Source organism: Cryobacterium sp. HLT2-28 (assembly GCF_004402495.1).
Classification (GTDB): Bacteria; Actinomycetota; Actinomycetes; order Actinomycetales; family Microbacteriaceae; genus Cryobacterium; species Cryobacterium mannosilyticum.
This window is the reverse complement of record NZ_SOFH01000011.1, coordinates 1-57,671: the sequence shown is the minus strand read 5'-3', so window position 1 is coordinate 57,671 and position 57,671 is coordinate 1. Positions and strand designations below refer to the sequence as shown.

The 57,671-nt window shown below is 70.2% G+C and carries 48 protein-coding genes and 1 tRNA gene (1 of these 49 running past the window's edge); 22 read left to right on the top strand and 27 right to left on the bottom strand.

Features of this window, described 5'->3' with window-relative positions; translation table 11 throughout:
- Positions 1-1,750, bottom strand: partial view of a thioredoxin domain-containing protein gene (locus E3O48_RS05240; RefSeq protein WP_134537567.1) — the 5' portion only. Its footprint begins 182 nt before the window's first position; only the first 1,750 of its 1,932 coding nucleotides appear in the window; it begins with the start codon at positions 1,748-1,750; its stop codon lies off the left edge, out of view.
- Between the two features lie 114 nt (positions 1,751-1,864).
- Between E3O48_RS05240 and E3O48_RS05235 the strand changes: the two genes are divergently transcribed.
- Positions 1,865-2,398: a hypothetical protein gene (locus tag E3O48_RS05235; protein WP_134537566.1), complete on the top strand. Its 534-nt coding sequence runs from the start codon at positions 1,865-1,867 to the stop codon at positions 2,396-2,398.
- Positions 2,399-2,444: 46 nt separating this feature from the next.
- Here E3O48_RS05235 and pnuC read toward each other — a convergent pair whose 3' ends face one another.
- From pnuC to E3O48_RS05220, 3 genes are all read right to left on the bottom strand, one after another.
- Entirely contained in the window at positions 2,445-3,125 is a 681-nt protein-coding gene (gene pnuC, locus E3O48_RS05230) for a nicotinamide riboside transporter PnuC (RefSeq protein WP_134537565.1), read from the bottom strand.
- Positions 3,126-3,215: 90 nt separating this feature from the next.
- On the bottom strand, positions 3,216-4,049 hold the full coding sequence (locus E3O48_RS05225; protein WP_134506111.1) for an aldo/keto reductase: 834 nt from the start codon (positions 4,047-4,049) through the stop codon (positions 3,216-3,218).
- A 52-nt stretch (positions 4,050-4,101) separates the two neighbouring features.
- Positions 4,102-4,863 (bottom strand): metalloregulator ArsR/SmtB family transcription factor, encoded by a 762-nt coding sequence (locus E3O48_RS05220; protein WP_134537564.1) that lies wholly within the window; start codon positions 4,861-4,863, stop codon positions 4,102-4,104.
- 88 nt (positions 4,864-4,951) lie between these two features.
- On the opposite strand from E3O48_RS05220, the gene hrpA reads away from it, so the two are divergent.
- Entirely contained in the window at positions 4,952-8,893 is a 3,942-nt protein-coding gene (gene hrpA, locus E3O48_RS05215) for an ATP-dependent RNA helicase HrpA (protein WP_134537563.1), read from the top strand.
- A 181-nt stretch (positions 8,894-9,074) separates the two neighbouring features.
- Complete coding sequence (locus tag E3O48_RS05210) at positions 9,075-10,085, top strand: aldo/keto reductase family protein (protein WP_134537562.1); 1,011 nt, start codon at positions 9,075-9,077, stop codon at positions 10,083-10,085.
- A gap of 278 nt (positions 10,086-10,363) precedes the next feature.
- Here the strand turns inward: E3O48_RS05210 and E3O48_RS05205 are convergent, their stop codons facing one another.
- From E3O48_RS05205 to E3O48_RS05190, 4 genes are all read right to left on the bottom strand, one after another.
- Positions 10,364-11,116, bottom strand: a complete 753-nt coding sequence (locus E3O48_RS05205) for an amino acid ABC transporter ATP-binding protein (protein ID WP_134510263.1) — start codon at positions 11,114-11,116, stop codon at positions 10,364-10,366.
- 44 nt (positions 11,117-11,160) lie between these two features.
- On the bottom strand, positions 11,161-12,177 hold the full coding sequence (locus E3O48_RS05200) for an amino acid ABC transporter permease (protein WP_134537561.1): 1,017 nt from the start codon (positions 12,175-12,177) through the stop codon (positions 11,161-11,163).
- A gap of 3 nt (positions 12,178-12,180) precedes the next feature.
- Positions 12,181-13,068, bottom strand: coding sequence for an ABC transporter substrate-binding protein (locus tag E3O48_RS05195; protein ID WP_134537560.1), 888 nt, complete (start codon positions 13,066-13,068; stop codon positions 12,181-12,183).
- A 330-nt stretch (positions 13,069-13,398) separates the two neighbouring features.
- The gene (locus tag E3O48_RS05190) at positions 13,399-14,250 is read right to left on the bottom strand and encodes a sulfurtransferase (RefSeq protein ID WP_134537559.1); all 852 of its coding nucleotides are present in this window, start codon (positions 14,248-14,250) and stop codon (positions 13,399-13,401) included.
- Between the two features lie 67 nt (positions 14,251-14,317).
- Between E3O48_RS05190 and E3O48_RS05185 the strand changes: the two genes are divergently transcribed.
- From E3O48_RS05185 to E3O48_RS05175, 3 genes are all read left to right on the top strand, one after another.
- Positions 14,318-15,526, top strand: a complete 1,209-nt coding sequence (locus tag E3O48_RS05185; RefSeq protein ID WP_134510201.1) for an MFS transporter — start codon at positions 14,318-14,320, stop codon at positions 15,524-15,526.
- A 581-nt stretch (positions 15,527-16,107) separates the two neighbouring features.
- The gene (locus tag E3O48_RS05180) at positions 16,108-16,581 is read left to right on the top strand and encodes a hypothetical protein (RefSeq protein WP_134537558.1); all 474 of its coding nucleotides are present in this window, start codon (positions 16,108-16,110) and stop codon (positions 16,579-16,581) included.
- 251 nt (positions 16,582-16,832) lie between these two features.
- Positions 16,833-17,657 (top strand): aldo/keto reductase, encoded by an 825-nt coding sequence (locus E3O48_RS05175; protein ID WP_134537557.1) that lies wholly within the window; start codon positions 16,833-16,835, stop codon positions 17,655-17,657.
- An 85-nt stretch (positions 17,658-17,742) separates the two neighbouring features.
- On the opposite strand, the gene E3O48_RS05170 is transcribed toward E3O48_RS05175, so the two are convergent.
- Positions 17,743-18,978 carry a CdaR family transcriptional regulator gene (locus E3O48_RS05170; protein ID WP_134537556.1) on the bottom strand — a complete coding sequence of 412 codons (1,236 nt, stop codon included), beginning with the start codon at positions 18,976-18,978 and terminating at the stop codon, positions 17,743-17,745.
- A 181-nt stretch (positions 18,979-19,159) separates the two neighbouring features.
- Between E3O48_RS05170 and E3O48_RS05165 the strand changes: the two genes are divergently transcribed.
- The 4 genes from E3O48_RS05165 (at position 19,160) to E3O48_RS05150 (ending at position 26,176) form a co-directional block, all read left to right on the top strand.
- Positions 19,160-20,929 (top strand): aldehyde dehydrogenase family protein, encoded by a 1,770-nt coding sequence (locus E3O48_RS05165; RefSeq protein WP_134537555.1) that lies wholly within the window; start codon positions 19,160-19,162, stop codon positions 20,927-20,929.
- 85 nt (positions 20,930-21,014) lie between these two features.
- Entirely contained in the window at positions 21,015-22,622 is a 1,608-nt protein-coding gene (locus E3O48_RS05160) for an AMP-binding protein (RefSeq protein WP_134537554.1), read from the top strand.
- Positions 22,619-24,259 (top strand): GMC family oxidoreductase, encoded by a 1,641-nt coding sequence (locus E3O48_RS05155; RefSeq protein WP_134537553.1) that lies wholly within the window; start codon positions 22,619-22,621, stop codon positions 24,257-24,259. Before E3O48_RS05160 ends, E3O48_RS05155 begins: the two co-directional genes overlap by 4 nt.
- 72 nt (positions 24,260-24,331) lie before the next feature.
- Entirely contained in the window at positions 24,332-26,176 is a 1,845-nt protein-coding gene (locus E3O48_RS05150) for a DUF222 domain-containing protein (protein WP_134537552.1), read from the top strand.
- Positions 26,177-26,594: 418 nt separating this feature from the next.
- Here E3O48_RS05150 and E3O48_RS05145 read toward each other — a convergent pair whose 3' ends face one another.
- The 3 genes from E3O48_RS05145 to E3O48_RS05130 all read right to left on the bottom strand — a co-directional run bounded on the left by E3O48_RS05145 (position 26,595) and on the right by E3O48_RS05130 (position 29,220).
- Entirely contained in the window at positions 26,595-27,113 is a 519-nt protein-coding gene (locus E3O48_RS05145; protein WP_241982408.1) for a polyketide cyclase, read from the bottom strand.
- 191 nt (positions 27,114-27,304) lie between these two features.
- The gene (locus E3O48_RS05135) at positions 27,305-28,291 is read right to left on the bottom strand and encodes an aldo/keto reductase (RefSeq protein ID WP_134537551.1); all 987 of its coding nucleotides are present in this window, start codon (positions 28,289-28,291) and stop codon (positions 27,305-27,307) included.
- Between the two features lie 35 nt (positions 28,292-28,326).
- A complete protein-coding gene (locus E3O48_RS05130; protein ID WP_134537550.1) occupies positions 28,327-29,220 on the bottom strand; it encodes an alpha/beta fold hydrolase in 894 nt (297 codons plus the stop codon).
- 114 nt (positions 29,221-29,334) lie between these two features.
- Between E3O48_RS05130 and E3O48_RS05125 the strand changes: the two genes are divergently transcribed.
- The 3 genes from E3O48_RS05125 to E3O48_RS05115 are packed head-to-tail and all read left to right on the top strand — an operon-like array spanning position 29,335 to position 32,714.
- A complete protein-coding gene (locus E3O48_RS05125; RefSeq protein ID WP_134537549.1) occupies positions 29,335-30,198 on the top strand; it encodes a DUF4349 domain-containing protein in 864 nt (287 codons plus the stop codon).
- A 10-nt stretch (positions 30,199-30,208) separates the two neighbouring features.
- Entirely contained in the window at positions 30,209-31,375 is a 1,167-nt protein-coding gene (locus E3O48_RS05120; protein ID WP_174774759.1) for an acyl-CoA dehydrogenase family protein, read from the top strand.
- Entirely contained in the window at positions 31,368-32,714 is a 1,347-nt protein-coding gene (locus E3O48_RS05115) for a threonine/serine exporter ThrE family protein (protein WP_134510224.1), read from the top strand. Before E3O48_RS05120 ends, E3O48_RS05115 begins: the two co-directional genes overlap by 8 nt.
- Here the strand turns inward: E3O48_RS05115 and E3O48_RS05110 are convergent, their stop codons facing one another.
- Positions 32,715-32,957: a hypothetical protein gene (locus tag E3O48_RS05110; RefSeq protein ID WP_134537547.1), complete on the bottom strand. Its 243-nt coding sequence runs from the start codon at positions 32,955-32,957 to the stop codon at positions 32,715-32,717. It lies immediately after the preceding gene.
- 203 nt (positions 32,958-33,160) lie between these two features.
- On the opposite strand from E3O48_RS05110, the gene E3O48_RS18165 reads away from it, so the two are divergent.
- Together E3O48_RS18165 and E3O48_RS05105 are read left to right on the top strand one after the other, a co-directional pair.
- Complete coding sequence (locus tag E3O48_RS18165) at positions 33,161-33,283, top strand: hypothetical protein (RefSeq protein ID WP_255453709.1); 123 nt, start codon at positions 33,161-33,163, stop codon at positions 33,281-33,283.
- Between the two features lie 111 nt (positions 33,284-33,394).
- Entirely contained in the window at positions 33,395-34,264 is an 870-nt protein-coding gene (locus tag E3O48_RS05105; protein ID WP_134537546.1) for a metal-dependent hydrolase, read from the top strand.
- A gap of 195 nt (positions 34,265-34,459) precedes the next feature.
- On the opposite strand, the gene E3O48_RS05100 is transcribed toward E3O48_RS05105, so the two are convergent.
- From E3O48_RS05100 to E3O48_RS05090, 3 genes are read right to left on the bottom strand one after another with little or no spacing between them, the layout of a single operon-like run.
- Positions 34,460-35,653 carry an acetyl-CoA acetyltransferase gene (locus E3O48_RS05100; protein ID WP_134537545.1) on the bottom strand — a complete coding sequence of 398 codons (1,194 nt, stop codon included), beginning with the start codon at positions 35,651-35,653 and terminating at the stop codon, positions 34,460-34,462.
- Positions 35,650-36,303: a CoA transferase subunit B gene (locus E3O48_RS05095; RefSeq protein WP_134510232.1), complete on the bottom strand. Its 654-nt coding sequence runs from the start codon at positions 36,301-36,303 to the stop codon at positions 35,650-35,652. Before E3O48_RS05095 ends, E3O48_RS05100 begins: the two co-directional genes overlap by 4 nt.
- A gap of 34 nt (positions 36,304-36,337) precedes the next feature.
- On the bottom strand, positions 36,338-37,054 hold the full coding sequence (locus tag E3O48_RS05090) for a CoA transferase subunit A (protein ID WP_134537544.1): 717 nt from the start codon (positions 37,052-37,054) through the stop codon (positions 36,338-36,340).
- A gap of 177 nt (positions 37,055-37,231) precedes the next feature.
- Between E3O48_RS05090 and E3O48_RS05085 the strand changes: the two genes are divergently transcribed.
- The gene (locus tag E3O48_RS05085; protein WP_241982407.1) at positions 37,232-38,035 is read left to right on the top strand and encodes an IclR family transcriptional regulator; all 804 of its coding nucleotides are present in this window, start codon (positions 37,232-37,234) and stop codon (positions 38,033-38,035) included.
- Between the two features lie 30 nt (positions 38,036-38,065).
- Here E3O48_RS05085 and E3O48_RS05080 read toward each other — a convergent pair whose 3' ends face one another.
- From E3O48_RS05080 to galU, 5 genes are all read right to left on the bottom strand, one after another.
- Positions 38,066-38,647: a TetR/AcrR family transcriptional regulator gene (locus tag E3O48_RS05080; RefSeq protein ID WP_166788612.1), complete on the bottom strand. Its 582-nt coding sequence runs from the start codon at positions 38,645-38,647 to the stop codon at positions 38,066-38,068.
- 342 nt (positions 38,648-38,989) lie between these two features.
- A tRNA-Ala gene (locus E3O48_RS05075) sits at positions 38,990-39,062 on the bottom strand.
- A gap of 108 nt (positions 39,063-39,170) precedes the next feature.
- A complete protein-coding gene (locus tag E3O48_RS05070; protein ID WP_134537541.1) occupies positions 39,171-40,187 on the bottom strand; it encodes a hypothetical protein in 1,017 nt (338 codons plus the stop codon).
- A gap of 72 nt (positions 40,188-40,259) precedes the next feature.
- On the bottom strand, positions 40,260-40,919 hold the full coding sequence (locus E3O48_RS05065) for a GNAT family N-acetyltransferase (protein ID WP_134537540.1): 660 nt from the start codon (positions 40,917-40,919) through the stop codon (positions 40,260-40,262).
- 82 nt (positions 40,920-41,001) lie between these two features.
- Positions 41,002-41,895 carry a UTP--glucose-1-phosphate uridylyltransferase GalU gene (galU, locus tag E3O48_RS05060; protein WP_134510244.1) on the bottom strand — a complete coding sequence of 298 codons (894 nt, stop codon included), beginning with the start codon at positions 41,893-41,895 and terminating at the stop codon, positions 41,002-41,004.
- 34 nt (positions 41,896-41,929) lie between these two features.
- Here galU and E3O48_RS05055 point away from each other — a divergent pair, with 34 nt between their 5' ends.
- The 3 genes from E3O48_RS05055 (at position 41,930) to mscL (ending at position 43,337) form a co-directional block, all read left to right on the top strand.
- The gene (locus tag E3O48_RS05055) at positions 41,930-42,508 is read left to right on the top strand and encodes a 5-formyltetrahydrofolate cyclo-ligase (protein WP_134510246.1); all 579 of its coding nucleotides are present in this window, start codon (positions 41,930-41,932) and stop codon (positions 42,506-42,508) included.
- Between the two features lie 70 nt (positions 42,509-42,578).
- Positions 42,579-42,905 (top strand): FmdB family zinc ribbon protein, encoded by a 327-nt coding sequence (locus tag E3O48_RS05050; protein ID WP_134537539.1) that lies wholly within the window; start codon positions 42,579-42,581, stop codon positions 42,903-42,905.
- A gap of 12 nt (positions 42,906-42,917) precedes the next feature.
- Complete coding sequence (gene mscL, locus E3O48_RS05045; RefSeq protein WP_134510249.1) at positions 42,918-43,337, top strand: large conductance mechanosensitive channel protein MscL; 420 nt, start codon at positions 42,918-42,920, stop codon at positions 43,335-43,337.
- A gap of 131 nt (positions 43,338-43,468) precedes the next feature.
- On the opposite strand, the gene E3O48_RS05040 is transcribed toward mscL, so the two are convergent.
- A complete protein-coding gene (locus E3O48_RS05040; protein ID WP_134537538.1) occupies positions 43,469-43,702 on the bottom strand; it encodes a hypothetical protein in 234 nt (77 codons plus the stop codon).
- Positions 43,699-47,427, bottom strand: a complete 3,729-nt coding sequence (locus tag E3O48_RS05035) for an AAA family ATPase (RefSeq protein ID WP_370249200.1) — start codon at positions 47,425-47,427, stop codon at positions 43,699-43,701. Before E3O48_RS05035 ends, E3O48_RS05040 begins: the two co-directional genes overlap by 4 nt.
- Before the next feature lie 139 nt (positions 47,428-47,566).
- On the opposite strand from E3O48_RS05035, the gene E3O48_RS05030 reads away from it, so the two are divergent.
- Positions 47,567-48,559 (top strand): adenosine deaminase, encoded by a 993-nt coding sequence (locus E3O48_RS05030; protein WP_134510253.1) that lies wholly within the window; start codon positions 47,567-47,569, stop codon positions 48,557-48,559.
- Positions 48,560-48,598: 39 nt separating this feature from the next.
- On the opposite strand, the gene E3O48_RS05025 is transcribed toward E3O48_RS05030, so the two are convergent.
- Positions 48,599-49,615, bottom strand: coding sequence for a magnesium and cobalt transport protein CorA (locus tag E3O48_RS05025; protein ID WP_134537537.1), 1,017 nt, complete (start codon positions 49,613-49,615; stop codon positions 48,599-48,601).
- Between the two features lie 88 nt (positions 49,616-49,703).
- On the opposite strand from E3O48_RS05025, the gene E3O48_RS05020 reads away from it, so the two are divergent.
- On the top strand, positions 49,704-50,450 hold the full coding sequence (locus E3O48_RS05020) for a 4'-phosphopantetheinyl transferase superfamily protein (RefSeq protein WP_134537536.1): 747 nt from the start codon (positions 49,704-49,706) through the stop codon (positions 50,448-50,450).
- An 18-nt stretch (positions 50,451-50,468) separates the two neighbouring features.
- Here the strand turns inward: E3O48_RS05020 and E3O48_RS05015 are convergent, their stop codons facing one another.
- The gene (locus E3O48_RS05015; protein WP_134537614.1) at positions 50,469-51,800 is read right to left on the bottom strand and encodes a M1 family metallopeptidase; all 1,332 of its coding nucleotides are present in this window, start codon (positions 51,798-51,800) and stop codon (positions 50,469-50,471) included.
- Positions 51,801-51,808: 8 nt separating this feature from the next.
- A complete protein-coding gene (locus E3O48_RS05010; RefSeq protein WP_241982406.1) occupies positions 51,809-55,741 on the bottom strand; it encodes a Pls/PosA family non-ribosomal peptide synthetase in 3,933 nt (1,310 codons plus the stop codon).
- Positions 55,742-56,137: 396 nt separating this feature from the next.
- On the opposite strand from E3O48_RS05010, the gene E3O48_RS05005 reads away from it, so the two are divergent.
- A complete protein-coding gene (locus E3O48_RS05005; RefSeq protein ID WP_134537535.1) occupies positions 56,138-57,058 on the top strand; it encodes a hypothetical protein in 921 nt (306 codons plus the stop codon).
- Positions 57,059-57,178: 120 nt separating this feature from the next.
- Here the strand turns inward: E3O48_RS05005 and E3O48_RS05000 are convergent.
- Positions 57,179-57,671: HNH endonuclease signature motif containing protein (locus E3O48_RS05000; protein WP_134537534.1), on the bottom strand; the 493-nt coding region annotated here is incomplete at its 5' end.

Here is a 57,671-nt window from a genome sequence, read left to right as displayed (position 1 = left end):
CCTGGGCCTCGGTGACCGCGGCCACGAGACCGGTCGCCCGCCGGCGCGCCGCGGCGGGCAGGCCATCGGGGCTCGTTGCCGGGCTGCCGTCCGGCGAGACGACCACCAGTTGCAGGGCCGGTGCCGCCAACGCGGCGCTCAGGCGCAGGGCCGCGCCGAACGCGAGCGGACGGGACGTGAGCTGCCCTCCGAGCAGGTCCATCCCGGACTCGGCCGCGGCCAGGTAGCGCGGATCCGCGGTGAGGAGGTGGAGCAGCCAGGCCGCCCCTGCGATGGAGGTCAGGCCGGACGGATAGGCGCCCTCCGACGGGTCGACGGCGGATTCCAGACCCTGCGCGGCCAGCACCGGGTCGGAGCCGTTCGGCACCCGGAAGGGGAGCGGCGACTGGGCCGGCGGCGTCTGGGCCGGCGGCAGCGTCGCGTCAACGAGCCGGCGTGCCGCGAGGGCGTAGCGCACCTCCCCTGTCGCCAGGGCGAGTTCGAGGAGGCCGCGTGCGAACATCCCGTAGTCCTCGAGGGTCGAGCGGGCACCGGAGACCCGCCCCGAGATCGACGCGCGCACGAGCTCGACGCCGCCCGTCCTCTGGTCGGCCAGGTGCTGGTCGAGCAGCATGTCGGCCGCCCGCATCGCGGCGGCCTGGAGGGCCGGCTCGTCGAAGGCGAATCCGGCCCGCGCGAGGGCGGCGATGCCGAGGCCGTTCCAGCCGGTGAGCACCTTGTCGTCGAGGGCGGGCCGGGCTTGCAGCTTCCGGGCCTCCTCGTCGAGGGCGTAGTAGCCGCCCTCGACGCGTCGCCCGTCCACGGTGCTCTCGGAGTCCTGCGCGCTGGCGAGGCCGCCGCCCGGCAGCGCCAGCACGCCTGTCAGGAACCGGGCGATTCCCAGGGCCACGGCGCGGGCCCACGGTTCGCCGGTGAGCTTCCACGCCTGCGTGTAGAGGTCGAGGAGCTGGGCGTTGTCGTAGAGCATCCGTTCGTAGTGCGGCTCGCTCCAGTCGCGGTTGACCGCGTAGCGGAAGAAGCCGCCCTCGATCGGGTCCCGCAGTGGGGAGGCGCCGAGCCGTTTGAGCGTGCGCAGGGCAAGGTCCCGCCCCTTGGCGCGCTCGAGCAGGAAGCCGAGGGCCGGCGCCACCGGAAACTTGGGGGCACCGCCGAAACCGCCGAAGACCGGGTCCTCCTGGGCGACCAGGGCCGCGGCGGCCGCGTTGAGGGCGACCGCATCCGGCCGTGCTCCGGCGGTCGTCGCCTCCGCAGCGGCCGTGGCGAGCGCCGCGGCCACCAGGTCGGCGCTCTCGGTGACCTCGGCGCGGCGGGTGGTCCAGGCATCCGTCACCGCCTCGAGCACCTGCCGGAACGACGGATGCCCCGTCATCGGTTGCGGCGGGAAGTAGGTTCCGGCGTAGAACGCCCGGCCGCCCGGGGTGACGAACACGTTCAACGGCCAGCCCAGGCCGCCGACGAAGGCGCTGGCTGCGGCCAGGTAGGCGGCGTCGACGTCGGGGTGTTCCTCCCGGTCGACCTTGACGCTCACGAAGTGCTCATTGAGATAGTCGGCGAGAACGGGGTCGCTGAAGCTCTCCCGGGCCATCACATGGCACCAGTGGCAGGTCGAATAGCCGATCGACACGAGCACGGGCAGGTCGCGCGCGCGAGCCTCGGCGAACGCCTCCGCACCCCAGCCGTGCCAGTCGACCGGGTTGCCGGCGTGGGAGCGCAGGTACGGGCTGATCGCGTCGGCAAGTCGGTTGGGCATGCCTCCATTCTGCGCCGGGACCTCGTGGATGGTGTCGTTCGCCAACCCGGCGCCCCTGCCACTGGACCTCCCGTTCGGGGGTGGTTAGGCTGGCACTGACAGTGGGGGCTGCAGATGACGTTGAAGACAGTGGCCGGTCGCCTGGAAACCGCGGCCGAGACCGATCCGGGACTGGTGATCGCGTTGCGGGCCGCCTATCGGGGCCGGCACGATGTGCAGGATGCGCTCTGGTGGCGGGCTCACCCGCTCAGTCGCAGCCCCGGCGGGCACCCCGACCCTCTCGTCGGGCTCGGCGCGGAGCAGGCGGCCGTGTACTCGCGCTCCCGGATCGACGGACCGCTGAGCGAGGTCGCCGATCCCGACACCGGCGAGCCGGTCAGCGCCACCCTCGGCGAGCACCGGCTGCGAGAGCTCACCCGGCTGCTGGCCCAGGATGCCGCGGCCCTCGACCTGGTCCTGGTCAGCTTTCGCGGCTGGCCGGGTTTCGGGCCGGAGGAGGACGACCCGGAGCCCGACCCAGCCCCGGCTTCGCCCGGCGGGGCCCGGCCGGACCGGCGCCCCGCGCGCGGGATCCTGCTCGTCGCCGCCGGCGGCGTCGCGGGCCTTCTGATCGGCGTTGCCGTGACCCTGGCGCTCCGCGCACCGTAGAAGGCGGCGCGCTGAAGCCGGCCACAGCCGGTCACCCCGGCAGCGGTCAGCCCTGGCCGGTCAGTTCCTGGCTGACGAGGGCCTGGCGGCGGCGCTGGACCCGCATCCAGATGAAGAAGCCGGTGATCGTGAAGGCGCCGTAGAACAGGTAGAGGATGGCCGAGGCGTAGTAGCCCGCACTGACCAGCAGGGGCACGCCCACAATGTCGACGGCCACCCAGATCAGCCAGAACTCGGTCCAGCCTTTCGCCATGCCGTAGGTGGCGAGCAGGGACCCGGTGAAGATCCAGGCATCCGCCCAGACCGGCTCGAACGAACCGAGCGCCCGGAAGATCGGCGTGAGGATGAGCGTGCCGGCGACCAGCCCGAGGCCGAGCAGCACCCGGGTGCGATTGCCCGCCCAGTGCGGGGCGACGGCGACGTGCGTGCGCGACTGGCGGGCGCGGGACCACTGGATCCAGCCGAAGATCGAGACGACGATGAACATGACCTGCCGCCCGGCCTGGCCGAGCAGGTTGACCGGGTTGGGGGTGCCGAAGACGGCGCCGAGGAACACGGTGAACAGCAGGGCGTTGCCGGCGATGCCCACCGGCCAGGCCCAGACCTTGCGGCGCATCCCGCCGACCGCACTGAGGATTCCGAACGCGTTGCCGATCACCTCGCGCCAGAGGATGGTCTGGGTGCCGATCTGCAGTTGCGCGTCGAAGAGCCACTCAATCGGATTCATCGGTCAACTTCCTCGCCGGGGATGGTTCCCCCGTCGTGTCCCAACCTACCGCGGCCGTGCCCGCCCGCCCGGCGGGGCCCACATCGCGCTCTAGTTCACGTCGTTCGGGTGGGAGCTGACCCGGCCCACCCGTTCGAGTGAGGAGATGGTGTTCAGCTCGGTGCGGCTGAGCTCGAAGTCGAAGACGTCGAGGTTCTCGAGCATCCGCTCGCGCCGGTTCGACTTGGGGAAGACGATGTTCCCGGTCTGCAGGTGCCAGCGGATGACGACCTGGGCGGGCGTCTTGCCGTGCGCCTCGGCCGCGACGGCCACGACGGGCTCCTCGAGGAGCGGGTACTTGCCCTGGCCGAGGGGACCCCACGCCTGGACCTGGATTCCGTTGGCGCGGGCGAACCGGGTCACCTCCGGCTGCTGGTGCGCGGGGTGCAGCTCGATCTGGTTGACGGCCGGCACGATCTCCGTCTCGCCGAGCAGCCGGTCCAGGTGCGGCTCGAGGAAGTTGGAGACTCCGATCGACCGGGCCCGGCCGGAGGCGCGGATCTGCTCGAGCGCCTTCCAGCTCTCTACGTAGCGGTCCTTCGCCGGTGTCGGCCAGTGGATCAGGTAGAGGTCGACGTAGTCCAGCCCGAGCTTCTCCAGGCTCTCGTCGAACGCGTCGAACGCGCTCTGGGTGCCCTGCTGGTCGTTCCACAGCTTGGTCGTGACGAACAGGTCGGAGCGGGAGATCCCGGATGCGGCGATCGCGGCGCCGACGCCCTCCTCATTGCCGTAGATCGCGGCGGTGTCGATGTGCCGGAAGCCGACCTGGAGCGCGTCGGAGACGATCCGGGTGGTCTCCTCCGGCTCGACCTTGAAGACACCGAAGCCAAGCTGGGGGATGGTGTGGCCGTCGTTGAGGGTCAGGGTGGGAACTGGAGTCGTCATGCGCCCCACCCTAGGGGTCCGAACCGAACGGACTCTGACCGAGCCTGCCGGACTACTCCGTCGGCGATACGTCCGCGACCCAGGCGCCGCGAAGCCGCACCTGGCATAGCTCCGGGCCGACGAACGGGCGCAGTTCGGTGCCCTCCGGGTCATGGCCGAGGGTGGCGGCGATGCCGCGGATCAGGCCGAGGTGCACGGAGCAGATCACCTCCGGCGCCTGCCTCGCATCGGCCCGGAACGGGCAGGCGAGCAGGTTGACCACCCGTGGGGCCGTCGGGCCGGGAGCATCCGCCCCGGCCGCGACCGCTACCGTCCCGGCGGTCTCGTCCGCGTCGGCCATCGCGCCGACCGGGACCTCAACCTCCGGGTCGAAGCCCAGCCGGTCGAGGATGCGCAGAAGCGGTGCGACGCCCTCCCCCGCGTTCCCCCGCAGCTCGCCGGCGAACGAGGCCGACCAGTGCTCGCCGGCCCGGATCGCCCTGGCCCGGCCGCCGTCGGCGTCCTCGGCCAGCGCGCCGGCCAGGGCCTGGCTCAGGTCGTGCCTGGCCTCGTCCTCCCGAGCTGCCGGCCCGGCGGTGAAGAGGATGCGCGGACGCCCGCGAGCACCCGCACGTTCGACCGAGCGCCGGATCAGCCCGGCGCTCTCGAGCTGCTCGAGGTGGAATCTCACCGTGGTGACGTGCAGCCCGACCTGCCCCGCCACGGCGGCCGCGTCGAGTGCTGCGCCGGACCACATCAGGAGTTCGAGCACCTGGCGGCGCGCGTCCGATGCCAGGGCGGCGTGCCGCCCCCCGCGCGCTTCCTCGTCGGTCATGCATTGATGCTAACATCGTGCGGTTTAAGGCGTCGGGGGAGGCCGGGGCACCCGGGTGTTCCCCGGCTTGGAATACGATGGAAGGCTCATGATCCCCGTCGTCATCACCTTCCCGCCCGAACTCCCGGTCAGCCAGCGCCGCGAGGATATCGCGCGCGCTATCCGGGACAACCAGGTGGTGATCGTCGCCGGCGCGACCGGCTCCGGCAAGACCACCCAGCTGCCGAAGATCTGCCTCGAACTCGGCCGCACCAGCATCGGCCACACCCAGCCGCGCCGCCTCGCCGCCCGCACCATCGCCGAGCGCATCGCGGAGGAACTCGGCCAGGAGGTCGGGCAGACCGTCGGCTACCAGGTGCGCTTCACCGACCAGGTCGGGCCGGACACCCGGATCAAGCTGATGACCGACGGCATCCTGCTCAATGAGATGCACCGCGACCGGATGCTGCGGAAGTACGACACGATCATCATCGACGAGGCGCATGAGCGCAGCCTCAACATCGACTTCCTGCTCGGCTACCTGCGCCAGCTCCTGCCGCAGCGCCCCGACCTCAAGCTCATCATCACCTCCGCGACCATCGACCCGCAGAGCTTCGCCGAGCATTTCGCCTCCGCCGACGGCACGCCGGCCCCGATCATCGAGGTCTCCGGCCGCACCTACCCGGTCGAGATCCGCTACCGTCCGCTCGTCGCCGAGGCGATGGACGTCGACGAGCTGACGGATGCCGCACCCGCCGTCGACCGCGACTACATCGAGGGCATCTCCGCCGCACTCGACGAGCTCGACCGGGAGTCCAGCGGCGACGTGCTCGTCTTCCTCAGCGGCGAGACAGAGATCCGCGACGCCGCCGACGCCCTGCAGGGCAAGTTCGCCACCGGCGGTCGCGGCAGCCCCACCGAGGTGCTTCCCCTCTACGGCCGGCTCTCCGCCGCCGACCAGCACAAGGTGTTCCAGCCGTCGACGGTGGCCGGGGTGCGGCGCCGGATCGTGCTCGCCACGAACGTGGCCGAGACCAGCCTGACCGTGCCGGGCATCCGCTATGTCATCGACGCCGGAACCGCCAGGATCAGCCGGTACAGCGTGCGCTCGAAGGTGCAGCGGCTGCCGATCGAGGCGATCAGCCAGGCGTCCGCGAACCAGCGCAGCGGCCGGAGCGGGCGCACCAGCGACGGCATCGCGATCAGGCTGTACTCGGAGGAGGACTTCACCCGCCGCCCCGAGTACACCGAGCCGGAGATCCTGCGCACGAACCTGGCCGCGGTCATCCTGCAGATGATCTCGCTCGGCCTCGGCGACATCGCCGCGTTCCCGTTCCTCACCCCGCCGGACTCCCGCGGCATCAAGGACGGCCTCGACCTGCTCGCCGAACTCGGCGCGGTCGCCCCCGACACCGCGGGCCGCGCCGGGAACAAGACCGGCATCTCCAAACTCACCCGGATCGGCCAGCAGCTCGCGAAACTGCCGATCGACCCTCGGTTCGGCCGGATGGTGGTCGAGTCGAAGACCCAGGGCACGAGCCGCGAGGTGATGGCGATCGTGGCCGGCCTCACCATTCAGGACCCGCGCGAACGCCCGCTCGAACGCCGCGCCCAGGCCGACCAGCAACACGCCCGCTTCGCCGACCCGACCAGCGACTTCCTCGGCCTGCTCAACCTCTGGAACTACCTGGAGACGCAGCAGAAGGAACTCGGCTCGAGCGCCTTCCGGCGCCTGTGCAAGAACGAGTTCCTCAACTACCTGCGGGTGCGCGAGTGGCAGGACGTGTACAAACAGCTGCGCCAGATGGCCAAGCCGCTCGGCCTCGCTGTGTTTGACTCCAAAGCTGGCGGCGACTCCAGCGTGAACCCCGACGGCATCCACCGCTCGCTCCTGGCCGGCCTGCTCTCGCACATCGGCCTCAAGGACACTGCCAAGAAGGACTACATCGGCGCGCGCCAGCAGCGGTTCGTGATCTTCCCCGGCTCGGCGCTGGCGAAGAAGCAGCCGAACGCCGTGATGAGCGCCGAGCTGGTCGAGACCAGCCGTCTGTTCGCCCGGATGAACGCCGTCGTCGACCCGGCCTGGGCCGAGCCGCTCGCCGGTGACCTGTGCAAACGCAGCTACTCCGAGCCGCACTGGGAGAAGAAGCAGGGCGCCGTCGTCGCCTACGAGCGGGTCACCCTCTACGGGGTTCCGATCGTGCCGCGCCAACGGATCCAGTTCTCCCGGGTCGACCCTGCCTATGCCCGCGACCTGTTCATCCGGCACGCCCTGGTCGAGGGCGAGTGGGACCTCGACCGCATCGACCAGCGGGTCACCGCCTTCGACCGCGCCAACAGGAAGCTCCGCGCCGAGCTCGCCGAGCTCGAGGAACGCACGCGCCGCCGCGACATCCTCTTCGACGACGAGGCCGTGTTCGAGTTCTACCAGAAACGCATCCCCGCCGACGTCTGTTCCACCCGCAGCTTCGAAACCTGGTGGCGCCAGGCGCGCACCCAGACGCCCGATCTGCTCACGATGACCGCCGACGCGCTCGTCCCCGAGGACGCGCCGGAGATCGACGAGGCCGTGTTCCCGCCGATCTGGCGCCAGGGCGACCAGAAGTTCACGCTCAGCTACCGGTTCGAGCCCGGCGCGGACGATGACGGCGTGACCGTTCGGATCCCGCTGGCCCTGCTCGCGCGCCTCTCCCCCACCGGCTTCGACTGGCAGGTGCCCGGCCTCCGCGCCGACCTGGTCACGGCGCTGATCAAGTCGCTGCCCAAGAGCATCCGTCGCAACGTGGTGCCCGCGGGCGACTGGGCGAAGCGGCTGCTGACCGAGCTGCCGCCGGCGCCGGGAGAGGCGTCGGTCGGGGGGTCAGGCGCGAGCGGCGTCTCGGTCGGGGTGTCGACCGGCGTTTCGACCGGCGGGTCCGCCGGCCGGAACATGTTCGACCGTGACGACGTGCCCTTCACCGAGACGCTCGCCGGCCTGATCCAGAAGCTCACCTATGTGCCGGTGACCGCGAACGATTTCGAACTGGTCCGGGTGCCCGCCCACCTGCGAGTGACGTTCAGCGTCGTCGACGAACGCGGTCGCCCGATCGCCTCCGGGAAGGACCTGCTCGAGCTGCAGCGCCGGCTCGGCAGCCAGGCCCGCGAAAGCGTCGCCGCGGCATCCGCTGCCACCCCCACCAATGCGATCGAGCGCTCCGGGCTGACCAGCTGGGATTTCCCGGAGCTGCCCCGCTTCCTCGACACCCGGCAGGGCGACAACACCATTCGCGGCTACCCGACTCTCGTCGACGAGGGCCAGTCGGTGAGTATCCGGATGATGAGCACCGAGGCCGAGCAGGCCCGCACCCTGCCCGGCGGGGTGCGCCGCCTGCTCCTGCTCGCGACGCCGTCACCGGTCGCCTACGTGCAGCAGCACCTCACCGGGGCCGAGAAGCTCAGCCTCGCCACCAGCCCGTACCGGTCGACCCAGGCGCTCTTCGACGATTGCCTGGCGGCGAGCGTCGACGACGTGCTGTTCCGGGTCACGCCGGGTGGCCAGGTCTTCATGAAAGCCGAGTTCGACAGCATCCGCGACCGGGTCTCCGGCGTCGTGATGGACTCGATGTTCGAGACGGTCGGGCTCGTCGCGCGCATCCTCACCGCGGCCAGGTCGGCAGACAAGGCGCTCAAGGCCTCCACCAGCATGGCGCTGCTGCCGGCGTTGACGGATGCCCGCGGCCAGCTGGCCGGGCTGATCCACCCCGGTTTCGTCAGCGCCACCGGCCTCGCCCAGCTGCGCCACCTGCCGCGCTACCTCGGCGGGATCAGTTCCCGGATCGTCAAGCTGGGCGACAACCCGAGCCGCGACCGGGTCTGGATGAACGAGAGCCAGGCCGCGACCACCCGGTACACGGATGCCGGCGGCCGGATTCCGCTGGCCCCGGACTCGCAGGCGAACCTGGTGCGCGCCCGGTGGATGATCGAGGAGCTGCGGATCAGCCTGTTCGCCCAGGAGCTGAAGGCCGCGGAGTCCGTCTCCCTGCAGCGCATCCACAAGGTGCTCACGAGCTGACCCTCGCCCTGCTCAGCGCTCGCGGCGCAGGTTGTGGAGGTAGGCGCACGGTAGAACATGCGCCTGCTGCCACAGCATGCGCCGCGACGTGCCGCGAGGTGCCGCGAGGTGCCGCGACGAGCGCTGGATGCGGCCGGGCGCGACCCACCGCACGCGGGCCCTCCTCCTCTAGGCTATGGGCATGGAATTTCGCTATCTCGGTTCATCAGGCCTGAAAATCTCCGAAATCACCTACGGCAACTGGCTCACGCACGGTTCGCAGGTCGAGAACGACATCGCGACGCAGTGCGTGCATGCCGCGCTCGACGTGGGGATCACCAGCTTCGACACCGCCGACGCCTACGCCAACACGCAGGCCGAGTCCGTGCTGGGTGCCGCCCTCACAGGCCAGCGCCGCCAAAGCCTCGAGATCTTCACCAAGGTCTACTGGCCGACCGGCCCCAAGGGGCACAACGACGTCGGACTGTCCCGCAAGCACATCATGGAGTCGATCGACGGCTCGCTGACCCGCCTGCAGACCGACTACGTCGACCTCTACCAGGCCCACCGCTTCGACACCGAAACTCCCCTGGAAGAGACGATGCAGGCCTTCGCCGACATCGTTCGGCAGGGCAAGGCGCTGTACATCGGCGTCAGCGAGTGGACCCCCGCGCAGCTGCGCGCCGGACACGCTCTCTCGAAGGAGCTGGGCTTCAGACTGATCTCGAGCCAGCCGCAGTACTCCATGCTGTGGCGCGTGATCGAGGACGAGGTCGTGCCGACCTCCCGCGAGCTCGGCATCGGCCAGATCGTCTGGTCTCCCGTGGCCCAGGGCGTGCTCACCGGCAAGTACAAGCCGGGCCAGGCCCCGCCGGCCGGCTCGCGGGCCACCGACATCAAGGGCGGCGCCGACATGATCAGCCGCTTCATGAACGACGACGTGCTCACCCGGGTGCAGAAGCTCGAGCCGATCGCGGCCGACCTCGACCTGTCGATGGCGCAGCTGGCCGTGGCCTGGGTGCTGCAGAACGACAACGTCTCGGCCGCCCTCGTCGGAGCCTCCCGGCCCGAGCAGGTGCGCGAGAACGTCAAGGCAGCGGGCGTGAGGATCCCGGCCGAGAGCATGAGGCAGATCGACGAGGTGCTCGGCGACGTCGTCGAGCACGACTCCGCGATGACCTCGGCCACCGCGCCGCAGAGCCGCCCGGCATAACGCAACGAGAGCCGCCGTTCGGCGCGCTGTGACGCAGGAGCCGAGCACCTCGTCCCTGGCTCGCGCATCTCTCCCGCCGAGATCGACCTTTTCGGTCGCACCCGTCAGGCGCGCGACTCGGTCTCGACCGGAAGGGAAGAACTCGACGCGACCGGATCGCCCGCCGGTCCCTTTCGCGGTGCGCCCGGGTCCCCCCGAGAAGCCCGCTCAGCGGGAAGTCTCGGCGGAACCCGGGTTGGTGGCGGCATCCGTTGCGCGGATGCCGCCTGCGGCACCGGCTAGAGCACCTTGGACAGGAACGCCTGGGTGCGACGGTGCTGCGGGTTGGTCAGGACCTGGTCGGGGTCGCCGGCTTCGACGACCACACCGCCGTCCATGAACACGAGCGAGTCGGCCACTTCCCGGGCGAAGCCCATCTCGTGGGTGACCACGATCATGGTCATGCCCGACTTCGCCAGGCCCTTCATCACGTCGAGGACCTCACCGACGAGCTCGGGGTCGAGCGCGCTGGTCGGCTCGTCGAAGAGCATCAGCTTGGGCTCCATCGCGAGCGCCCTGGCGATGGCGACCCGCTGCTGCTGGCCGCCGGACAGGTGCGCCGGGTAGTAGTCGGCGCGTTCGGCCAGCCCCACCCGGGCGAGCAGGTCACGCGCGGTCTGCTCGACCTGGGCCTTGGGCAGGCCCTTCACCCGGATCGGCGCCTCCATCACGTTCTGCAGCGCCGTCATGTGCGGGAACAGGTTGAAGCGCTGGAACACCATGCCGATGTCCCGGCGCTGCCTGGCCGCTTCCTTCGGGGCCATCTCGTACAGTTTGCCGTTCGCCTCGCGGTAGCCGATCAGTTCGCCGTCAACGCTCAACCGGCCGGCGGAGAGCACCTCGAGGTGGTTGATGCAGCGCAGGAAGGTGGACTTGCCCGACCCGCTCGGGCCGACCAGGCACATCACCTCGCCGCGCTTCACCTCGAGCGAGATGCCCTTGAGCACCTCGTTCGAGCCGAAGCTCTTGGAGACCTGCTCCGCCAGCACCATCGGCACGTCCGGGTGGGATTGCGCCAACGGCACGTTCGTAGCGCTCATCGCGTACCTCCTGGGGCGTTCTTCGGTGGAACGATCACTGCGGGCGGGTCCGAACCGACGACGGGCATCACTCCCGTGAACGCGCCCGTTGCCGTGCCTGGGTCTTTCTTCTCCGTCTGGCGGTCGCCGACCCCGCGCGCGAATCTCTTCTCGAGGAAGTACTGACCCACCATCAGAATCGAGGTGAAGAGCAGGTACCAGAGCGACGCAACGATGAGCAGTGGGATCGGATTGAACGTTTCCGCGGAAATGTCTCTGGATCGGGTGAAAAGCTCCGTACTGAGCGGCACCGCGGTGACCAGCGACGTGGTCTTCAGCATGCTGATGACCTCATTTCCGGTCGGCGGGATGATCACCCGCATCGACTGCGGCAGGATCACCCGGGTCATAGTCTGCGCCCAGCTCATGCCGAGCGCAGTGGCCGCTTCCTCCTGGCCGCGGTCGACCGCGAGCAGCCCGGCACGCACGATCTCTGCCATATAGGCCGCCTCGTTGAGCGACAAGCCGATCACGGCGATGGTGAACAGGCTCAGCAGATCGCCCGTCTGGAACGACAGCCACGGCTCGGTGAACGGGATTCCGAGGTCGATCCTCGAGTAAATCAGCGAGATCAGACCCCAGATCGTCAGCTGCACGTAGACCGGCGTTCCGCGGAAGACCCAGAGATAGAACCAGGCCACGCTCTTCACCACCGGGTTCGGCGAGAGCCGCATCACGGCCAGGATCACCCCGAGGACGATGGCGATCACCATCGAGAAGACCGTCAGCTCGATCGTGACGACGGCGGCCTGCGAGATCCGCCGGTCGAAGAGGTACTTCCCCACCGATGGCCAGTCGTAGGCCGGGCGGAACGCCGCATCGATCATCACGAGTGCGAAGACTACGACGATCACTGCCGCGAAGACCATCCGCCACGGATGCCGCAGCCTGATCGCCTTGATCGGCACGGAGGCCGGTTCGGGCGTCGACGGGGTCTCCCCCGCCGGCGCGCCACTGCGTTCTGTGGTGCTCATGGGTTAACCGTTCGCGGCTGCGTTGATCGTGATCTTGTCGATGCCGCCGTCGGCCACACCCCACTTGTCGAGGATCTTGCCGTAGGAGCCGTCGTCGACCATCGACTGGAGGGCGGCCTGCACGGCCTTGGTCAGGTCTGAGCCCTTCTTGACGACGATGCCGTACGGCGCCACGTCGAAGGTCTTGCCCGCGGGCTGGAGCTTGCCCTTGGTCTGCTCGATCGCGTAGAGCGTGACGGGCGAGTCGGCGCTGAGGGCGTCGGCCTGGCCGAGCACGACCGCATTGGTCGCGGCATCCTGGGTGTCGAACTTGAGCTTGTCGATCGGCGGCTTGCCGGCGGCGACGCAGGCGTCGCTCTTGGCCGGGACCTCGTCGGTGTCCTCGAACGTGGTGGCCTGCACGGCGACCTTGAGGCCGCAGGCGTTGTCGGGGTCGACCTCCTTGCCCTTGGCGGACGCCCACTGGATGCCGGCCGTGTAGTAGTTGACGAAGTCGACCTGCTTCTCACGCTCGACCGTGTCGGTGAACGACGATTCGCCGATGTCGGCCTTGCCGCCGGTGACGCTCGGGATGATGTTGTCGAACTTGGCGACCTGGAACTCGGCCTTCAGGCCGAGCTTGCCCGCGACGGCGCTGGCGATCTCGATGCCCCAGCCGATCGGCGCACCGGATTCGTCCTTGAATTCGTTGGGGGCGTAGGTCGGGTCGGTGCCGACGCGGAGCTTGCCGGTCTTAGCGATGTCGGCGGGGAGGAGGGCCGCGGCCTTCTCGTCCTTGGTCACGCTTCCGGCGCTCGAGCCGCCGGTGGCGGGGGCGGAGTTGTCGACACAGCCGGTGAGTATCAGGGCGGTGACGGCGGCGAGGGCCGGGAGTAGGTATTTAGCGCGCATTGCTAGGCCTTCTTCGTGGTTGTCGGATGTTGCGGGTTCGTCATTGAGGTCCGTGAACGGTTTGCGACAAATGTGAGCATATAACACCTCGATGACGCGGATTCCGTGCGTAGATAACGTTTTGAGCCAGCTATCCTGAGCGTCGGACCCGCCCGTGACCAGTATGGCCACCCTTGTGTTTCACGCGGATTACGCCCCTCCCCCGGAGCGACCGTTCAGGTTGGACTTTCTCGCGACGCGCCGCGCCGCAGGACCGTTCCCGCGGCGTGTCGGCAGAGACTCCATCTCGAACGTGACGCCCTGTGCCGGCGCAGGCTACCCCGGGATCCGTTATTCCGCGGCGGACGGGGCGTCGCCGGTCTCGACCGGGCGATCCGGCAGGTTGGACCACTGCGACCACGAGCCCGGATAGAGGTAGGGCACGAAGCCGGCGATGGCCAGTGCCGCCGCCTCGTGCGCGGCCGTGATCCCCGACCCGCAGTAGACGCCGACCGGCCGCATCGCGCTCACACCCAGCGCCTCGAAACGCTCCCGGAGCTCCTCGGCCGGGCGGAAGCGCCCGTCTGGCGTGAGGTTGTCGCTCGTCGGCGCGCTCACCGCGCCGGGGATGTGCCCGGCCCTGGGGTCGATCGGCTCCGTCTCGCCGCGGTAGCGGGCCCCGGCGCGCGCGTCGAGCAGCACCCCGGTGCGCGCGACCGCCGCGGCGGTGTCCGCGTCGATGGTCGGGAGAGCGCCGTAGGACAGGTGCACGGTACCGGCGACGGGCGGCTTCTCGTCGCCCACGGCGAGGGGAAGGCCAGCCGAGCGCCACGCGGCCAGCGCGCCGTCGATCAGTAGCACGTCGCGCATCCCGGCGTGCCGCAGCAGCCACCAGGCCCGGGCCGCCGACTGTGAGCCGAGGTCGTCGTAGACCACGACGGTGTCGCCGTCGTGCAGTCCCCAACGCCGGGCCGCGGCCTGCAGATCGGCACTGCCAGGCAACGGATGCCGGCCGTCCTCCGGGCCGCCGTGCCCGGCGAGCTCGGTGTCGAGGTCGACGTAGACGGCGCCGGGGATGTGGCCGGAGCGGTACTCGCCGAGGCCGGGCGGGCCGCCGAGCTGCCAGCGCACGTCGAGCACGCGGATATCGTCCCGCCCGGCGAGCCGGCGGGAGAGGTCATCGGCCGAAATCAGAGTTTGCACGTGTCAACGCTAGTCCGTGCCCCTCAGCTGGGGGCGCGGGCATCCGCGGCCATAGACTTGAGTAATTGTGAGCAGCTACTGGACCCTTCTGAAAACCCCGGGCGTTGCTCGCGTCATCGCCGCACAGCTCACCGCACGCTTCCCGTTCGGGATGCTCTCGCTGGCGTTCCTGATCCACATCGAGCAGGTCTACGACTCCTACGGCTCGGCGGGCCTCGTGCTCGGCGCGATGAGCATCGGCCAGGCCATCGCAGGGCCGCTCACCAGCCGGCTGATGGGCCGCTGGGGCATGCGCCCGGTCATCGTCGGCACCCTCGTGGTCTGCGCCGGCTCGATCATCGTGATGGCCCTGGTGACCCTGCCAATCTCCGGGCTGATGGCCATCGGCCTGGTCGCGGGCCTGTCCACGCCGCCGATCCAGCCGGCCGTGCGCACCATCTATCCGAAGATCGTCAACTCCCGCCAGCTCACCCCGCTGTTCTCCCTGGACGCCTCCGCCCAGGAGATCATCTGGGTGCTCGGCCCGGTGATCGCCACCTTCGTGGCCATCCAGGTCAGCTCCGTCGCCGGCATCCTGCTCGCCGCCGCGTTCCTGGTCGGCGGCGGAATCTGGTTCGTGGCCCTGCCGGAGGTCGGCCGGGTGCGCATCCCCCGCAGCCGGCGCAAGCTCGGCGCCGTGCTCAAGCGCCCGCCGGTGATGCTGAGCACCATCGTCGGCTTCATGCTCGTGGCCGCCTGCGCCGCGGTCGAGGCGGGCGTCGTCGCCGCCTTCGGCCACGGCAGCTCGGACTCCGGCTGGGTGCTCGGCATCTTCGCGGCCGGGTCGCTCGTCGGCGGCCTCGCCCTCGGGCATGCGCCGATCGGGCCGTGGGCGCTCGCCAGCCGGATGCTCATCGTCACCGTCGGCCTTGGCCTCGCCACCCTCGGCCTCAACTTCTGGTGGCTCGCCGGCACCCTCCTCTTCGCCGGCATCGGCATCGCGCCCGCGTTCGCCGTGCTCTTCGGCATCGTCTCCGCGAGCGTCAAGTTCAGCGACACCGCCGAGGCCTACGGCTGGGTCGGCACCGGCCAGCTGATGGGTGCCGCAATGGGGTCCGCGATCGCCGGCTTCATGATCGACCACAGCGGGGCAGGCGCGGCGATCATGGTCGCGGCCGGCTTCGCGGCGCTCGGCACGCTGATCCCCGCGATCGGCCGGCGCTGGCACCCCGACCTGCGCGGCCGCGACGCCAGCCCGATCCCCGACACCGCCCCGATCCAGGTTCAGGTCTCCTAGCCCCGCTCGGCCCGTCCGGTCACGCTCGCCCCGGCTCACCTCACCGCGCCGAAGCTCTTCGCCGAACTGTGAGTTCGGCCCGGTTTCGGGGCCTGAAATGGTGCGTTTCTCACAGGTCGGCGAGGGTGCACGCTCGGGTCGGCGAGGGTGCACCCTCGGGGGACGCCGCGGGATGCTGAGCCTGTGGAGAGATCCCCGGGGCTGACCCTGGTTTCCGGCATCCTCGAGAGATGTCGCCCGCAGAACTCCCGCCCGAGTTTCGTGATGAACCGTTCCTGGTCGCCGAGGCCAGACGGGCCGGCCTGACCCGGACCCGGCTCGGTGGCCGCGATCTCGCGCGACCCTTTCGCGGGCTGCGGGTCGCGGGGCCCCCACCGGCATCGGTTCCCGAACTCTGCAGGGCCTACGTGGCCCGGATGCCGCCCACCCACGTCTTCAGTCATTTCACCGCCGCGTCGCTGCACGGGATGCCACTCCCCCACTGGGCCTCTGCCGATCGGCGCTTGCATGTGACGGTGCCGGCCTCGAACCGACCACCTCAGATGAGGGGAATCGTCGGGCACCAGCTGCGCGAAAGTCAGATGGACGTCCAGCTGCAGGACGGCCTGCCGGTCACCACGCCGCTGCAGACCTGGTTCGACCTCGGCCCGCTGCTCTATCGGGGCGACCTGGTCGCGGCCGCCGACTTCCTCTGCGCCGGCCGAGAGCCGAGGCACACACCGTCGGAGCTGCGCGCGGCTGCCGCTCGGCTGGTCGGCCGCCGAGGTTGCCGGAGATTACGGGAGGCTGCATTCTTCGCGCGCGCCCGGGTCGATTCCGCCAAGGAAACCGAGGTTCGGCTCCTGCTGGTCGACGCGGGCCTCCCCGAACCGGTGGTGAATCTCGAGTTGACGGATGCTTTCGGCCGTTTCGTGGCGCGGGTCGACCTGGCCTGGCCTGGCCGGACTGGCGGGTCTGTATCGAGTACGAGGGCGACGGCCACCGCACGGACCGCGCACAATTCCGCACCGATATCACCCGCCGGGAACGCGTCGAAGATCTGGGCTGGCGAGTGATCCGGGTCACCGACGACGATCTCCGGAACGGTGGCCGCGAGCTCCTCCGCCGTGTGCGCGCCGCCCTCGCCGGCCGCGGGTGGCAGGACTGACCGCCCGCCGTCGTCTTCGCCCACCCCTGCCCCGCCCAACCCGGTGCGCCGCTCTTCGCCGAACTGAGAGTTGTGCAGGCTTTGCCGGGGCGGAAGAGGTGCCTTTCTCTCAGTTCGGCGAGGACGACCGAGACGGAGGGAGGAGGGTTTAATGGGGGGATGACCCTTTCCCCCTCGCTTCGGTTCACCGACGGACACAGCATCCCGCAACTCGGCCTGGGTGTCTACAAGGTTCCGGATGCCACGGCCGCCGACACCGTGCAGGTCGCGCTCGAGGCCGGCTACCGTCACATCGACACGGCCGCGCTCTACGACAACGAGTCGGGAGTCGGCCACGGCATCGCGCGGTCGGGACTGCCCAGGGACGAGCTGTTCGTGACCACGAAGGTGTGGAACGACCGCCACGGCTTCGACGAGACCCTGCGCGCCTTCGACGAGAGCCTCGGCAAGCTCGGCCTGGACTACGTCGACCTGTACCTGATCCACTGGCCCGCGCCGCGCCAGGACCGGTACCTCGAGACCTGGCGCGCCCTCGAGGTCCTGCGCGCGGAGGGACGGGCCCGCTCGATCGGGGTGTCCAACTTCCACACCCACCACCTGGACCGCCTGCTCGCGGAGAGCGCCCTGGCCCCCGTGATCAACCAGGTCGAGCTGCACCCCTGGCTGCAACAGGCCGCCCTGCGCGAGTACGACGCGGCTCACGGCATCCTGACCGAGGCGTGGTCGCCGCTGGCCCGCGGCCGTGCGATCGGGAACAGGACCCTGGACCGGATCGGGGCACGGCACGGCAAATCGGCCGCCCAGGTGGTCATCCGCTGGCACCTCCAACTCGGCAACGTGGTGATCCCGAAGTCGGTGACCCCGGTGCGCATCCGCGAGAACCTCGACGTGTTCGATTTCACCCTCGACGAGGCGGACCTGGCCGCGATCGGCGCCCTCGACTCCGGCGAGCGCACCGGCAAGGACCCCGACGACCTGGACTGACCGGCGCAACCCGGACCGACCGGTGCAACCCGGACTGACCGGCGCGACCCGGACCGACCGGTGCCGACCCGGACCGACCGGCGCCTCAGCTCCCGGCCAGCCGGGTGGCTCGCAGCGCCGCGTGCAGTTCGGCGGCTTCGGCCGGGCGCGACGGCATCCGCCCGGTGAGCTCCGTGATCCGGGCCAGCCGGTACAACACGGTGTTGCGGTGGCAATGCAGGCGGCGGCCCGTCAGCGCGGTCGACCCGTCGGCGGCGAACCATTCCTCGAGGGTCTGGAGCAACACGTCGCGGTCCGGCGCCGCGAGGAGACCGCCGAGCACCGCCTCCTGCAACTCGGCGGCGTAGCCCGGCTGCGCGACCAGCAGCAGGTCCAGCGGCGCGGTGCCGTAGGAGTGCGCCCCGGCTCCCCCCGGCAGGACGCAGCCGACCGCTATCCGGGCCTGGCGGAGCGCATCCGGTGCCTCACCGACGACGGTGAAGGGGCGGCTGACCCCGACCCGGGTCGTCGCCGCTGACGCGAGGGTCGACTGGACGATGGCCATCCCGCCCGCCGCGGCGAGACCGAGCAGGCCGATCTGGTCGCCCTGCAGGGTGGTCCAGGCCGAGGCGATTCCGGCGGCGCGCAGCGTCTGCGAGAGGCCTGGCAGCGAATCCGCCCCCGTGGCGCTCAGCTCGGCGGCGACGAGCAGGAAGGTGCCGTGCTCGGGAAGCCCGAGCGCCCTCAGGGCGCGTCCGGCGTCGACCGCGGTGGCGCTGCCGTCGAGCACGCTGAGCAGCAGCAGGCTCCTGGCCTGCTGGTTGCGGCGGTCCTGCGCGTCGACGACCGCCCGGTACGCCTCTGCGGCGGCGTTCGAGAAGGTGTCGATCATGCCCCAGACCTCGCCGGAGACGAGCAGCAGCGCCTCGAAACTCTGGCCGGCGACCGACCGGGTGACCAGCACCTCCCAGATCTGGAGACCGGCCAGGCGATAGGCGTGCAGCAGGCTTGCCATCGGGATGCCGTGTTCCGCCTTGACCTGCCCGGCCCGCCGCGGTGCGTCGAGGGTCGCGGTGCCGTCGACGAGCGCCCGCGCAAGGGCGGCGATGTTCTCGCCGACGATCCCGTGCAGCACCTCGTAGGGCAGCAGGCTCCTGGCCCCGTATGCCTGCTCCCCGGCGACGATCTGGGCGCACACGGCATCCGTCAGTACGTCGGCGGAGTCGATCAGCCCGGTGAAGAGTTCGATCGCGACTCGCCTGGTGGCGCCCGCCGGGGTGGCGCCCACCCCGGTCGTGCCATTGCCGTCGCCGCGCTCCAGGGTTCCCCATTGATCCGCCATGACGCCATGCTACGGCGCCCCCGACCAATTCGTTTGTGCGACGGCACAAAGATGCCGTCGGATCCGGCGGCGACCGCCCATGGCGCGAGCCGGGATGCGACGAGAGAGTGGAGCACTACCACCGAGCCGAGTTGTGCACCCGAACAGGCGGCGCGCACCCGTCAACGATCACAGGAGATTGATGACCGTCACCGAGCCGTCCTTCGACGCAACCAGCGCCTCGCCGTCCGGCGCCGGCCTCGCCCCGGACACCGCGGCCGGGCAGGCCGAACTCGACGCCCTGATCGCCGAACTCGCCGCCGGCGAGCAGCGCTGGGCCCGCACCCCGCTGCCCGAGCGCGTCGGCCTGCTGCGCGCCGTGCACGCCGCCGTCGCGGAGCAGGCCGAGAATTGGGCCCGCACCGCCAGCGAGGTCAAGGGCCTCGACCCCGCATCGTCCCTGGTCGGCGAGGAATGGATCTCCGGCCCGTACCCGGTGCTGACCGCGACATCGACCCTGGCCGGCAGCGTGGCCCGGATCAGCCGGGGTGAGAGCCCGCTGGCCGGGTCCCGGTTCGGCACCGCCCCCGGCAACCGGGTGACGGTGCAGGTGCTGCCGCACAGCGCGCACGAGTCGGTCCTGCTGCACGGCTTCCGGGCGGAGGTGTGGATGCCGCCCGGCGTCACCGCCGACACGGTCAGGGCGCAGGCCGGCCTGGCCGAACTCCACCCCGCCCAGACGCACGGTGTGGGCCTCGTCCTCGGCGCCGGCAACATCACCTCGATCCCGCCGCTTGACGTGCTCTACGAACTCATCGCGAACAACAGGGTCGTGCTGCTCAAGCTGAACCCGGTGCTCGCCCGGATGCTGCCGGTCTACCAGGCCGCGCTCGCCCCCCTGGTGCGGCACGGCGTGCTGCGCATCGTGACGGGCGACGGTGACGTCGGCGGCTACCTGGCCCATCACGCCGGCATCTCCCATGTTCACATCACCGGCAGCGCGGCCACCCATGACACCGTCGTCTTCGGCCGGGGCGCGGCCGGCGCCGCGCGCAAGACCGCCGGCTCCCCCGTCCTGGCCAAGCCGATCACCAGCGAACTGGGCGGAGTGGCCCCGATCATCCTGCTTCCCGGCCGCTGGGCCCGCCGCGACCTGCGCTACCAGGCCGAGCATGTGGCGACGCAGCGGCTGCACAACGGCGGCTACAACTGCATCGCCGGGCAGGTGGTCGTGCTCAGTCGCGACTGGCCGCAGAAGGACGCGTTCCTGGCGGAGCTGCGGGACGCGATCGGCCGCGCCCCGGCCCGCCCGGCCTGGTATCCGGGCAGCGACGGGAGGGTGGCGGCAGCCGCCGCCGCTTATCCGTTCGCCGAGCGCCTCGGCGACGGCGGTCGGCTCCTCGTCGTTGTCGGCGACGGCGACGACCCTGAGCCGATCAGGTCGACCGAGACGTTCTCGCCCGTGCTCGGCGTGGTCGAGCTGCCTGGCACCGGGGCATCCTTCCTCGACGCCGCCATTGACACCGTCAACCGGGATTTCCTCGGCACCCTCGGCGCGAACGTCATCGCCGAGCCGCGCACGATCCGGGCGCTCGGCCACGGTTTCCGGGACGCCCTCGCCCGGCTGCGCTACGGCACCATCGCGATCAACACCTGGACCGGCCTCGGGTTCCTCACCGCCGCGGCTCCCTGGGGTGCCTACCCCGGGCACACCCTGGGCGACGTGCAGAGCGGGATAGGCGTCGTGCACAACGCCCTGCTGATCGACTCGCCGGAACGCACCGTTGTCAGCGGGCCGTTCCGCCCGTTCCCCCGATCGGTCGCGCACGGCGAGTTCGCACTCTTCCCGAAACCGCCATGGTTCGTCTCGGCACGCAGCGCCGCCACCACCGGGCGCCTGCTCGCGGGTTTCGCCGCCCGGCCGTCCTGGCTGCGGATGCCCCGGGTCTTCGCAGCGGCCTTCCGCGCCTGAACATCGGCCCGGGCGAGCCCGCCCGGGCCGCACCGCGCAGTATCCTCTTCCCGAACAGCACTTTCCCCGAACACTGGAGTTCGCCGTGGTATTCACCAGTCCTCTTCCCGACGTCGTCATCCCCGACCTCAGCGTCTACGACTACCTGTTCGGCGGGATCGCCGAACACGACCTCGACCGGGTCGCCCTGATCGACGGGCCGTCCGGGGCGGAAACCAGCTACCGGGCTCTGATCGGCCAGATCGGCGCGATCGCGGGGGCACTCGCCGCCCGCGGGATCTCCCCCGGCGAGGTCGTGGCACTGCACTCGCCCAACGTGCCGGCCTTCGCCGCGGTGTTCCACGGCATCCTGCGGGCCGGCGCCACCGCGACGACGGTCAATGCGCTGTACACCGCGGAGGAGATCGCCGGCCAGTTGCGCGGCTCGGGGGCGCGGCTGCTGTTCACGGTGTCGCCGCTGCTCGAACAGGCGGTTGCGGCCGCCGACCTCGCGGGTCTCGGCGCCGACCAGATCATCGTGCTGGACGGCTCCCCCGGGCACGCGTCACTCCGCGACCTCCTGGCGGCGGGACATCCTGCCCCCACGGTGAGCATCGACCCGGCCACGCACCTGGCCGTGCTGCCGTTCTCCTCCGGCACGACCGGGCACCCCAAGGGCGTCATGCTCACCCACCGAAATCTGGTCGCGAATGTCGCCCAGTCCCTGCCGCTGCTCGGCGCGAAACCCGACGACCGGGTGCTGGCCGTGCTGCCGTTCTTCCACATCTACGGGATGACGGTGCTGCTGAACATCGCCCTCGCCGGTCGGGCCGGGCTGGTGACCATGCCCCGCTTCGACCTGACCGACTTCCTGCGTTTCATCCAGGACTACGCGGCCACCTATGTCTTCATCGCGCCGCCGATCGCGGTGGCCCTGGCGAAGCATCCGCTCGTCGACGACTACGACCTGTCCAGCGTGCACACCATTTTCTCCGGCGCCGCCTCTCTCAACCACACGCTCGGCGCCGCCGTGGCCGCCAGGCTGGACTGCCGGGTGCGGCAGGGCTACGGGATGAGCGAGATGAGCCCGGTGTCGCACGCCATCCCCCTCGATCGCGACGACATCCCGCTCGATTCGGTGGGACTGACCCTGCCGAACATCGAGTGCAAGCTGATCGACCCGACCACCGGCGAGGAGATCCACCAGCCGGCCGAGGGCACCAGCGAGGCCGGCGAGCTGCTCTGCCGAGGCCCGAACATCATGCTCGGTTACCTCGGCAACGAAGGGGCCACCGGCGAAACGCTTGACGCGGACGGGTTCCTGCACACCGGCGACATCGCCACGGTCAGCTCGGAAGGCTACGTCACGATCGTCGACCGGCTCAAGGAGCTGATCAAGTACAAGGGCTACCAGGTGGCGCCGGCCGAGCTGGAGGCGCTGCTGCTCGGGCATCCGTCGATCTACGACGCGGCCGTCATCGGCGTGCCGGACGAACACGGCGAGGAGGTGCCGAAGGCGTTCGTCGTGCTCCAGCCGGGCGTCGAGCTCACCGCGGAGGCCGTGATCGCGTTCGTCGCCGGGCAGGTTGCCCCGCATAAGAAGGTGCGGAAGGTGGAATTCGTCGACCGCATCCCCAAGTCGGCGTCGGGCAAGATCCTGCGGAAGGACCTGCGCGCCGCCGAGGCGCTGCGGGTTGCGGCGGCAGCGCGATGACCGCGCAGGTGCCGGGCACTCAGGAGTCCTTCGACTACGTCATCGTGGGGGCAGGGTCGGCCGGCTCGGCCCTCGCGGCCCGTCTGAGCGCCGACCCGAACGCTTCGGTGCTGCTCCTCGAAGCAGGGCCAGCCGATAAGAAGACGGAGATCCACATTCCGGCGGCGTTCGCGCAGCTGTTCCGCTCCGGTCTGGACTGGAACTACGACACCATCCCGCAGGCTCCCCTCGGCGGCCGCAGCGTCTACTGGCCGCGCGGGAGGGTTCTCGGCGGCTCCTCCTCGATGAACGCCATGATGTGGGTGCGCGGGTTCGCGGCCGACTACGACGGCTGGGCCGACCAGGCCGGACCGGAGTGGTCCTGGGCGGCGCTGCTGCCCTATTTCCGCCGGGTCGAACGTGTCGCCGGCAGCACGGATGCCTCGCACGGCCGTGACGGAGCGGTCAGCGTCGAACCCCAGAGAAGCCCCAGCCGCCACACGAAGGCGTTCCTGGCCGCGGTCTCCGAGCTCGGCCTGAGGATCGAGTCTCCGAACGCCGCCCAGCCGGAGGGGTTCAGCCAGACCATGGTCACCCAGCATCGGGGCGCACGGGTCAGCACGGCGGACGCCTATCTGAAGCCGGCCAGGCGACGCCGCAACCTCACCGTGCGCACCGGCGCCCAGGCCACCCGGGTTCTCTTCGAGGGCCGCCGCGCCAACGGTGTCGAATACCTGCAGGGTGGCAGCCGGCACCGGGTGGTCGCGCGGCGAGAGACGATCCTGTGCGGCGGCGCCGTGAACACCCCGCAGCTGCTGATGCTGTCGGGCATCGGCGACTCCGGCGAACTGCGACGGCACGGCATCCCGGTCCTGGCCCACTCGCCGGAGGTCGGAGCGAACCTGCGCGACCATCTGCTCTCCGGACTCGTCGCCGAGACCGCCGGCGACACGCTGTTCGACGCGCAGAAGCCCCGCCAGATCGCCGACTATCTGCTCCGCCGACGCGGCATGCTCACCTCGAACGTCGCCGAGGCCTACGGATTCATCCGCACGAACCCCGAGCTGGCCCTCGCGGACATCGAGATCATCTTCGCGCCGGTCGCCTACGTCGGGGAGGGTCTGGTGCCCACGCCGGAGCACGGGCTGACGGTCGGGGCGATCCTGCTGCAGCCCCGCAGCACCGGGAGGGTCAGCCTCGCCTCGCCGGACCCGTTCGCCAAGGCGGTCGTCGATCCTCGGTACCTGAGCGACCCCGACGGTGCGGACCTCGCGACCCTGCTCGCCGGGCTGGCCTGGTGCGAACGCCTCCTCCAGACCCCGACGATGCGCGGGGACACCACGGGCCGGCTGATCATGCCGCCCGACAGCGCCGCCATGAGCAGCGCGGAGCGCCTGGCCCGGGCGGTCACCGACCATGCACACACGCTCTACCACCCGGTCGGCACCGCACGGATGGGCTCCGACCCCGACTCGGTCGTCGACCCGGAGTTGCGGGTGCGCGGCGTCGATGGGCTCCGGGTTGCGGATGCATCGATCATGCCGATGATCATCCGCGGCCACACGAACGCGCCCACAATCGTCATCGGAGAGAAGGCCGCAGACCTGTTGCTCGCGGCCAGGGCCCCGGTGGTCGAGATTGTCGACACCAGGGAATGATTCTTCGAATAAGTTATCCACAAGTAGTGACAAACCCTCACATGTGTGTTCGTGTTTTGGTATCTTCGTGGCATGGACTCACCGGCAGAGCAGCTCAGACAGGCAGCGGATGCCGTCGCCCGCCTGGGCTGCTCCAGCGCCGACTACGAGGCCCTGACGGATGCCGCGGCGCTGGCCGGTCAAAAAGACATCGCCACCGCACGCCGGTTGCTGGAGACCCGGGCCGCGTGGATGGCTGCGACCATCGCCGATCGCTCCCGCCCGGAGCTGGGCCATTCCGGCCTGGCCGCTCAGCAGGGGTTCCTCTCCCCGGAGGCGATGATCCAGAAGGTCACCGGCGCAAGCAAGAACGAAGCATTCAAGCTCGTTGCCGTCGGCACGATGCTCGCCCGGGCCGAGGCCGCCGACCGGCAGGCCGCAGACGGCCTCGGGTCGCCCGGTGTTGACGGGACCGGTGCGGGCGGGACCGGCGCTGACGGGACCGGCGCTGACGGGACCGGCGCTGACGGGACCGGTGTCGATGGTGGTGCGGGCGGCGACTCGGGCGGCCCGGGTAGTTTCCCGCCCGATCCGGGCAGCCCGGTGTCGTGGCAGGCGCCGATCGCTCGCGCCGTGACCGCCGGGACCCTCTCCGTCGACGCGGCCGAATCCATCCGCAAGGGCCTGGGCGATATCGATACCGCCGTCACCGCCGACAGACTCGGCACCGCCCTCAGCCGGCTGCTCGCCGAAGCCGGTCAGTTGAACGCGGACCAATGCTTCACCCGCGCCCGAAGGATGCGCGACGACCTCGATCAGGCCGGCATCGCCGCGAGGGAGAAGCAGGCCTACGACGACCGGTTCCTCAAGGTTTACCGCCTCGCCGACGGCAAGGTCCGCCTGCACGGGCTCTTCGCCCCCGAGGATGGCGAGTTCGTGCTCTCCACCTACGACTCGATCACCAGCCCCAGGCGCGGCGGGGTGCGCTTCGTGGACAAGAAACGCAAAGCCTGGGCCAAGGCCGTCCAGGACGACCCGCGCAGCACCGCGCAGATCGCCGCGGACTCGTTCGTGCAACTGCTCAAGATCGCCGGCGAAGTCGACCCCGGCCAGATGCTCGGCGGCCGCCGCCCCGCCGTGCGCATCATCGTCACCCAAAAAGACCTCACCACCGCCCCCCACACCGGTACCGCCGCACCGGCCAACACATTTACTTCAGCGTCGGCAACACCCCACGCCGCGGGAGTAGCTGAAGCACCGGAGACATCAGATGCCCGGCTCACGCCGGCGGTCAGACCTGCCGAAGCCGTCCCCTCTAATCAGCCCGGCCAACCCGACCTGTCCGACTTGTCCGGCCAGCCCAGCCAGCCCGGCCAGCCTGACCAACCCGGCGAACCCAGCCAGCCCGGCGAACCCAGCCAGCCCGTTCAGCCGGGACAACCGGGGACGGCCCTGGTCCTCGCGGCCGGGCACGGGTCCATCGAGGGCAGTCCTGCTCCAATCTCCCTCGCCACCGTCCAACGACAACTCTGCGACACCGGCTACCTCGGAATCCTCTTCACCGACACCGGGCAGCCCATCGATGTCGGCAGAGAACAACGCCTCTTCACCCCCGCCCAACGCACCGCCATGGGCGCCCGCGACGGCGGCTGCATCTGGCCCGACTGCGACCGGCCACCAGCCTGGACCGAAGCCCACCACCTCAAACAATGGCTCCTCGAACACGGCTACACCGACCTCGCCGACGGAGTCTGCCTCTGCCACCCCCACCACCTGCTCCTCCACAACACGGGCTGGACCATACTCCGGGGCGGCGACCACTACTGGCTGAAGCCGCCGGTCTCGGTCGACCCGAAACAGACGCTCATCCCCCTCCCCAGCAAGACCCACCGCCAACTCGACCCGGGCACGCCGACCATCGACCGGGACACGGATTGACCGGCCGGTTCAGCCGGGCCAGACCTGCCGGTTCACCGGGGCCAGACCGGCAGTGACGCCCACGAGTGAGATCGCCGAAATCAGGGCACCACGGCCTCCACGGCCTCGACCAGCGGAGGATCCGGGGCCTCGACGGACTCGACCACGCGTGATTGCGCTCGCCGAAATCATGGCGCCTGGTGGCGACGCGCTCAACCATTGGAGCCAGCGCGCGCTCCCAGGTCTCGACCAGCTCGACCACCGAGGCGGGGCGGGGTCTCTAGGGGTTCGCCCATAGGCCGGTGCCGACGCGACCACCCGGGTCTCGTCTACACCAGGATCTGCGGCGGAGATTCGGCGCGCCGCAGTAGCGCGAAGCCCGGTGGCCGATGGATCACACCGAGCGGCGGCGAAAGGTGGGGCCAGGCGGTGGCGGGATTCACTTCGCATCCTGGGCTGTTGGCGCTCGACGCCGGCGTAGTTCCAGCCGGAGGCTCTCCTCGCCACGCCTCATCGCCCAGCGATGGTTCGCCGAGAAGGCGGGCCGCAGCAGCCAGGTCAGCCGGCGGAGCAGAGGCTTGGCCGCGCTGACCTGCCAGTCATAGCCGATCTCGACCTCGGGGCCGTTCTGGGCGAAGCTCCAGCGGCCGGTGCCGATCAGGTCGCCGGTCGCCGTCACCGCGAAGCCGGCCTCGGTGACCGGCTCGCTCACCGTCAAGGTCCACCGCAGCGTGTACGGGAGCCAGCCTTTGGTGTGCAGTTCGGTGACTGCGCCACGGCCATCGGTCGCACCCGGAGCCAGGATGAACGCCGCCAGGCAGACCGAGGGCCACCAGAGGGGGAGGCTCCGCGCGTCGCTCAGAACCCGGGCCACTTCGGCCGTCGTTCCGGCGACCCGCCACTCGGTGTGGAAGCTGTAGTCGTCGCCCATGGCGGCCTCCTCGCGGACCTGTGGCATCCGTTGTTGCGCACCAGTATGGCCTCGGATTCCGGCAGGCTCAATCGCCTGGGCCAGGCTCAATCACGGGGGCAGGCTCGACCACCGGGGCAGGCTCGACCACCGGGGCAGGCTCGACCACCGGGGCAGGCTCGACCACCGGCCGGGCCGGCCCGGCGGCCGGGCCGCCGGCCCGACCGGTGACGGATCCGTTACCAGCGCGGGTGGATCTGGTCGCGCAGCATCCGGTCGTAGATGTCCTGCACGCCTTCATTGAACTCGAGGCTGAGCTGTGGCATGGAGCCGGCTGCCGCATTGCCCTCGGCCTGGGCCACCGACCGGGCGCCGGGGATGACCGAGCTCACGCCGTCGATCTGCGCGACCCAGGCCAGCGCCGCCTGCGCCGGAGTGAGGCCGTCGGGCACAATCGCCGCGAACTCGGCCGCGGCCTTGAGGCCGGTCTCATAGTCGACTCCGGAGAAGGTCTCCCCCACGTCGAAGGCGCTGCCGTCACGGTTGTAGTTGCGGTGGTCGTTCGTCGCGAAGGCCGTGTCGCGGGTGTACTTGCCGGTCAGCAGCCCGCTCGCCAACGGAACCCGGGCAATGATGCCGACTCCCGCGGCGCGCGCGGACGGCACGACCTCTTCGAGCGGCTTGAGCCGGAACGCGTTGAGGATGATCTGCACGGTGGCCAGGCCGGGCCGGGTGATGGCAGCGAGGGCCTGGTCGCACGTCTCCACGCTGACGCCGTAGTTGGCGATCGCGCCCTCGGCCACGAGGGTATCGAGCGCGTCGTAGACCTCGTCCGACTCGACCACGGCGCTCGGCGGGCAGTGCAGCTGCACGAGGTGCAGGGTGTCCATGCCGAGGTTGGCGCGCGACCGGTCGGTCCAGGCCCGGAAGTTCGCGAGCACGTAGTTCTCGGCGAGCTGGTCGACCCGGCGGCCCATCTTCGTCGCCACGGTGATGCCGGCGCCGACCGGGCTGCCGGCGAGGAACCGGCCGATGATCTGCTCGCTCCGGCCATCGCCGTAGACGTCGGCGGTGTCGAAGAAGGTGACTCCGGCCTCGACGGATGCCGCGAGCACTGTCGTCGCCTCGGCCTCCGACACATCGCCCCAGTCCGCGCCGAGCTGCCAGGTGCCGAGGCCGATCACGGAAACGGTGCGGCCGGTCTTGCCCAGGGTTCGAGTGTCCATGCATCCAGCCTAACCACCGCAGGACCGCCGACGGGTCAGCGGTCTGCGGCCGGCTCCCCGTTCGGTTCACCGGCCGGTTCCGTGATCGGCGACGCCATCGTCTCGACCGCGCCACCCGCATCGATCACGGCCACGAGCGCCCTCGCCAGTCTCGGCCGGATCAGGTGGTCGTTGGCCTCGACCCGATGCATGGTGACGTGGCGCATCCGTTCGATCACCGTCATGCTGCCCAGCGCGATGAAGGCGTCGAGGGTGCCGTAGACCACGTCAACCGGCACCGTGAGGCTGGCGATGTCACTGACCACCGTCTGGGACTCGATGCAGTGCTCGAGGGACTTCACGAACGGGGTCCAGTTGCGCTCGGAGATCTCGAAGATCCCCTTCGGCAGCAGCCGGGAGATGATGGCCGCGTTGCTGATCGTGAAGTCCTTGTTCAGGCGCAGGAAATCGTAGGCACGCAGGTAGGCGCTCACCCGCGCCCGTACCCAGCGGTCGCCGATGTCGGAGGGGGAGATGTAGACCGGCGGCCCGACCAGCACCACCCGGGAGACCTGGCTGCGCCGGGACATCCGGGTGCGCGCCAACGACGCGTACCGGGCCACGATCAGGCTGCCGAGCGAGTGGCCGACGAGGATGATCGGCTCCCGCAGATTCAGGGACCGGATCGTGGCGTCGAGCGCTTCGACGTGGTCTTCGAGCCGGTATTCGCAGCCCTCAGGGGCCGGTGACTCGCCGAAACCGAGGATGTCGACGGCGATCACCCGGTGCCCGGGTACGAGCAAGGGCACGACCTCCCGGAAGGTCACCGACGACGACGCGATGCCGTGGACCAGGATCACGACCGGCCCGGAGCCCTCGTCAGTGGCGATGTGCAGGAGCGGTGGGCGTCGCCGGCGAAGCCGTTCGATCAGAGCCTTCCACCACGTCATGGTTCCAGTATCCTCGCCCGTGCCGGTTCCGTTCAGGCGGCCGAGATCCGATTGTGATTCGACTCCCAGAGAGCATTCAGACAGTGGCATCCACCCTGACCCTACAGTGGGGCCATGAAGCGCATCTCCGTTGTCGCATTGGCTATCGCCGTCCTGCTGCTGGCCGGTTGTTCCGCGCAGGGTGCGTCGACCTCGGGGTCGGGCCCGTCCAGTTCCGACTCATCCGGCGGCGTCGTCGGAGCCCCCCAGCCCGTCTCGCCCGACTCAGCCGTCAAGGACGGGACAACGGGTGAGATCAAGTCCTCCAACCGCGACGTGATCACGACGGGTTCGGTGTCGATCACGGTCGACGATCCGATCAAGTCCGCCCAGGATGCCGTGATGATCACCGAACAGGCGGGCGGACGCATCGACAGCCGCAACGAGAACCCGGCCACCCCGAACCAGCCGGCGAGCGCCACTCTGACCCTGCGCATCCCCTCTGACGAGCTCGACCGCACGCTCGCCGAGCTGAAGAAGCTCGGCACCGTCAATTTCGTCTCACTCAACGCATCGGATATCACCCAGCAGACCACCGACCTCGACGCCCGGATCACGTCGCTGAAGACCTCGGTCGACCGGCTGCTCACCCTGATGCAGCAGGCAACCAACACCACCGACCTGATCGCCATCGAAAGCGCCCTGTCCGCCCGACAGAGCGAGCTCGAAGGGCTCCAGTCCCAGCGTGATTACCTCTCCGATCAGGTTGATTTTTCAACCATCAGCCTCGACCTCTACTCCACGGGCACGGTCGCTCCCGGCTCCCCCGACAGCTTCTGGACCGGAATCGTCGCCGGCTGGAACGCCCTCGTCGCGGCTCTGGGCAGCGCCCTGATCGGAATCGGCTTCGTCCTGCCCTGGCTGCTCGCGCTCGGCGCGGTCGCCGCAATCGTGCTGCTGATCGTCTGGCTGTCGACGAGGAAGCGCAAGGCTGCCTAGGCTGGAGTCTGTGACGACGTCCGACAGCCTCTCCCCGCTCGGCGACGACCTCCTCGAACGGATCCGTTCCCGGGCCCCCGGCCACGACCAGGCCAACACCTTCCCCACGGAGGACCTCGCCGAGCTCGCCGCCTGCGGCTACCTCCGCGCCCTCGTTCCGATCGAGTTCGGCGGCCTCGGCCGGAGCCTCCGCGACGTCGCCCGCGACCAGGTGCGCCTCGCCGCCCACGCCCCGGCGACGGCCCTCGCCGTCAACATGCACCTGGTCTGGACCGGCGTCGCCCGCACCCTGCACGACCGCGGCGACACCTCGCTCTCGTTCCTCCTGCACGAGGCCGGCACCGGGGAGATCTTCGGTTTCGGCGTGAGCGAGCCAGGCAACGACCTGGTCCTGACCGGTTCGATCACGGATGCCCGCCCGCAGCACGGCGGCGGCTACCGGTTCACCGGCACCAAGATCTTCACCACCCTCTCCCCCGCCTGGACCCGGCTCGGCACCATGGGGCTGGACACGACCTCCCCGGACGCACCGAAGATCGTCTGGACCTTCCTCGACCGCAGCGACCCCGGCATCACCCGCAAGGACGACTGGGACACGCTCGGCATGCGCGCCAGCCAGAGCCAGACCACCGTGCTCGACGGCGCCGTCGCCCGGCCCGACCGGGTGTTCCGCCGGCTTGATCCCGGGCCCAGCCGCGACCCGCTGATCTTCGCGATCTTCGCCAACTTCGAGATCCTCCTCGCCGCCGTGTACACCGGCATCGGCCGGCGCGCGGTCGAACTCGCCGTCGAAGCGGCCGAGCGACGCACCTCCCTGCGGCACGACGGGCGCAGCCTGGCCCAGGATCCGGACATCCGCTGGCGCGTCGCGGAGGCCGCCATCCTGATGGACGGCATCTACCCGCAGATCGACGCGCTCGCCGCCGATGTGGACACCCTCGTCGATCACGGCTCCCAGTGGTTCGCCCTGCTCTCCGGGCTCAAGCACCGTGCCACCGAGACTGCGAGGCTGACCGTCGACCAGGCCATCCGCGTGACCGGCGGCAGCAGCTACTACGCGGGCAACGAGCTCGGTCGGCTCTACCGGGACGTGCTCGCCGGCCTGTTCCACCCCTCAGACGCCGAATCCGCGCACTCCACGGTCGCGGCGGCCTGGCTGGGACCGATCGATGTCTGATCCGACGACCAGCATCGGCGTCTTCGACAACGCCGCCTATACCCGTTCGGTTCTGGACCTCACGATGCGCCTGGCCGAGGTCATCTTCGCCGCCGGCGCCGGCGCCGAGGACGCGACGGCCGCGATGGAGGCCATCACCCGCGCTTACGGGCTGAAGGGCACCGAGGCCAACATCACCCACACCATCATCACGCTCACCCACGAAGACCCGGGCACCCACGAGTCGATCACCCGCAGCCGCAACGTGAAGTACCGTTCGCTCAACTACGGCAAGCTCACCGCCACCTCCGAGCTGATCGTGGACCTGCTCGACCAGCCGATGGAGGTCTCGGACGCCCGCAAGGCCCTGGCCACCATTGTCAGCTCCAGGCCGCAGGTCCCGGCCCTCTACCGGCGCCTGGGCTGGAGCCTCGTCGGCGCCGGGGCCGCCGTGCTCATCGGCGGCGGGCCGATCGTGCTCGCGGCGGCGTTCGTCGCCACCTTCTTCATCGACATGATCACGACCGCCCTCGACCGGCGCCAGGCTCCGCTGTTCTACCAGAACGTCGTCGGCGGCGCGATCGGCCCGATCGTGGCCGCGATCGTGGCGTTGATCGACCCGACGGCGAACCCGTCCCTCGTCGTCATCGCGACCATCATCATGCTCCTCGCCGGGGTGACCACCTTCGGCGCGGTGCACGACACCCTCTCCGGGTTCTACCTGACCGGCACGGCGCGGCTGATGGAGGCGCTCCTGATCACCGGAGGGCTGGTCACCGGCGTCGCCGGCGCGTCACTGCTGCTCGCGCGGTTCGGCCTCCAGCTGAGGGTGGACGCCAACCTGACGCCGACCCTGGCCGACCTGCCGGTGCTGCTCGTGGCATCCATGGTCATCGTGATCGGTTTCGGCCTGGCCGTGCAGGTTCCCTGGCGCGCGTTCTGGGTGGTCTGCGTGCTCGGCGCCGTCGCCGAGTTCCTCTACCTGGCGGCCGCCTCCGCCGGGTTCGGGCTGGTCTGGTCGTCCGGTGCCAGCGCCATCGGCGTCGGCCTGGCCGCGGCGGTCGCCGCCCGGATCGTGCGCACACCCCCGCTGGTCATCGTCGTCACCTCGCTCGTGCCGCTCGTGCCCGGCCTGATCCTGTTCCGCGGCCTGCTGCAGCTCTCCGACGGCGACATCAACGGGCTGCTGAGCCTGCTGACGGCCGGCGCGGTCGCGGTCGCCCTGGCCGCGGGTGCCATCCTCTCCCAATACGTCGTTCAGTTCGTCTGGGGTCCGGCCAGGCGCCTGCAGCGTCGGTTCGTCGGCCCGCTGATGGCCCTGCCCGTGCGGCTCAGCCGCAGTCCGGGCAAGCGGATCTAGCTAGTTGGGCACGTCCGCTTCGCCCGCGGTATCGTGCAGATCTTCGACGAAGCGGTAGGAGATCGGTTCCTCGGTCACATGCCCGAGTTTGAATACGCGGCGAATAGTGGCGCCGTCCTCGGTGACCTCGAGAGTGACGGTCTGCTGGTAGCCGCCGTCGACGTATTCCAACTCCCGCTCCGTGCCGGCCGCGATCGGGTTGGCGCCGTAGAAGATTGCTCGGTAGGTGGTCTTCTCGTTCATGATCTCCCAATCTGTGTCGGTCAGGGTGTGTGGGTCAGGGTGTGCCGCTTCAGGATCGCCGGCCGCGGGTCGGCGGCTCGCTGCAGACAGACTACGACGGAGACGCACTATTGCACAGGGCGGAGCCGGAAGATGCCGAATCCGGCGAATCCGCGTATGGTCGAAGGCACGGTGCCGCTGGGGCTCGGATCGAAGGAGTACACATGGCTGACAAATCGCCCAAAAAAGACGCGACCAAGAAGGTTGCCGGAAAGTCCTTGAAGGAAAAGCGCGCCGACAAGCACGCCAAGTCCAACGAAACGGCTGAGAAGGCCCGCAAGGCCTAGCGCCTCCTCCATCATTACCGAGGGTGCCGCCACGTGTGTACGCGGCGGCACCTTTCCTGTGTCCGCCCCGCACGTCCGCGCGGTGGGCGCCCCCTTCGAAAGGATCCGATCGTGACGCTGCCCTCCGAGGACACCCTGGTCGGGTACCCCTCCGCCGAGACCGAGAACTCCACCACCGTCCTGCACTGCGAACACCTCCCCGACGGTCGCCTCGCGGTGCTGCTGGAGCGCAGCTGCGTGCACCCGGTCGACGCCGGCTGGCCCGACCAGGGCGCCGACCGTGCCGCGCTCCGCGTCGCCGGTGCCGAACTGCCCGTGCTGGACTGCGTCGTCGGAGCGACGGACGGGACCACGCTGCACCTCGGCCGGGAGATCCCGGTCGGCAAAGGCACCGAAGGCTGGGCGTTCGTCGTCGTGCACCTCATGGCCGGCGACGCCGTCATCGCCGAGGGCGACCAGGCCGAGGCCGTCGTTGATCCCGGTCACCGTCGCCGGATATCCTCGGGCCACACCGGATGCCACCTGGCCTCGCTCGCGCTCAACCGCGCCCTCGCCGACCGGTGGAAGAAGGACACCCGGCCGGACGGCCTCGGCCACCCCGATTTCGACGGCGTGGCCATCGACGTGTCCCTGATCGGCGAGAACGGGTCCACCGACACCTACCGGCTCGGCAAGTCCCTGCGCCGCAAGGGCTTCGTCACCGACGGCTTCGTCGGCGGCCTCGCCGAGGTGGAGGCCCAGGTCAACGCGAGCCTGGCCGAATGGATGGCCACGGGGGCGAGCGTGCGGATCGACCGCGACGGTGACCGCCTCACCGACCGCCGGTACTGGGTGCTCGAACTTCCCGGGCACACCGTGCGGATTCCGTGTGGCGGCACGCATCCGTCGTCGCTGTCAGAACTGGGTTCGGCACGGGTCGAGCTGTCGACCGCCGACGTCGACGGAACCACCGTGCTGACCATGGCCACGTTCGTCGGCTGACCGGCGTGCCGGCGGGTCGCGCCCGTCATGGCTGACGGATCGGAACTGCCACCAGCATTGGTCCTGGCACTGTGACACCGGCGAGGGTTCGTCGGCGACGCCCTCGGCCGCACTGTTTTCGAGGCCGCGCCCTCGAGCGAGCACACCGGCCGGGACACCGTGAACGGTGGCTCGGCCGGATCCGGAGCTCGAGGGTCAGACGGCCTCGAGCACGCTGACGTAGTTGGCGACGCCGACGCCGCCCATGTTCTGCACGACGGCGCGGCGCGGCGCCGGAAGCTGCATGGCGCCGGCCGTGCCGGTGAGCTGCATGGCGGAGACGACGTGCTGGGAGACCCCGGTCGCGCCCACCGGGTGGCCCTTGGCCTTGAGTCCGCCGGAGATGTTGACCGGCATTCTCCCGTCGCGGTAGACCCAGCCCTCCTCGACCGCCCGGCGCCCCTCGCCGGGGGCGGTCAGCCCCATCACCTCGTACATGATCAACTCGGCGATGGTGAAACAGTCGTGCACCTCGGCGAAGTCGAGGTCGTCGAGCCCGACCCCCGCCATCCGCAGGGCACGTTCGAAGGAGACCCGGGTGGCCGCGAACTCCGTCGGGTCACGGCGCGCCGCCGGCAGGAAATCGTTGGCGTGGCCGAAGCCGGTCAGACGCACCGGGTCGGTGGCGGCGCCGGCGGAGCGGGCCGTGCTGGTCGTGAGCACGAGGGCCGCGGCCCCGTCGGAGACCGGGGAGCAGTCGGTGCGGCGAAGGGTTCCGGCCACGATCGGGTTCTTGTCCGAGACGGTCCGGCAGAAGTCCTCGCCGAGGTCACGCCGCAACTGGGCGAACGGGTTGTCGACCCCGTTCCGGTGGTTCTTCGCGGCGATCGAGCCGAGCACGTCGCCGATGGCGCCGTACCGGTCCTCGTAGGCGCCGGCCACGACGGCGAAGAGCCCCGCGAAGCCCGACGTGGACTCTTGCCCGGCCAGGTCGTAGTCCGCGCCGAGGAGGGCCGAACCGACCAGTTCCGGCGACGCATCCGTCATCTTCTCCGCGCCGATCACGAGCACGGTGCGGGCGGTTCCGGCGAGGATCGCCTTGACGCCCTGCTGGAACGCGGCCGAGCCGGACGCGCAGGCGTTCTCGACCCGGGTGGCCGGCACATTGGCGAGCGCCGGGTCGGTCTGCAGCGCCAGCGACGATGGGAAACCCAGCGGGACCAGGCCGGAATTGAACTGGCCCAGGTAGATCTCGTCGATCTGGGCGGCGTCGACGCCAGAGTTCTCGATCGCCTCGGCGGCCACTCGCACGATCAGCGACTCGAGGGTGTCCTCGGTGAGCTTGCCGAACCGGCTGTGGCCCCAGCCGGTCAGGAGCACGTCCGTGCCGAATTGTTCCTTGAGACTCATTCGCCCACCACTCCCAATATTGCGACGCTGAACGCCGACTCGGTCTTGTTGCGGATCTCTTCGACGCTCACGCCGGGCGCCAGCCGGCGGAGCACGAGGCCGGCGTCGGTGACGTCGAACACGGCCAGGTCGGAGATGATCCGGTCGACCACCGCGACGCCGGTCAGCGGCAGGGTGCAGGTCTCGACGATCTTCGGGGAGCCGTCCCTGGCCACATGCTCGGTCAGCACGACGACCCGAGGTGTCCCGGCAACCAGGTCCATCGCGCCGCCCATTCCCTTGACCATCTTCCCGGGAATGGTCCAGTTGGCGAGGTCGCCGGTGCCGGAGACCTGCATGGCCCCGAGGATGGCGACTTTCACGTGCCCGCCGCGGATCATCCCGAACGAGGTCGCGGAGTCGAAGATCGACGCCCCCGGCAGCAGCGTCACGGTCTGCTTGCCCGCATTGATCAGGTCGGCGTCCTCCTCCCCTTCCCACGGGAACGGCCCCATGCCGAGCAGGCCGTTCTCGCTCTGCAGCGTGACGCGGATGCCGGCCGGCAGGTTGTTGGCGACAAGGGTCGGGATGCCGATGCCCAGGTTGACGTAGTCGCCGTCGCTCAGTTCTTCGGCCGCGATCGCGGCCATCTCGTCTCTGGTCCAGGTCATTCTCATGCTCCTTGGTCGAAAATCTCAGGCCGGGTCAGGCGGACACTGCGGCGGGCCGGGACCGCACGGTGCGCTGCTCGATGTTCTTGGTGCGCCGGGTCGCCCGCACCAGCCGCTGCACGTAGACCCCGGGAGTCACGACGTGGTTCGGGTCGATGTCCCCCGGCGCAACGATGTGCTCGGCCTCGGCGACGGTGATGCGGCCGGCCATCGCCACGATCGGGTTGAAGTTGCGGGCCGTGTAGCGGTAGACGAGGTTGCCCTCTGTGTCGGCGAGATGCGCGTGCACGAGCGCGACGTCCGCGATGATCGCGCGTTCCTGCAGATAGGTGACGCCGTCGAACTCGGCGAGTGGCTTGCCCTCGGCGATCAGGGTGCCGACCCCGGTTTTCGTGTAGAACGCGGGGATGCCGGCGCCGCCGGCCCGGAGGCGCTCAGCGAGCGTTCCCTGGGGGCTGAACTCCACCTCGAGCTGCCCGGCGAGCAGCTGCTCGGCAAAGAGCTTGTTCTCGCCCACGTAGGAGGCGATCACCTTCCGCACCTGGCCCGCGTCGAGCAGGCGGCCCAGTCCCAGTCCGTCGACGCCCATGTTATTGGAGACGATGGTCAGTCCGGTCACCCCGGATGCCCGCACCGCGTCGATCAGGTCGGCCGGGATCCCGCTGAGCCCGAATCCGCCGACGGCCAGCACCATCCCGTCGCGCAACACATCACTGAGCGCGTCGGCGGCGCTGCATGAAACCTTGGACATGGAATTCTCCTCATCGAGCAATTCTGCGTATCCACTTTGTGGACATGACATCTGTCGGCCATGCTAGGCGGCGAATTGGACCGCTGTCAATCGCCTCAGATTCGCTAGAATTGCGATCATCCACTCCGTGAACAGTAGGCTCATTGATATCCACATTATGGACATATGGGAGAATTTGTGAGCGAGAACCAGGGCAGCCCCGTGCAGGGCGCGCAGGTCGTCGGGCGCATCGCCCTGCTGCTCCGACTGGTGGGGCGCAACCCGGCCGGCACCCCCCTGGCCGAGATCGTGCGCGATTCGGGCCTGACCAGACCCACCGTGCACCGCCTGCTCAGCTCGCTGGCGGCCGAAGGCATCCTGGACCACGACCCGATCAGCCACACCTGGCATTACGGGCCGGAGATCTTCGTGATGGGAGCTGTCGCGGCCCAGCGCTATCCGATCGAGGAGCTGGCCCGGCCCAGCCTGCAACGCCTGGCCGAGGAGACCGGGGAGAGCGCGTTCCTGTCCATCCGGCGCGGCGCTGAGACCGTCTGCCTCCTGCGGGAGGAGGGCAGCTTCCCGATCCGCTCCTTCGTGCTGCACGAGGGCGTGCGCTTCCCGCTCGGTGTCGCTTCGGCCGGGATCGCCATCCTGGCGTTCCTCCCCGAGGCGGAGGCCGAGCAGCTGCTCGTGCAGGATGAGGCCTTCGTCGCCCGGTGGGGAGAGCAGCATTCGCCCGACGCCATCCGCGCCAACCTCAGCCGCACCAGGGTGACCGGGTATTCGGTGAACCCCGGGCTCATCTTCGAGGGCAGCTGGGGCATGGGCGCCGCGATCTTCGACCGCGCCAACCGGCCGACCTGGGCGCTCTCCCTCACCGGGATCGAGCCGAGATTCCGGCCCGAGCGGCAGCAGGTGCTCGGGCAGCTTTTGCTCGAGGAGGCCAACCGGATCACCCGGCTCCTGCAGAAACCGGGCCTCCCCGGCGATCCCGGCTGAGACGAACGCACCGCGCCCGCGGTCGAGTCGTCAGAGATATCGTTCCGGGGCGACGGCCCCCAAGGTCACGAGCGCACGGGCAAGCATCTCCTCGATCCGCTCGGGGAGGTCTTCACGCGCGGAAAGGCGATTGGAGATCTCCTGGACGCCGTAGAAGTAGCCGACGAGGTGCCAGGCCTCCCGGTCGGCATCGAGCCCCTGGCGAACATCGCCGGCAGCCTCGGCCTCCCGCAGCAGCGCCCCGATGCGCGCGATCCACCCCACGTAGGGCGTCGGCAGCGTGACGGGAATCAGGTGGTACTCCCGCATCAGCCGAACGGCGGCCCGAACCTGCACGTCGTCGCGGAACGCGCCTGCGACGCTGCGGATCGACGCGACCACGGCTTCGAGCCCGTGAACGGTGTCGACTCCGAGCACATTGGCGAATGGCGCCTGGGAGAACGCGGAGCGCACAATCGCCAGGGCAATGTCCGATTTCGCCTTGAAATGGTACTGAACCAGGCCCTTCCCGGTGGCCGACTTCTCGGCGATGAGGGCAATCGACGTGCCTGCGTACCCGCGGTCGGCGAACTCGATCGCGGCGGCGGCGAGTATGCGCTCGCGAGTCTCCACGGAGCGAGCATCACTTCGAACCACCAGAACCTCCCCACATGTTGTACGATCGTACTAGTTCCGTGGTGAGATTCGATACTCGAATGACCGTGGGGGATTCAGGGGCCCGGGACGAAGCCGCCCCGGCCAGGCTCAAGGTCTGGCTGGGGCAGCGCTCCCCCTCGCCGGGCGCGGCGGTCGGCCACGGCGGAGAATCTCTCGACGCGCCGGCTGGGCGGGCGCGCATTCCGGCGTGTCGCACAAATCTCCGGTTCAACCTCGGGCTGCACGGATGCCGCCGGGCCCGCATTCGCGACACGAAGAAAGCCCCCGGTCTCCCGGGGGCTTTCTCATCGTGCTCGGTGGAGCTAAGGAGATTCGAACTCCTGACCTTCTCATTGCGAACGAGACGCGCTACCAACTGCGCCATAGCCCCTTACCGCTTATGCAGAATATCACGCGTGGGGACCGCGTTGGAGCAGACCGGCCGTCGCGTCGCGAATCGGAGCAGTCCCTGGGCCGAAAAGTCCGGCAGCGCGGAGCGTCAGCCGACGGCGCGGCGGCGGCGCAGCACGGCGTCGAGGTCGGTCATTCCCGGTGCGGTCTCGCCGACCACACCCATCGACGCGAATCGGTTCGATGCGGCAGTGACGGCGGACGAGACGGCGGGAGCGGCTGTCGGCGCGGCCACCCCGCGCTTGAGCGGGGTGACGGCTACCGCGAGCTGGGCGGCGCGTCTGGCCACCTCGGCCTCCGCGGCCGCCTTCCGGAGTCCGGCCGCGGCATCCGCCGACGCCATGGCCGTCTGGGCGATCGTGCCAGGGGCAAGGTGGAGGGGAAGCGGGAGCGGCTGGGGCGTCCAGGTCGGCGTGGCCACCGGGACCTCGTCGAACTGCACCGGTTCGAACCGCTGGCCGGCCCTGGCCGGCACTTCCTCGTATTCGCCGCCGGAGCCGCTGACGCGGAGCCGGGACGCGCTCCGGGTTGTGCGAGCCAGTCGCGACAGGGCCCCGAAGGCGAGGGCAGCCGCAGCCGCGCCGACGGCAGCCATCGTCCAGGGGCCGCCTGCCACGGCGGACGGCACGCCACTGACCAGGAGCACGACACCGACGAGCAGGACAAGGGTGGAGAGCGCCCGACCGCGACGAAGCCGCCGGGACCGCAGGAGGTGAGCTGAAATGGGAGGTCCTCGCCTTTCCGAACGATTGGCTGCGGCCCGCGCCGCCGTGTCACGACGGTCGGCGGCCGCGGCATCCGCCACCGCACGTCGCTCGGCCGTCGCGGCGCCTGCCACGGCGCGCGCCTCTGCCCTGGCGTCGTCTTCGGCCTGGGCCAGCAGCTTGCGCTGGGAGACCACGGTGCGGGCGTTCGCTTCGAGGCGGACCTGTTGGGGCACTTCCGAGGTCTCCGCGAGGATGCGCAGCGTCTGCTGCAGCCGAACGGCGTTCCGCTCGGTGGTCACATATTGATGCCGGCGCGCCCAGGTCGGCATGAGATAGGCCACCCAGAGGGCAGCGGCGACCGCCACCATCACTCCCCCACCCAGGACCTCGCTACTCATGCTGTCTACGCTAGGAGCGCAGCGTCCCTCCGGAGCTGATTACCGAGGGTGTGTCACCGAGATCGGCCGAATTCATCGGTCGCTGATCGGCAGCGGATGCGCCGCCGCGGCCCGGTCCAGCACGCTCACCATCGCGGCCTCCGGGGAGACCGCGCCCTCACGCCAGCGGCGCAGCACGCCCTGCCGAACCTCCTCGGCCACGAGGGCGAAGCAATAGTGGTCGCGCCAGTCGCCGTTGATGTGGATGTACCGGCGGCGCAGGCCCTCGTAGCGGAAACCGAGCTTCTCGACCACCCGCAGCGACGGGGCGTTCTCCGGGCGAATACAGATCTCCATCCGGTGCAGGCCGAGCTGCCCGAAACAGTAGTCCGTGGCCAGGGCGACGGCGATCGGTGTGATCGCCTTGCCGGCAAACCGTTCTCCGACCCAATAACCGATGGTCGCCGACGACAGCGAACCCCAGGTGATCGAGGACACGTTCAGCTGGCCGGCGAGCTCGCCCGCGTACTCGATCAGGAACGGCAGGCCGTGCCCGCTGCGCGAGTGCGAGAGCAGGCTTCGGATGCTGGACCTCGTGTCGAAGGACATCGGCGCGTACGGGCTGGTCGCCTCCCACTTTCGCAGCCAGCCGCGGTTCTCCATCAACGCCTGCTCGAGCGTCTTGTCGTCGCGCAGCCGCACGGGGCGCAACGTCACTTCACCCTCGTGAAGCGTCGGAATCGCGATCGCCACTGCCTGTCCGTCTCCTCATGCCCGATGGTGTGTCACAAATGTAGCCGACCCGCCGGGGCCGCCGCGCCTCCGTTCTCGCGGCTCAGTCGAGGGTGGCCACGAAGTCGTGCAACCAGGGGCGAAGGTCGGGGCCGAGATCGTCGCGGTCCACGGCGAGCTGCACGATGGCCTTGATGTAGTCGAGGCGGTCGCCGGTGTCGTACCGGCGGCCCCGGAAGATGACGCCGTAGACGCCGCCCGTGGTCTCGGGGGTGGCGGCCATCTCCTGCAGGGCGTCGGTGAGCTGGATCTCGTTGCCCTTGCCCGGCTGGGTGTGCTCGAGCACGTCGAACACCTCGGGGCGGAGCACGTACCGGCCGATGATGGCCAGGTTCGACGGGGCATCCGCCGCGCTGGGCTTCTCGACCAGGCCGGTCACTCGCACCACGTCGGGGTCGTCGGTCGGCTCGACCGCGGCCGCACCGTAGAGGTGGATCTGCGACGGGTCCACCTCCATCAGCGCGACGATGCTCGCATTGCGGTTGCCCTGCTCGGTGAGCATCTTCGCCAGCAGCGGGTCGCGGGCGTCGATGATGTCGTCACCGAGCAGCACCGCGAACGGCTGGTCGCCGACGTGCATCTTCGCCCGGAGCACCGCATGGCCAAGGCCCAGCGGGTCACCCTGGCGCACATAGTGGATGTCGGCGAGCTTGGTGGCGTGGTTGACTTTCTCAAGGCGGCTCTGGTCGCCCTTCTTCTCCAGGATCGCCTCGAGTTCGGTCATCCGGTCGAAGTGGTTTTCGAGGGCGTTCTTGTTGCGCCCGGTGATCATCAGCACATCGTGGAGGCCCGCGGCCACCGATTCCTCGACGACGTACTGGATCGCCGGCTTGTCGACCACGGGGAGCATCTCCTTGGGCATCGCCTTGGTGGCAGGCAGGAACCGGGTGCCCAGGCCCGCGGCGGGAATGACAGCTTTAGTGATTCGAGTACCCATGCCCCTAACGCTATCGGCATCTAGGATGACTTGTATGGACTCCGACATCGCTCACCGAAAGCGGGCGCTCCGCGCCGAGTTGCGGGAGCGCCGCCAGAACATGACGTCTGCGGAACGGGATGCCGCCACCGCCGGGTTCACCGAGAACCTCCAGAACACCGTCCTGGACCTCTCCGCCCGGTCCATTTCCTGCTACTTGTCCGCCCGCAACGAGCCGAACACCCGCCCGTTCGTGAACTGGGCCGAGGCCCAGGGCATCAAGGTGCTGTTCCCCGTCTCCCGTGACGACGGACTGCTCGACTGGACCGTCGGGGAGGACCAAACCGAGGTCGAGGGTCTCGCCGGCGTTCCGGAGCCGGCCGGCGAGTTACTGGGTCCGATCGCGATCAACGACGTCGACCTAATCATCGTGCCGGCGGCGGCTGTCGACCGCAGCGGCCTGCGGATGGGCTGGGGCCGCGGCTACTACGACAAGACCCTCGGGTCGATGGAGAAGTGCCCCCCGGTCTACGCCGTCGTCTTCGACGGCGAGTACCTCGACGAGGTGCCCCGCGAAGTACACGACCAGCCCGTCGACGGCCTGGTCACCCCCACCCGAATCATCGCTTTCTAACCCCCGAACCATTCTCACAATCGGAGACCCACGTTCCGCATGCGGCACGGGTCCCACAGCCGGAGTTCCAGTGCCTACCTATTCCTACCGTTGCACCGAGTGCGACACCGCCTTCGATATCCAGCAGGCCTTCACCGATGACACGTTGACCGAGTGCCCCAGCTGCGGCGGTAAGCTCCGCAAGGTGTTCTCATCGATCGGCGTGAGCTTCACGGGGTCCGGCTTCTACCAGAACGACGCCCGGTCCGACGCGAAGTCGGCTCAGCAGGCCAAGGCGAAACCGTCCTCCACCCCAACCGAGAAAAGCCAAACCGCGCCCGCGAAAGCGGAGACGAAGTCCCCGGCCGCTGCCTCACCCACCACCATCAAGAGCGCGCCGACTCCGGCCGCCAACTGAGGAGCTTCGACCATGATCAACGGTTTCAAAGAATTCGTCATGCGCGGCAACGTCATCGACCTGGCAGTCGCCGTCGTCATCGGCGCGGCGTTCACCGCGGTCGTGACCGCCATCGTGGAGGGACTCTTCACCCCGCTGATCGGTGCCATCTTCAACGCGGACAGCCTGAAGACCGCGCTCCTGGTCGGCCTGCCGGGTGGCGGAAACCTGGCCTTCGGCCTGGTGCTCTCGGCCATCATCAACTTCCTGTTGATCGCCGCCGTGGTGTACTTCGTCTTCGTGCTGCCGATCAACCGCATGAAGGAAGCCCAGGAGCGCCGTCGCGCCGCCCTGGCCCCCGCCGGCGCCGCGACGGCGGCTCCGCTCACCGAGCTCGACCTGCTCGCGGAGATCCGCGATCTGCTCGCCACCGAAGCACCCAAGGCACCGTAGCCGAACGGCGTCGGCGCGGCCGAACCGCGTCGACGCCGATCCTGTCGCCGCGCCCGGTTCCGCACCCGGCTACCGCCGCGGCCGCCCGGGCCGTCGCGTCCTGCCGACCCGGGCGCGGATGCTCCGGGGCTCTACCAGTGCGGCGGACGGTCCTGACGGAGCCGGGCATCGTTCTCGCTGCGGGCCGCCCTGGCGTCCCCGCTCGCCGGTGCGACACCGCCCTCTTCGCGGAGCACCGGCGGATGCGGGTCGGGGTCGGTGTCCGGCGCGGGCGTCAGCTTCGCGCGGCGTGACCGCCCCGGCCCTTTGACGACCGCCTGCCTCGGCTTGCCTGAGTCCGAACCGGCGGGGGCATCCCCGCTCATTCGATCGGGGATCGCTTGACCCCGGCCAGGGCGGCCACCCGAGCGGCGACCGCGTCGGGGTTGCTGAACAGTTCGAAGCTGTGCACGCGCAGGTAGTGCCAGCCCAGGCGCCGCAGCACCTCGGGCCGGAGCCTCAGCGACTCGCGGAGGCTCGACCGGCTGACCACGGCATCTGTCTCGACGACGACGGCGCGGCCGGCGTGGGATCCGGCCAGGGCCAGCTTGCCGCGATGGCCGAGCGAGACGGTCAGGCCGAGGCGTTCGAGCCGGCGGGCGAGGTCGACGAGCATGGCCTCGCTCGCGTCGGGCACCTGCGCCTCATTGCGGCGTGCCTCCGTTTCGCTGAGCACCTGGGAGAGGGCGAGGATGCCGTGGCGTTGGCGGTCCTCGTCGATGTCGGCCGGACGGAAGCAGGAGACGATGTCCATCGCCCGCCTCGCCCTGGTCATCCCGATCGCGAGCAGCCGCTCGCCGCCCGGTTCACCGAGCGAACCGAAGTTGGTGAGCAGGCGCCCGTGTGGGGTGCGGCCGTAGCCGATGGAGAAGATGACCCGGTCGCGGCTCTGCGCCACGGCCTGTTCGAGGGTGAGCACGGTGAACGGCTCGGCCCGGTCTTTCAGGATGAAGTCGGACAGGTCGGTGCGCTTGGAGAATGCGGAGAGCACCGCCTGGTGCACCCGCACCGAGTGGCGGGCGCTGGCCGTGATGACCATGAGCGATTCCCGCGGGCGTTTGACGGCGTGGTCCATGACGAGTTCGACGACCTTGGCCACCTCGGCGTCGACGCTCTCGACGGCCCCACTGTCGGCGTCCGGCATGCCGTGCCCGCCCGCGACGTAGTTGAGGGTGAGGCTGCCGTGGCCGAGGAAGCTGCCGGCCCAGGGCAGGGAGTCGATCCGGCCGCCGTAGAAGCGGTGGTTGACCAGCTCGGCGAGGTCCTCGCCGCCGGCCCGGTAACTGCGGGTGAGCGTGAGGGTGGGGAGCAGTTCGCCGAGGCGGGCGAGGGCGGAGTCGGCGTGGAGGGCGTCGACGTTGGTGTCCTGGCCGGACCTGTCGTCGCCTGACTCGCTGATCCCGGTCTCGAACGCGGACGGGGTCTGGGTCACCGGGTCACCGAAGGCCACGATCTGCTTGCCGCGGCGGATGGCGCCGACGTTCTCGGCGAAGGTGGTCGCCCCCGCGTCCACGAGCAGCACGGTGTCGAAGCCCATCACATCGTCAAGGCCGGCCACCTCGTACGGCGAGGCGAGCCAGACCGGCGCGAGGACGCGGCCCAGGTGCGGCGCCGCCTTGTGCAGCCGGTTGGGCGTCGCCCGGTCGGCGCGGAGCAGACGGCGGAGGTTGTCGGCTTCCTCGGGCCAGTCGACGACGCCGATCTTCCAGGTCTCGGCGAGCAGCCAGGCCAGCAACTGGCCGGTGGTGGAGGCGTGCGCCTCGTCGACGAGCTTGAAGTCGGCCTCGAGACGGTCGAGCACCTGGGTGTTCGCGTTCAGGAGGGCCTTGTCGCCGCTGAGCATGGTCTCGAGCACGGACTGCCACCAGGCGAGCTCGAGTTCGCCGGCGACGTCCTTCTCGGAGACGTGGCGCTGGGCCAGGTCGGTCATCAGGGGGTCGAGGTTGTGTTCGCGCAGGGTCGCGAGCAGCGCGGTGCGTTCGTGCAGGTTGGCGAGCACCTCGCTCTCGGCGGCGAGCCCGGAGATCGTGTAGATGAGTTCCTTGATCGGCCGGGCGGACAGCTGGCGGGTGGTGCCGGCGGTGCCGAGCGGGATGTCGAGGCTCGCCAGATCCTCGGACACGCGCTGGAAGGCGACGTGGACATCCGAGATCCCGACCGGCACCTCGGGTGTGACCCCGGCGACGACGTAGCGCTGCCACAGGGTGCGCTGCTGCTGGATGCGCCGCAGGCTCTCGTTCATATCGCTGACGTGCACGCCGGGGCGCAGGTACTCCTCGGCGAGCCGGCGCAGCCGGCGGCGGCTCGCCGAGGGCATCTCCGCGGACTCCCGACGTGACCCGGTCGCGGCGATCAGCTCGGTCAGCGGCCGGTCGAAAACGGCAGGCTGGAACTTGTCGAGGGTCTCCCGGATGTCCAGGAGCAGCCGCAGGTAGATCCCGAGTTCGGCGATCGTCTCGAACGGACGCAGCCGGGTCTGGCCGACGAGTCCGGCCGCGCGCTCGAGCAGGCGCGGCAGCTCGACCTGATTGACCCGTTTGGCCAGCTGATGCGCCGCGGACGCGTCCGCGGTCGAGGTGAACGAGGCGCCGTACCAGGGCGAATCGCCGGGCCCGTACCGGAACTCTCCGAGTGCGGCGGCCTTGATCAACGTCGCGGCGGCGGCCGCGCGACCCTGGGCCAGGCGTTCGAGGGCGCGCCGGTCAAGCCGGGCGGTCGTCGAGGGGGGCGAGGGAAGCTGGGCGAGACGCGCGAGCTCGCCGAGGGTGTCGAGCACCGAGACGCCGAGGGCGCTGTCCCGGCGGGTGAGGGCCGAGCGGTAGTCGAGCAGCACCTTGCGCAGGCGCACCAGGGCGTCGTCCACGTCGCCGACCATCGGCTGGGTGGCCTTCTCGTTGCGGGTGATCGACTGGATCAGGTCACGGCGCAGGGTGCGCGGGGTGACGGCGACGCCGGGCAGCCCCACCTGCACCAGGCGGTGGGCGATGCCGTCGAGGCTGGACCGCCTGGCGCTGACCACGAGCACGCGCTTGTGCTGGGAGATGAGCGAGCCGATCGCGTTGACGATGGTCTGCGTGCCGCCGGTGCCCGGCAGGGTCTTCACGACCAGGGAGTTGCCGGCCGCGATCTGGGCGACGACGTTCTCCTGCTCGGAGTCCGCGTCGAGGAGGAGCGTGTCGGTGGCCGGCGGGCGGGCATCCTGGCCGATCGGCACAACCGGGTTGTAGGCGGTCTCGATGGCGCGCCGCGCGTTCTGGTTGCCGGCGACGGCGTCGAGCAGCGGATGCTCCAGCCGGGCCGCGTCGGCGGCCAGCGCGCGCCCGACGTCGGCGAACGACGAGGCAACGAGGCGCGGGACCACGTTGAACCAGGGCAGGTGGGAGGTGAGTCCGCGCAGTCGGTCGATCACGGGTTGCGGTTTGAAGGCGCCGTTGGTGACCGCGAGCGCGACGAACGCGTCAGCATCGAGGGTGATCTGGAACTGGTCGGCCAGGGCGCGGGCCAGCTCGGGGTTGAGGAACGGCGCCCCCTTGAGCTTGAGCTCGAAGTCGCGGCCGTAGCGGCGGATTGCGAGCGGACGCAGCAGGACGGGGGCGGTGTAGTCGACATCGCCGTGGCGCCATTCGGCCAGGCCGATCGCGAGGTGGACCGACTCGATGCCGCGCATCGAGCGCAGCTCGATCCCCTTCTGGGTGATCTCCCCGGCCGCGAGTCGCGCGTTGCGCAGCGCGAGTTCGTCGCGGATCAGGTTGGAGAGCAGGGTGGTCTTGCCGGTGATGAACTGCGGGAGACCACCCGGGTGGGTGGCGCTGAGCTCGATCCGGGTGCGGGGCCCGTCGCTGAAGTGCAGCAGCGGCGAACGGCCGCCGACGTCGGCGAGTTCGTCACGCCAGCGCTGCCAGGCCGGGTCCGCCACGTTGCCCACCGAGAGGGCCGGGTCGCCGAGGCTGACCGCATGCGCCGAGGCAAGATTGTGCGGGTCGGCGGGGGAAGCATCCTGAATTTCCGACAGGATGCCGTCATCATCTACTTTTCTATCGGGTCGCCACACATCGACACCCTAAGTCAGACTCGCCCGTTTCCCGGTGAGGCGGCCCGGGTTTCGCCGGATTCCGCGCAAAAATCGGCCCGGGAATGCCCCTGGCGGCGGGTGGGCGGCAGCCGGCTCATCCGCTTGCGAGAATGGGGCAATGAAAATCCCCCTGGTCGAACTCCACCTGCACATCGAGGGCACCCTCGAACCCGAGCTTATTTTCGACCTGGCCGCACGCAACGGCGTCACCCTGCCCTGGGCGTCCCTGCCCGAACTGCGAGCGCAGTACGAGTTCGACGATCTGCAGTCCTTCCTGAACCTGTACTACCGCAACCTCGACGTGCTGCGTGAGCGGGTCGACTTCGGTGACCTGACCCGCGCCTACCTCGAGCGGGCGCGCACGGCCGGGGTGCGCCATGCGGAGATCTTCTTCGACCCGCAGGCCCACACCAGCCGGGGCATCCCGCTGCTCACCGCCCTCGGCGGGGTGCGCGAGGCCCTCGACACATCGGAGGCGGACTGGGGCATCAGCACGAAGCTGATCGTGACCTTCCTGCGGGACCGGCCGGCCGCCGAAGCGCTGGCCATGCTCGGGGAGATCCTGGCCGGCGACTTCCGGATCGACGGGATCGGACTCGACTCCGCCGAGGTCGGCTACCCGCCCGAGCTTTTCACCGAGGTGTTCGAACTCGCCCGGGCGAACGGGCTGCACCTCGTGGCGCACGCCGGCGAGGAGGGCCCGCCCGCGTACGTCTGGCAGGCCCTCGACCTGCTCGGCGTGGAACGGGTCGACCACGGCATCCGCAGCCTGGAGGACGAGACGCTCCTGGAACGGCTGGTGCGGGAGCGGATTCCGCTGACCGTCTGCCCGTTCTCCAACGTGCGCCTGCGGGTGATCGACACCCTCGCCGACCACCCGATCGTGCGGATGCTCGACCGCGGGCTGCTCGCCTGCATCAACTCAGACGACCCTGCCTACTTCGGCGGCTACATCGACGACAACCTGGCCGCGCTCGACCGCGAGTTCGGACTCGGCCCCGACCGGCTGGCCCTGCTCGCCCGGAACGGGATCGAGGCGTCGTTCCTGGACGCCGCCGGGAAGGCGGCGCTGGGCGCCGAGGTCGACGCCTGGCGAGCGGCGCAGGCGTAGGCGCAGGCGCAGGCGCAGGCGCAGTCCACGCCCGTTCGCTTACAGCCAGTTGTTCTTCTTGAACACCCAGTAAAGGCCGAACCCCATCGCCACCATCAGCCCGAGCGCGAACGGGTAACCGAAGACCCATTTCAGCTCGGGCATATGGGTGAAGTTCATGCCGTAGATCGTGCCGACGAGGGTGGGCGCAAAGAGGATGGCCGCCCAGCTGGAGATCTTCTTGACCTCCTCGCTCTGGGCCAGGCTTGTCTCGGACAGTCGCCGGGTCTCGTCGTTCTGACGCTGGGTGACGAGGGTGCTGTGCACGATCAGGGCGTTGTCGAGGAGCTGCCGGAACGCGTCGCCGCGCTCGGCGACGCGCAGGGTGTGGTCGAGCACGTCCCGGAGATGATGGTGCAGTTCGACGTCGACGCTGTACTTGTCGAAGCCGCGCTGGAGTGCCTCGAGCATGCCGACCAGCGGCTGGGTGGCCCGCTGGAACTCGATCACCTCGCGGGAGAGCGCGTAGATGCGCCGGGAGACCTCCTGGTCCCCGTCGAAGAGCTGGTCCTCGATCTCGTCGATGTCGTTTTCGAGGCCTGCGACGACGGGACCGTACTCGTCGACGATCTGGTCGAGGATGGCGTAGAGCACCGCCTCAGGGCCGAACGCCAGCAGTTCGGGGGTCGACTCCATCCGTTCGCGCACCCTGGCCAGGTTCGGGGATTCGGCGTGACGGATCGTGACGACGAAGTCCGGTCCGACGAACACGTGCAGTTCGCCGAATTCGACCCGTTCCTCGTCGTCGATGTAGCGGGCCGGGCGCAGCACCACGAACAGGATGTCGTCGAAGCGCTCGAGCTTGGCGCGCTGGTGCCCCTTGAGGGCGTCTTCGACGGCCAGGTGGTGCAGGCTGAACTCTGCGGCGACGGAGCGTACTTCCCGCTCCGAGGGCCGGTACATGCCGATCCAGGCGAAGCCGTTGTTCGCCTTCATGACCTCGTAGGTCTCGTCCAGCGTCTTCGGGGTCGCGGCCCGGCGGCCGTTCACGTAGATCGCGTTGTCGATCAGTGCCATCGGTTCTCCTCGTGTGCAGGTTCCAGTGTCGCACCGGGGCGAACGGGGAAGTGCAGGACACGGCCCGTCCGGGCGCTAGCGTGGGGGCGTGACTGACGAGCGAACGCCCGATGTCTTCGTCGTCCTGGGGCCGCGCGGCGAGACGGATGCCGCCGACCGCGCCTTCCTGCTGGCCGCCGCCGGCTGGGTCCTCGGTTCCGCCCCCGGCGCGCTGTCGCTGGACCGGCGCTGCCCGGTCTGCGGCGGCGCCGACCACGGTCGGCCGGCCGTTCGCGGCGCCGATGGCGCGGTCGGCCCCGAGACGGGCGCCGGACGCCGGCTCGACGTCAGCCTCAGCCGGGCGGGAGCCACCGTCGCGGTCGCTCTCTCGTTCGCCGGCCCCGTGGGGATCGACATCGAGAGCGTCGCCGCGGTCGGCCGTGCCGGTTTCGACGACGTGGCCTTCAGCCCGGTCGAGCTCGCCGCGCTGTCCGAGCTGCCGGCCGGTCACGCCGACCGGACCCGCGCGGAGACCTGGACCGCCAAGGAGGCCGCCCTCAAGGCGGTCGGGGTCGGCCTGAGAGTCGACCCCCGAACGCTGACCGTGCGCCTCCCGCGGCCGGGCGAGGAGGCACACCCTCATCTCAGCGCCGAGCCCGGCGACGTGCTCCCCCGCGTCCTCCCCCGTCTCGCCGCCTTCGACGCCGGGCCCGGCCTGGCGGGCACAGTCGCCGTGTTCACCGCGGCGCAGCCGGCCGTGCGGGTGCTCCCCAGCCGTGCGTGTGCTCCCGGCGGGCGCATCCATGGCCTGCCACTGCCACTGCCCCGGGCTGGGGACACCGACCTGCCGCACTGACCGGCGGCCCTGACCCGGTCAGAGCTTGGGCAGTGCTGTGCGGAACAGCCAGCGGTCGACGATGTGGTGGACCTCACCGCTGCCCGTGTGCACGGTGAAGAACTCGACGAAGTCGCCGGTCGACACCGTGCCGTGCCGCCGTTCCCTGGTGTACGCCCGCACCGCCCCGAAGAAGGCGTCGTTGCCGAGCGAACGCCGCAAGGCGTGCAGGGCCAGGGCGCCGCGCTTGTAGACCCGGTCGTCGAACATGTCGTGCGGGCCCGGGTCGCCGGCGATGATGTCTCGCGGCAACGTGTCGACCTTGGCCCGGTGCCAGGCGGCGCTCTCGTCGGCCGTGCGGCCGCCGCTGGCCTCCCCCCACAGCCATTCGGCGTAGCAGGCGAACCCCTCGTGCAGCCAGATGTCCTTCCACAGCCCGACGGTGAGGCTGTTGCCGAACCACTGGTGGGCGAGTTCGTGTGCGATCAGCCGGTCGCTGCCGTGCAGCCCGTCCACGTGGTTGCGGCCGAAGACGGCCAGCCCGTGGGCTTCGAGCGGGATCTCGAGTTCGTCGTCGGTGACGACGACCGAGTACGCGTCGAACGGGTACGGCCCGAACAGGCCGCTGAACAGGGAGATCATCTCGCCCAGCCGGCCGAAGTCGATGCCGGTCTCGTGGGCGAGGTTGGCCGGGAAGAAGATCCGCTGGGCGACCGGGGCCGCGGCCACGTCGGTGCGGCGGTACCGGCCGATCAGCACGGAGGCCAGGTAGGTTGCCATCGGCTCGGCCACCACGAAGGTCCACGACGTGCGCCCCGAGCGGGACGACCGGGAGACCAGCTTCCCGTTGGCGACGACCGTGTACGGGTCCTCGCAGGTCACCCGGATCCGAAAGGAGGCCTTGTTGCCCGGGTGGTCGTTGCAGGGGAACCAGGAGGCCGCGCCGGTGGGCTGGCCGGCCACGAGCACGCCGTCGTCCAGCTCCTCCCAGCCGACCTCACCCCAGATGGTGCGCAGCGGATGCGGCGCCCCCCGGTACCGCACGGTCACCTCGAACCGCTGGCCGGCCTCGATCGTGGTCGCCGCGGTGATCGTGAGCTTCCGCGCCGACTGCGAGACCTTCCGCGGCCTGACCCCGTCGACGGTGACCCGGTCGACGCTGAGCCCGTCGAAATCGAGGCTGAACCGGTCGAGCCGCATCGACGCCACGGCGGTGACGGTCGCGGTCGCCCGAAGCTGGTTCGTGGCCACCCGGTAGTCGAGGTCGACGTCGTAGTGCACGGCACGGTAGCCGCCGTTCCCGTTCGCGGGGAGGTAGGCGTCGCCGGCGGACGCCGAACCGATGGTGGTCTGGAGCGGGGTTTGAGGCATGGTGGGGATCAAGTCTGCCACGGCGGCTGGTGCCACGGCGAAATGGGGTTCCCGGCCCAGAGCGACCCGGCCGGCACGCGTTCGCCGCGCATCACCAGCGAGGCAGGCCCGACGGTGGCGCCCTCATCCACGGCCGCGGCCGGGAGGATGACGCTGTGCGGGCCCAGGGTCGACCCGGCGCCGAGATGCACCCGGTCGAGTTGCATGATCCGGTCGTGGAACAGGTGGGTCTGCACCACGCAGCCCCGGTTGACGCTCACCCCGTCGTCGATGGTGACGAGGTCGGCCTCGGGCAGCCAGTAGGTTTCGCACCACACCCCGTGGCCGATCCGGGCGCCGAGGCTGCGCAGCCAGACCGAGAGCACCGGGGTGCCGGCGGCCTTGGCGGCGAACCAGGGCCGGGCCACCATCTCGACGAAGCAGTCCGAGACCTCGTTGCGCCAGATGAAGGACGACCAGAGCGGATGCTCGGTCGCGTCGATCCGGCCGACCAGGCTCCACTTGGCCACCGTCGTGACCCCGGCGGCGACGGCGCCGGCGCCGAGCATGACGATCCCCGACAGCGCGACCGTCCAACCGAGGCCGAGGCCGAGCCACAGCCCGTCGAGGGCGGCCAGCACACCGAGCGCGATCAGGGCCGTGACGATGACGGGCACGATCCGCAACACCTCCCAGAGGGCACGGGCGGTGCGCAGGCGGACCGGCGGCAGGAACGTGCGGGCCTCGTCGACATCCGTCACCGTCCGCCGCAGCCGCTCGGGCGGGTTGCCCAGCCAGGACGAGCCGCGCTTGGCCTTGCGGGGCGTGGAGGAGAGCACGGCGACGAGCCCGTTGCGCGGAACCGTGCGGCCCGGGCCGGCGATGCCGCTGTTGCCGAGGAACGCGCGCCGCCCGACCTTGGCCCGGCCGATGCGCAGCCAGCCGCCGCCGAGCTCGTAACAGGCCACCATGGTGTCGTCGGCGAGGAAGGCGGCCGGGGCGATGGTGGTCAGCGCCGGGATCAGCAGCACGGTCGAGGCCTCGACCCCGGCGCCGACCCTGGCGCCGAGCAGGCGCAGCCAGACCGGGGTGAGCAGGCTCGCGTAGATGGGGAACAGCAGGGTGCGTGCGCCGTCGAGGATGCGTTCGGTCATCCAGACCTGCCAGCCGATCCGGCTGCGCACCGGGTAGTACCCTTCCCGGAGGCCGACTCCGACCAGCCGGACCGCGGCGACGACCAGCGTCGCGTAGACCAGGCCGGCGACGACGACGGCGAGCGGGGTGGCCCAGGCGGCCCGCCAGAGCGCGTCGGCCAGGGTCGCCGCGTCGCCGATGGCGGCGCCCACCACGATCACGCCGAGCCCGGCGGCCACGGCAGGGATGGCGGTCATGCCGACCGCCCCTGCCGCGAACGCGATCAGCCAGCGGCGGGCCCGCGGCGGGCGCTCGGCGGGCCACGACCCGCGGGCCGCACCGACCCGGACGGCGGGTGATCCGGCCCACCGTTCGCCGTCGGGCACCTCGCCGGAGACGGCGGCACCCGGTTCGATGACGGCGCCGGCGCCGATCCGGGCACCGCCGAGCAGGGTGCTGCGCGCCCCGATGGTCGCCTCGGCGCCGATCTCCACCCGTCCCAGCCGGAGCACGTCCCCGTCGAGCCAGTAGCCGGCCAGGTCGGTCTCCGGTTCGATGGCTGCGCGCGGGCCGATGGTCAGCATCCCCGTCACCGGCGGGAGCGCATGGAGGTCGACGTCCTCGCCGACCTCCGCGCCGAGGGCCCGGGCGTAGTAGCTGATCCACGGCGCCCCGGCCAGGCTGGCCGCGTCGACGAGCAAGGCGACCTGTTCGGCCAGCCAGAGGCGCAGGTGAACGGATCCGCCCCGCGGGTGGTCCCCCGGAGTGACCCCGCGCAGCAGTAGTCTCGCGGCGACGACGGAGATGGCCATCTTCCCGGGCGGGGTGACGAAGAGCAGGAAGCCGAGGGCGACCCACCACCAGGAGATCGTCGGCGCGAACGTCGCCCCGCCCCAGGCCGCGAGCAGGTTGTTCGCCGCGGCGAGGAAGACGAGCCAGCGCGCGCCGACGAGCACGTGCAGCGGGATGCCGAGCAGCGTCTGGGCGATCCGGCTGCGCGCGGGCACAGGGAGGACCTCACGCACGATCGTCGGCGCCGGGGGCAGCCTGGCGTCGAGCTCCTCGGCGAGGGCTCCGATCCGGGGATGGTCGTAGACGTCGGAGACGCGCGTGTCGGGGTAGCGCTCCCGGATGGCGGAGACGAACTGGGCGGCGGAGAGCGAGCCGCCGCCGTGGCCGAAGAAGTCGGCGTCGGGTCCGTCGACGGGAACGCCGAGGATCGCGGCCCAGTGCCCGGCCAGCCAGGCCGCCGTGGGGGTCAGCGCGGCCGTCTCCCCGCCTCCGGCGGCGGCCGGGAGGGGCCAGGGCAGCGCGGCCCTGTCGACCTTGCCGGAGGTGCGGGTGGGGAGCTCGTCGACGAGGGCGATCAGCGGAACGAGCGCCGCCGGGAGTGCCTCACGGAGCCGGTCGTTGGCTGCCGCCCGGTCGAACGCCGCCACCCCGTCGGCGAGGGCGAGGTAGCCGACGAGGACCTGGTTGCCGGCGGGGGTCTTCTGCACGACCGCGGCCGCGCCGGCCACGCCGGGCAGCGAACGCAGGGCCGCCTCGACCTCGCCGAGTTCGATCCGCCGGCCGCCGAGCTTCACCTGGTCGTCGGCGCGGCCGACGAAGACCAGGCCCTCCCGCTCGAACCGCACCAGGTCGCCGCTCCGGTAGGCACGTTCCCAGCCGAGAGCCGCATGCGGGGCGTACTTCTCCGCGTCCTTGGCGGGGTCGAGGTAGCGGGCCAGCCCGACGCCGCCGATGATGAGTTCGCCGGTCCCGCCGTGCACCACCCGGGCGCCGGCGGCATCCACGACGGCGAGGTCCCAGCCGTGCAACGGCAGCCCGATCCGCACCGGGTCGGTGCCGTCCATCAGCGCGGCGCAGGCCACGACAGTGGCCTCGGTCGGACCGTAGGTGTTCCAGACCTCGCGTCCGGGGGCGACGAGGCGGGCGGAGAGCTCGGACGGGCAGGCCTCGCCGCCGAAGATGAGCAGCCGCACCTGCTCGAGGGCTTCGTCCGGCCAGAGTGCGGCGAGGGTAGGCACCGTCGACACCACCGTCACGCCGTGGGCGATCAGCCACGGCCCGAGGTCGGCACCGGATCGCACGAGTGAGCGGGGGGCGGTGACGAGGCAGGCGCCGTGGCGCCAGGCCAGCCACATCTCCTCACAGGAGGCGTCGAAGGCCACCGACAGGCCGGCCAGCACCCGGTCGGTGGCGTCGATCGGTTCGGAGCGGAGGAAGAGCCCGGCCTCGGCGTCGACGAAGGCCGCCGCCGCCCGGTGGGTCACGGCGACGCCCTTGGGCACCCCGGTCGACCCGGAGGTGAAGATGACCCAGGCGTCGTCGTTCGGGGTGGGGATGGTCCCGGGCGCGTGGGCCAGTGCCAGGTCGTCCCCCGGCGGCAGCGGTCGTTCGGCCAGCGCCGCCTCATCGACGGTGCCGGTCAGTGCGAACCGGCCGGCCCGTCCGACGACCCCGATGACCCGGGCCTCGCCGAAGACGAGCCGGGCGCGTTCCTCCGGGTCGTCGGCGTCGACCGGCACGTACGCGGCCCCGACGACGAGGGTGGCGAGGATGGAGACGTAGAGTTCACGGGTTCCGGACGGAATCCGGATGCCGACCTTGTCGCCCCGGCGCACCCCGGACGCGCTCAGTTGCCCGGCCTGCTCTGAGACGAGGCGCATGAGCTCGCGGTAGCTGATGGCGCCGTCCTGGTCCTCGAGCGCGAGCGCGCTCGGGTGGGCGGACGCCGTCTCGGCGAGGATATCGACGAGGGTGCGCACCGGCGCGGCTTTCGTTCCGGCCGCGAGCACGTTCTGGTCGGGCTGGATCTGGGTCACGCAGGCTCCTCGTCCGCGGCGGAGCGGCGGTCCCGCGACGCGATGTCCCAGTTTAGAGCCCGCAGGTAACCGGCAGGGAAACTGTGTCGGCAGGTGTCCAAGCCTCCGCCCTGGCCGGCATGGCACCGCTTCCCTGCCCCGCCGGCGAATGCCCGCCTGCGTGGCGAAGGCGGCGACCCGGCCGACCCGGGCCTTCCGGCAGACAGAGAACAGAGCAGGATCGGGCAGGCTCCCCCGGCGGTCGCCGCCTGACCTCTGCCAGCGCGACCACATCACGTCGTCTTACGATCAAAACCGTCAACCTCGACGCAACGCTCGAACCGGTGCGAGCCCCGAGGCACCCGTCGCGCGGTCGAGCCCCGCTGCTATCCTTGCGACTTCAGAAGAGGGGGTCTGGTGAACATGATCACGCGGATGGATGCAATCGGTCCGGTTTCGTACCTGTTCGTGGGGGCTGTCTCAGCGATCGTCGGACTACTGCCCTGGCTGGTCACCGGGATGCGCCTGCCCGTGCAGAATCTCTGGGCGGTCGACGTATCGGCGGCGGAGATGCCGCTCACCCTGTTGCCGTTCAGCCAGTACACAATCACTCTGCTGGTCGCGGTGATGGTCACGGGTTCGGCGATCGCGGGCGGCCTCGCGCGGGCGACGCGGTCGCGGCAGCCTCGATTCGAGCTCGTTGCACTCGTGGTCGGCGTGCAGATAGTGCAGGTCGGCGCAACCGTGCAAACCGCCGTCACGGTCGCCACCGGACTGGTGGACAGTACGGCGGCAAACGTCTATCTCTACGGTCTGACTGCCGGAACGATAGCCGCGAATCTGGTCGGCCTGCTGGTGTTACTGCTCGTCGCCCGGGCGCCTGCTCCCGGTGCGGTGATCGCCGTCAGCCTGGCCGCGGTGGCGATGGGCCCGTGGCTGGCCGGATTGATTGCGCGCCCGTTCACCTTCACGGCGACCGAGACCGCCATGGCATTACTGAGCGCGGCCCGGTGGGTTCCGGCCGTCATCGTGGGGCTTGCTGTGGCCAGGTGCGGCCTCACGACCATCGGCCGTGTGGCCGCCGCCGTCGTCGGTTTTCTGGCCCTCTGGATCGGACCGGCCGTGTTCACGGCGGTCAGCGCCGCAACAGGATCCCGTGTGCTCGCGGCCCGCCCGGCCGAGATGGTCGACTATGGCGCTCAGGTGTTCGTGAACGCTCTCGGCGTGCAGGGCGGATCGGCGAGCCTCCTGATCCCCGCGGTCGGTGTCATGGTTCTCGGGCTGATCGTGGGCCGGGGAGTCCGGCGTCGTCGCCTCGAGCAGGTCTCGGCGGCGTGACGCCGACTCCTCGGTGCGTTCTGCTCGAGGTCGTGCGTCCCGGTGGACGAGCATCGAGACCTGGGACCCGAGACCCCAGACCCCAGACCCCAGACCCGAGACCTGGGACCCGGGAGCGGGTCAGTGCCGGGTTGCTGTGGCGGTGCGGGCGCGGTTCTGGTTGGCGGGGTGCCAGTTCTGTTTCGGGTCGTACCAGGGTGGGGCTTTGATCTGGGGTGAGCCGCGGACCATACGGATTTTCCAGCCGTCGCGTTCGATGTAGTGGTGGTGGAACCAGCAGAGCATGACGCCGTTGTCGATGTCGGTGAGGCCGCCGGCCCACCAGGGGATGACGTGGTGGAGTTCGGCCCAGTGGGGTGGGGAGGTGCAGCCGGGGATGATGCAGCCGCCGTCGCGGGCGGCGATGGAGCGGCGTTGCGCGCGGTTGAAGAAGCGTTCGTTCAGGCCGAGGCGGAGCACTTCCTGGTTGGGGCCGAAGAGCACGGTTTGGGAGCCGCCGGCGCAGAGGCGTTGTTTCACGGTGGTGAGGTTGATCGGGGCGGGGACTCCGTCGATCCAGCCGACGCCGGTGCCGGCCTGCAGGTCGGCGGCGTTCACGTGCACAAGCACGGTC

Excerpts from the sequence above, each read along its gene's own strand:
- E3O48_RS05235 (WP_134537566.1), top strand. The coding sequence starts at position 1,865 with ATGACGTTGAAGACAGTGGCCGGTCGCCTGGAAACCGCGGCCGAGACC.
- pnuC (WP_134537565.1), bottom strand. The coding sequence starts at position 3,125 with ATGAATCCGATTGAGTGGCTCTTCGACGCGCAACTGCAGATCGGCACC.
- E3O48_RS05225 (WP_134506111.1), bottom strand. The coding sequence starts at position 4,049 with ATGACGACTCCAGTTCCCACCCTGACCCTCAACGACGGCCACACCATC.
- E3O48_RS05220 (WP_134537564.1), bottom strand. The coding sequence starts at position 4,863 with ATGACCGACGAGGAAGCGCGCGGGGGGCGGCACGCCGCCCTGGCATCG.
- hrpA (WP_134537563.1), top strand. The coding sequence starts at position 4,952 with ATGATCCCCGTCGTCATCACCTTCCCGCCCGAACTCCCGGTCAGCCAG.
- E3O48_RS05210 (WP_134537562.1), top strand. The coding sequence starts at position 9,075 with ATGGAATTTCGCTATCTCGGTTCATCAGGCCTGAAAATCTCCGAAATC.
- E3O48_RS05205 (WP_134510263.1), bottom strand. The coding sequence starts at position 11,116 with ATGGTGCTGGCGGAGCAGGTCTCCAAGAGCTTCGGCTCGAACGAGGTG.
- E3O48_RS05200 (WP_134537561.1), bottom strand. The coding sequence starts at position 12,177 with ATGAGCACCACAGAACGCAGTGGCGCGCCGGCGGGGGAGACCCCGTCG.
- E3O48_RS05195 (WP_134537560.1), bottom strand. The coding sequence starts at position 13,068 with ATGCGCGCTAAATACCTACTCCCGGCCCTCGCCGCCGTCACCGCCCTG.
- E3O48_RS05180 (WP_134537558.1), top strand. The coding sequence starts at position 16,108 with ATGGACGTCCAGCTGCAGGACGGCCTGCCGGTCACCACGCCGCTGCAG.
- E3O48_RS05175 (WP_134537557.1), top strand. The coding sequence starts at position 16,833 with ATGACCCTTTCCCCCTCGCTTCGGTTCACCGACGGACACAGCATCCCG.
- E3O48_RS05170 (WP_134537556.1), bottom strand. The coding sequence starts at position 18,978 with ATGGCGGATCAATGGGGAACCCTGGAGCGCGGCGACGGCAATGGCACG.
- E3O48_RS05165 (WP_134537555.1), top strand. The coding sequence starts at position 19,160 with ATGACCGTCACCGAGCCGTCCTTCGACGCAACCAGCGCCTCGCCGTCC.
- E3O48_RS05155 (WP_134537553.1), top strand. The coding sequence starts at position 22,619 with ATGACCGCGCAGGTGCCGGGCACTCAGGAGTCCTTCGACTACGTCATC.
- E3O48_RS05150 (WP_134537552.1), top strand. The coding sequence starts at position 24,332 with ATGGACTCACCGGCAGAGCAGCTCAGACAGGCAGCGGATGCCGTCGCC.
- E3O48_RS05145 (WP_241982408.1), bottom strand. The coding sequence starts at position 27,113 with ATGCCACAGGTCCGCGAGGAGGCCGCCATGGGCGACGACTACAGCTTC.
- E3O48_RS05135 (WP_134537551.1), bottom strand. The coding sequence starts at position 28,291 with ATGGACACTCGAACCCTGGGCAAGACCGGCCGCACCGTTTCCGTGATC.
- E3O48_RS05130 (WP_134537550.1), bottom strand. The coding sequence starts at position 29,220 with ATGACGTGGTGGAAGGCTCTGATCGAACGGCTTCGCCGGCGACGCCCA.
- E3O48_RS05125 (WP_134537549.1), top strand. The coding sequence starts at position 29,335 with ATGAAGCGCATCTCCGTTGTCGCATTGGCTATCGCCGTCCTGCTGCTG.
- E3O48_RS05115 (WP_134510224.1), top strand. The coding sequence starts at position 31,368 with ATGTCTGATCCGACGACCAGCATCGGCGTCTTCGACAACGCCGCCTAT.
- E3O48_RS05110 (WP_134537547.1), bottom strand. The coding sequence starts at position 32,957 with ATGAACGAGAAGACCACCTACCGAGCAATCTTCTACGGCGCCAACCCG.
- E3O48_RS18165 (WP_255453709.1), top strand. The coding sequence starts at position 33,161 with ATGGCTGACAAATCGCCCAAAAAAGACGCGACCAAGAAGGTTGCCGGA.
- E3O48_RS05100 (WP_134537545.1), bottom strand. The coding sequence starts at position 35,653 with ATGAGTCTCAAGGAACAATTCGGCACGGACGTGCTCCTGACCGGCTGG.
- E3O48_RS05095 (WP_134510232.1), bottom strand. The coding sequence starts at position 36,303 with ATGACCTGGACCAGAGACGAGATGGCCGCGATCGCGGCCGAAGAACTG.
- E3O48_RS05090 (WP_134537544.1), bottom strand. The coding sequence starts at position 37,054 with ATGTCCAAGGTTTCATGCAGCGCCGCCGACGCGCTCAGTGATGTGTTG.
- E3O48_RS05070 (WP_134537541.1), bottom strand. The coding sequence starts at position 40,187 with ATGAGTAGCGAGGTCCTGGGTGGGGGAGTGATGGTGGCGGTCGCCGCT.
- galU (WP_134510244.1), bottom strand. The coding sequence starts at position 41,895 with ATGGGTACTCGAATCACTAAAGCTGTCATTCCCGCCGCGGGCCTGGGC.
- E3O48_RS05055 (WP_134510246.1), top strand. The coding sequence starts at position 41,930 with ATGGACTCCGACATCGCTCACCGAAAGCGGGCGCTCCGCGCCGAGTTG.
- mscL (WP_134510249.1), top strand. The coding sequence starts at position 42,918 with ATGATCAACGGTTTCAAAGAATTCGTCATGCGCGGCAACGTCATCGAC.
- E3O48_RS05040 (WP_134537538.1), bottom strand. The coding sequence starts at position 43,702 with ATGAGCGGGGATGCCCCCGCCGGTTCGGACTCAGGCAAGCCGAGGCAG.
- E3O48_RS05030 (WP_134510253.1), top strand. The coding sequence starts at position 47,567 with ATGAAAATCCCCCTGGTCGAACTCCACCTGCACATCGAGGGCACCCTC.
- E3O48_RS05025 (WP_134537537.1), bottom strand. The coding sequence starts at position 49,615 with ATGGCACTGATCGACAACGCGATCTACGTGAACGGCCGCCGGGCCGCG.
- E3O48_RS05015 (WP_134537614.1), bottom strand. The coding sequence starts at position 51,800 with ATGCCTCAAACCCCGCTCCAGACCACCATCGGTTCGGCGTCCGCCGGC.